General features: G+C 68.2%; 52 protein-coding genes, 1 tRNA gene and 1 pseudogene (1 of these 54 only partly in view). 21 read left to right on the top strand and 33 right to left on the bottom strand.

Annotated features, from left to right (window positions below):
• From QAR72_RS04590 to QAR72_RS04580, 3 genes are all read left to right on the top strand, one after another.
• Positions 1-661 carry the end of an NAD(P)(+) transhydrogenase (Re/Si-specific) subunit beta gene (locus tag QAR72_RS04590; RefSeq protein WP_304616186.1) on the top strand. 782 nt of this gene lie to the left of the window's left edge, so 661 of the gene's 1,443 nt are visible here — the last part of the coding sequence; its start codon lies beyond the left edge, outside the window; the stop codon is at positions 659-661.
• 75 nt (positions 662-736) lie between these two features.
• Positions 737-2,041: a DUF3422 family protein gene (locus tag QAR72_RS04585; protein ID WP_304616185.1), complete on the top strand. Its 1,305-nt coding sequence runs from the start codon at positions 737-739 to the stop codon at positions 2,039-2,041.
• Positions 2,042-2,182: 141 nt separating this feature from the next.
• Positions 2,183-2,527, top strand: a complete 345-nt coding sequence (locus QAR72_RS04580) for an arsenate reductase family protein (protein ID WP_304616184.1) — start codon at positions 2,183-2,185, stop codon at positions 2,525-2,527.
• 57 nt (positions 2,528-2,584) lie between these two features.
• Here QAR72_RS04580 and QAR72_RS04575 read toward each other — a convergent pair whose 3' ends face one another.
• The 3 genes from QAR72_RS04575 to QAR72_RS04565 are packed head-to-tail and all read right to left on the bottom strand — an operon-like array spanning position 2,585 to position 4,298.
• A complete protein-coding gene (locus QAR72_RS04575) occupies positions 2,585-3,013 on the bottom strand; it encodes a TIGR01244 family sulfur transferase (RefSeq protein ID WP_304616183.1) in 429 nt (142 codons plus the stop codon).
• A gap of 52 nt (positions 3,014-3,065) precedes the next feature.
• On the bottom strand, positions 3,066-3,746 hold the full coding sequence (gph, locus tag QAR72_RS04570) for a phosphoglycolate phosphatase (RefSeq protein WP_304616182.1): 681 nt from the start codon (positions 3,744-3,746) through the stop codon (positions 3,066-3,068).
• Positions 3,747-4,298 carry a thioredoxin family protein gene (locus QAR72_RS04565; RefSeq protein WP_304616181.1) on the bottom strand — a complete coding sequence of 184 codons (552 nt, stop codon included), beginning with the start codon at positions 4,296-4,298 and terminating at the stop codon, positions 3,747-3,749.
• A gap of 302 nt (positions 4,299-4,600) precedes the next feature.
• Here QAR72_RS04565 and QAR72_RS15650 point away from each other — a divergent pair, with 302 nt between their 5' ends.
• Positions 4,601-5,392: a pentapeptide repeat-containing protein gene (locus QAR72_RS15650; protein ID WP_442953551.1), complete on the top strand. Its 792-nt coding sequence runs from the start codon at positions 4,601-4,603 to the stop codon at positions 5,390-5,392.
• A gap of 99 nt (positions 5,393-5,491) precedes the next feature.
• Here the strand turns inward: QAR72_RS15650 and QAR72_RS04555 are convergent, their stop codons facing one another.
• Positions 5,492-6,616: an anhydro-N-acetylmuramic acid kinase gene (locus tag QAR72_RS04555; protein WP_304616179.1), complete on the bottom strand. Its 1,125-nt coding sequence runs from the start codon at positions 6,614-6,616 to the stop codon at positions 5,492-5,494.
• A 60-nt stretch (positions 6,617-6,676) separates the two neighbouring features.
• On the opposite strand from QAR72_RS04555, the gene tyrS reads away from it, so the two are divergent.
• The 4 genes from tyrS (at position 6,677) to QAR72_RS04535 (ending at position 9,203) form a co-directional block, all read left to right on the top strand.
• Entirely contained in the window at positions 6,677-7,921 is a 1,245-nt protein-coding gene (gene tyrS / locus QAR72_RS04550; RefSeq protein ID WP_304616178.1) for a tyrosine--tRNA ligase, read from the top strand.
• 118 nt (positions 7,922-8,039) lie between these two features.
• Positions 8,040-8,192, top strand: coding sequence for a hypothetical protein (locus tag QAR72_RS04545; protein WP_304616177.1), 153 nt, complete (start codon positions 8,040-8,042; stop codon positions 8,190-8,192).
• 137 nt (positions 8,193-8,329) lie between these two features.
• On the top strand, positions 8,330-8,704 hold the full coding sequence (locus QAR72_RS04540; RefSeq protein ID WP_304616176.1) for a DUF2237 family protein: 375 nt from the start codon (positions 8,330-8,332) through the stop codon (positions 8,702-8,704).
• A complete protein-coding gene (locus QAR72_RS04535) occupies positions 8,691-9,203 on the top strand; it encodes a DUF4893 domain-containing protein (RefSeq protein ID WP_304616175.1) in 513 nt (170 codons plus the stop codon). Before QAR72_RS04540 ends, QAR72_RS04535 begins: the two co-directional genes overlap by 14 nt.
• Before the next feature lie 64 nt (positions 9,204-9,267).
• Here QAR72_RS04535 and trpB read toward each other — a convergent pair whose 3' ends face one another.
• The 6 genes from trpB to QAR72_RS04505 form a co-directional block, all read right to left on the bottom strand.
• Positions 9,268-10,494, bottom strand: coding sequence for a tryptophan synthase subunit beta (trpB, locus tag QAR72_RS04530; protein ID WP_304616208.1), 1,227 nt, complete (start codon positions 10,492-10,494; stop codon positions 9,268-9,270).
• A 216-nt stretch (positions 10,495-10,710) separates the two neighbouring features.
• A complete protein-coding gene (locus tag QAR72_RS04525; protein WP_304616174.1) occupies positions 10,711-14,304 on the bottom strand; it encodes a vitamin B12-dependent ribonucleotide reductase in 3,594 nt (1,197 codons plus the stop codon).
• A gap of 428 nt (positions 14,305-14,732) precedes the next feature.
• Positions 14,733-15,287 (bottom strand): 5-formyltetrahydrofolate cyclo-ligase, encoded by a 555-nt coding sequence (locus tag QAR72_RS04520; protein WP_304616173.1) that lies wholly within the window; start codon positions 15,285-15,287, stop codon positions 14,733-14,735.
• The gene (gene mgtE, locus QAR72_RS04515) at positions 15,284-16,687 is read right to left on the bottom strand and encodes a magnesium transporter (protein ID WP_304616172.1); all 1,404 of its coding nucleotides are present in this window, start codon (positions 16,685-16,687) and stop codon (positions 15,284-15,286) included. Before mgtE ends, QAR72_RS04520 begins: the two co-directional genes overlap by 4 nt.
• Before the next feature lie 44 nt (positions 16,688-16,731).
• Positions 16,732-17,517, bottom strand: coding sequence for a histidinol-phosphatase (gene hisN / locus QAR72_RS04510; protein WP_304616171.1), 786 nt, complete (start codon positions 17,515-17,517; stop codon positions 16,732-16,734).
• Positions 17,518-17,702: 185 nt separating this feature from the next.
• Positions 17,703-18,062 carry a helix-turn-helix domain-containing protein gene (locus tag QAR72_RS04505; RefSeq protein ID WP_304616170.1) on the bottom strand — a complete coding sequence of 120 codons (360 nt, stop codon included), beginning with the start codon at positions 18,060-18,062 and terminating at the stop codon, positions 17,703-17,705.
• 377 nt (positions 18,063-18,439) lie between these two features.
• Between QAR72_RS04505 and QAR72_RS04500 the strand changes: the two genes are divergently transcribed.
• Positions 18,440-19,192, top strand: a complete 753-nt coding sequence (locus QAR72_RS04500; protein WP_304616169.1) for a Bax inhibitor-1/YccA family protein — start codon at positions 18,440-18,442, stop codon at positions 19,190-19,192.
• Positions 19,193-19,276: 84 nt separating this feature from the next.
• On the opposite strand, the gene QAR72_RS04495 is transcribed toward QAR72_RS04500, so the two are convergent.
• Positions 19,277-20,038, bottom strand: a complete 762-nt coding sequence (locus QAR72_RS04495) for an NAD kinase (RefSeq protein ID WP_304616168.1) — start codon at positions 20,036-20,038, stop codon at positions 19,277-19,279.
• A 186-nt stretch (positions 20,039-20,224) separates the two neighbouring features.
• Between QAR72_RS04495 and glyA the strand changes: the two genes are divergently transcribed.
• The gene (gene glyA / locus QAR72_RS04490; protein WP_304616167.1) at positions 20,225-21,520 is read left to right on the top strand and encodes a serine hydroxymethyltransferase; all 1,296 of its coding nucleotides are present in this window, start codon (positions 20,225-20,227) and stop codon (positions 21,518-21,520) included.
• A 92-nt stretch (positions 21,521-21,612) separates the two neighbouring features.
• On the opposite strand, the gene QAR72_RS04485 is transcribed toward glyA, so the two are convergent.
• The 5 genes from QAR72_RS04485 to QAR72_RS04465 are packed head-to-tail and all read right to left on the bottom strand — an operon-like array spanning position 21,613 to position 27,474.
• Positions 21,613-22,398 carry a crotonase/enoyl-CoA hydratase family protein gene (locus QAR72_RS04485; protein WP_304616207.1) on the bottom strand — a complete coding sequence of 262 codons (786 nt, stop codon included), beginning with the start codon at positions 22,396-22,398 and terminating at the stop codon, positions 21,613-21,615.
• A 2-nt stretch (positions 22,399-22,400) separates the two neighbouring features.
• Positions 22,401-23,255, bottom strand: a complete 855-nt coding sequence (locus QAR72_RS04480; protein WP_304616166.1) for a hydroxymethylglutaryl-CoA lyase — start codon at positions 23,253-23,255, stop codon at positions 22,401-22,403.
• Positions 23,248-23,895 carry a glutathione S-transferase family protein gene (locus tag QAR72_RS04475; RefSeq protein WP_304616165.1) on the bottom strand — a complete coding sequence of 216 codons (648 nt, stop codon included), beginning with the start codon at positions 23,893-23,895 and terminating at the stop codon, positions 23,248-23,250. The genes QAR72_RS04480 and QAR72_RS04475 overlap by 8 nt, the downstream gene beginning before the upstream one ends.
• Positions 23,892-25,817, bottom strand: a complete 1,926-nt coding sequence (locus tag QAR72_RS04470; RefSeq protein WP_304616164.1) for an acetyl-CoA carboxylase biotin carboxylase subunit — start codon at positions 25,815-25,817, stop codon at positions 23,892-23,894. Before QAR72_RS04470 ends, QAR72_RS04475 begins: the two co-directional genes overlap by 4 nt.
• A 52-nt stretch (positions 25,818-25,869) precedes the next feature.
• Positions 25,870-27,474, bottom strand: a complete 1,605-nt coding sequence (locus QAR72_RS04465; protein ID WP_304616163.1) for a carboxyl transferase domain-containing protein — start codon at positions 27,472-27,474, stop codon at positions 25,870-25,872.
• 137 nt (positions 27,475-27,611) lie between these two features.
• Between QAR72_RS04465 and QAR72_RS04460 the strand changes: the two genes are divergently transcribed.
• Positions 27,612-28,223, top strand: coding sequence for an OmpW/AlkL family protein (locus QAR72_RS04460; protein ID WP_304616162.1), 612 nt, complete (start codon positions 27,612-27,614; stop codon positions 28,221-28,223).
• 20 nt (positions 28,224-28,243) lie between these two features.
• On the opposite strand, the gene QAR72_RS04455 is transcribed toward QAR72_RS04460, so the two are convergent.
• Genes QAR72_RS04455 through QAR72_RS04445 form a run of 3 tightly spaced genes read right to left on the bottom strand, consistent with a single transcriptional unit; the run spans position 28,244 to position 31,427 of the window.
• The gene (locus tag QAR72_RS04455; protein WP_304616161.1) at positions 28,244-29,770 is read right to left on the bottom strand and encodes an AMP-binding protein; all 1,527 of its coding nucleotides are present in this window, start codon (positions 29,768-29,770) and stop codon (positions 28,244-28,246) included.
• Positions 29,770-30,267, bottom strand: coding sequence for a lysozyme inhibitor LprI family protein (locus QAR72_RS04450; RefSeq protein ID WP_304616160.1), 498 nt, complete (start codon positions 30,265-30,267; stop codon positions 29,770-29,772). The genes QAR72_RS04455 and QAR72_RS04450 overlap by 1 nt, the downstream gene beginning before the upstream one ends.
• Positions 30,267-31,427 (bottom strand): isovaleryl-CoA dehydrogenase, encoded by a 1,161-nt coding sequence (locus QAR72_RS04445; protein ID WP_304616206.1) that lies wholly within the window; start codon positions 31,425-31,427, stop codon positions 30,267-30,269. The genes QAR72_RS04450 and QAR72_RS04445 overlap by 1 nt, the downstream gene beginning before the upstream one ends.
• Before the next feature lie 177 nt (positions 31,428-31,604).
• Here QAR72_RS04445 and QAR72_RS04440 point away from each other — a divergent pair, with 177 nt between their 5' ends.
• Positions 31,605-32,162, top strand: coding sequence for a histidine phosphatase family protein (locus tag QAR72_RS04440; protein WP_304616159.1), 558 nt, complete (start codon positions 31,605-31,607; stop codon positions 32,160-32,162).
• Complete coding sequence (gene cbiB, locus QAR72_RS04435) at positions 32,162-33,073, top strand: adenosylcobinamide-phosphate synthase CbiB (protein ID WP_442953549.1); 912 nt, start codon at positions 32,162-32,164, stop codon at positions 33,071-33,073. The genes QAR72_RS04440 and cbiB overlap by 1 nt, the downstream gene beginning before the upstream one ends.
• On the opposite strand, the gene QAR72_RS04430 is transcribed toward cbiB, so the two are convergent.
• The 5 genes from QAR72_RS04430 to QAR72_RS04410 all read right to left on the bottom strand — a co-directional run bounded on the left by QAR72_RS04430 (position 33,070) and on the right by QAR72_RS04410 (position 41,337).
• Positions 33,070-33,849 carry a transglutaminase-like domain-containing protein gene (locus tag QAR72_RS04430; RefSeq protein ID WP_304616158.1) on the bottom strand — a complete coding sequence of 260 codons (780 nt, stop codon included), beginning with the start codon at positions 33,847-33,849 and terminating at the stop codon, positions 33,070-33,072. The two genes, cbiB and QAR72_RS04430, sit on opposite strands and share 4 nt — an antisense overlap.
• 84 nt (positions 33,850-33,933) lie before the next feature.
• On the bottom strand, positions 33,934-35,073 hold the full coding sequence (locus QAR72_RS04425; RefSeq protein ID WP_304616157.1) for a sensor histidine kinase: 1,140 nt from the start codon (positions 35,071-35,073) through the stop codon (positions 33,934-33,936).
• Positions 35,074-35,170: 97 nt separating this feature from the next.
• A complete protein-coding gene (locus tag QAR72_RS04420; protein ID WP_304616156.1) occupies positions 35,171-36,412 on the bottom strand; it encodes an AGE family epimerase/isomerase in 1,242 nt (413 codons plus the stop codon).
• Positions 36,413-36,423: 11 nt separating this feature from the next.
• Complete coding sequence (locus tag QAR72_RS04415; RefSeq protein WP_304616155.1) at positions 36,424-38,736, bottom strand: Tex family protein; 2,313 nt, start codon at positions 38,734-38,736, stop codon at positions 36,424-36,426.
• A gap of 33 nt (positions 38,737-38,769) precedes the next feature.
• On the bottom strand, positions 38,770-41,337 hold the full coding sequence (locus QAR72_RS04410) for a cation:proton antiporter (protein WP_304616154.1): 2,568 nt from the start codon (positions 41,335-41,337) through the stop codon (positions 38,770-38,772).
• A 139-nt stretch (positions 41,338-41,476) separates the two neighbouring features.
• Here QAR72_RS04410 and QAR72_RS04405 point away from each other — a divergent pair, with 139 nt between their 5' ends.
• Complete coding sequence (locus QAR72_RS04405) at positions 41,477-42,550, top strand: alkene reductase (protein WP_442953548.1); 1,074 nt, start codon at positions 41,477-41,479, stop codon at positions 42,548-42,550.
• A 4-nt stretch (positions 42,551-42,554) separates the two neighbouring features.
• Here QAR72_RS04405 and QAR72_RS04400 read toward each other — a convergent pair whose 3' ends face one another.
• From QAR72_RS04400 to QAR72_RS04390, 3 genes are all read right to left on the bottom strand, one after another.
• Positions 42,555-43,130 carry a LysE family transporter gene (locus QAR72_RS04400; protein WP_304616152.1) on the bottom strand — a complete coding sequence of 192 codons (576 nt, stop codon included), beginning with the start codon at positions 43,128-43,130 and terminating at the stop codon, positions 42,555-42,557.
• Positions 43,131-43,257: 127 nt separating this feature from the next.
• Positions 43,258-44,664 carry a type I glutamate--ammonia ligase gene (glnA, locus tag QAR72_RS04395; RefSeq protein WP_304616151.1) on the bottom strand — a complete coding sequence of 469 codons (1,407 nt, stop codon included), beginning with the start codon at positions 44,662-44,664 and terminating at the stop codon, positions 43,258-43,260.
• Positions 44,665-44,763: 99 nt separating this feature from the next.
• The gene (locus QAR72_RS04390) at positions 44,764-45,102 is read right to left on the bottom strand and encodes a P-II family nitrogen regulator (RefSeq protein ID WP_304616150.1); all 339 of its coding nucleotides are present in this window, start codon (positions 45,100-45,102) and stop codon (positions 44,764-44,766) included.
• 201 nt (positions 45,103-45,303) lie between these two features.
• Between QAR72_RS04390 and QAR72_RS04385 the strand changes: the two genes are divergently transcribed.
• The 4 genes from QAR72_RS04385 (at position 45,304) to QAR72_RS04370 (ending at position 49,082) form a co-directional block, all read left to right on the top strand.
• Positions 45,304-46,806 carry an NAD(P)H-hydrate dehydratase gene (locus QAR72_RS04385; RefSeq protein ID WP_304616149.1) on the top strand — a complete coding sequence of 501 codons (1,503 nt, stop codon included), beginning with the start codon at positions 45,304-45,306 and terminating at the stop codon, positions 46,804-46,806.
• Between the two features lie 47 nt (positions 46,807-46,853).
• Positions 46,854-46,938, top strand: a tRNA-Leu gene (locus QAR72_RS04380).
• A 121-nt stretch (positions 46,939-47,059) separates the two neighbouring features.
• Positions 47,060-48,352, top strand: a complete 1,293-nt coding sequence (locus tag QAR72_RS04375; RefSeq protein WP_304616148.1) for a hypothetical protein — start codon at positions 47,060-47,062, stop codon at positions 48,350-48,352.
• 1 nt (position 48,353) lies between these two features.
• Positions 48,354-49,082 (top strand): hypothetical protein, encoded by a 729-nt coding sequence (locus QAR72_RS04370; RefSeq protein ID WP_304616147.1) that lies wholly within the window; start codon positions 48,354-48,356, stop codon positions 49,080-49,082.
• A gap of 82 nt (positions 49,083-49,164) precedes the next feature.
• Here the strand turns inward: QAR72_RS04370 and QAR72_RS04365 are convergent, their stop codons facing one another.
• The 5 genes from QAR72_RS04365 to QAR72_RS04345 all read right to left on the bottom strand — a co-directional run bounded on the left by QAR72_RS04365 (position 49,165) and on the right by QAR72_RS04345 (position 51,867).
• Entirely contained in the window at positions 49,165-49,728 is a 564-nt protein-coding gene (locus QAR72_RS04365; RefSeq protein ID WP_304616146.1) for a F0F1 ATP synthase subunit B, read from the bottom strand.
• Positions 49,725-50,360 carry a F0F1 ATP synthase subunit B' gene (locus tag QAR72_RS04360; protein ID WP_304616145.1) on the bottom strand — a complete coding sequence of 212 codons (636 nt, stop codon included), beginning with the start codon at positions 50,358-50,360 and terminating at the stop codon, positions 49,725-49,727. The genes QAR72_RS04365 and QAR72_RS04360 overlap by 4 nt, the downstream gene beginning before the upstream one ends.
• 74 nt (positions 50,361-50,434) lie before the next feature.
• Positions 50,435-50,671, bottom strand: a complete 237-nt coding sequence (locus tag QAR72_RS04355) for a F0F1 ATP synthase subunit C (RefSeq protein WP_219830398.1) — start codon at positions 50,669-50,671, stop codon at positions 50,435-50,437.
• Positions 50,672-50,755: 84 nt separating this feature from the next.
• Positions 50,756-51,502 (bottom strand): F0F1 ATP synthase subunit A, encoded by a 747-nt coding sequence (locus QAR72_RS04350; protein WP_304616144.1) that lies wholly within the window; start codon positions 51,500-51,502, stop codon positions 50,756-50,758.
• 2 nt (positions 51,503-51,504) lie between these two features.
• The gene (locus tag QAR72_RS04345) at positions 51,505-51,867 is read right to left on the bottom strand and encodes an AtpZ/AtpI family protein (RefSeq protein ID WP_304616143.1); all 363 of its coding nucleotides are present in this window, start codon (positions 51,865-51,867) and stop codon (positions 51,505-51,507) included.
• A gap of 228 nt (positions 51,868-52,095) precedes the next feature.
• On the opposite strand from QAR72_RS04345, the gene QAR72_RS04340 reads away from it, so the two are divergent.
• The 3 genes from QAR72_RS04340 to QAR72_RS04330 are packed head-to-tail and all read left to right on the top strand — an operon-like array spanning position 52,096 to position 54,240.
• Entirely contained in the window at positions 52,096-52,467 is a 372-nt protein-coding gene (locus QAR72_RS04340; RefSeq protein ID WP_304616142.1) for an ArsR/SmtB family transcription factor, read from the top strand.
• On the top strand, positions 52,451-53,329 hold the full coding sequence (locus QAR72_RS04335) for a PfkB family carbohydrate kinase (RefSeq protein WP_304616141.1): 879 nt from the start codon (positions 52,451-52,453) through the stop codon (positions 53,327-53,329). Before QAR72_RS04340 ends, QAR72_RS04335 begins: the two co-directional genes overlap by 17 nt.
• The gene (locus tag QAR72_RS04330) at positions 53,326-54,240 is read left to right on the top strand and encodes a pseudouridine-5'-phosphate glycosidase (protein WP_304616140.1); all 915 of its coding nucleotides are present in this window, start codon (positions 53,326-53,328) and stop codon (positions 54,238-54,240) included. Before QAR72_RS04335 ends, QAR72_RS04330 begins: the two co-directional genes overlap by 4 nt.
• Here the strand turns inward: QAR72_RS04330 and QAR72_RS04325 are convergent.
• A pseudogene (locus QAR72_RS04325) lies at positions 54,237-54,540 on the bottom strand (patatin-like phospholipase family protein); the annotation flags it as partial. The gene QAR72_RS04330 and the pseudogene QAR72_RS04325 overlap by 4 nt on opposite strands.

Below are 54,540 nucleotides of genomic sequence, written 5' to 3'. Positions count from 1 at the left end.
CGTGACGGGCGCGCTGGTCGGCAGCTCTGGCGCGATCCTCAGCTACATCATGTGCAAGGCGATGAACCGCCATTTCGTCAGCGTGATCCTGGGCGGCTTCGGCGGCGAGACGGGTCCCGCAGCGGCCATCGAGGGCGAGCAGATCGCCATCGACGATGCCGGCGTGGCCTCGGCGCTGAACGATGCCGACAGCGTGGTGATCGTGCCGGGCTACGGCATGGCGGTGGCGCAGGCGCAGGGCGCGGTCAGCGAGTTGACGCGCAAGCTGCGCGCCGCGGGCAAGGAGGTGCGCTTTGCCATCCACCCCGTTGCCGGCCGTCTGCCGGGCCACATGAACGTGCTGCTGGCCGAAGCCAAGGTCCCCTATGACATCGTTCTGGAGATGGACGAGATCAACGAGGACTTCCCCTCGACCGACGTGGTGATCGTGATTGGTTCGAACGACATCGTGAACCCGGCTGCACAGGACGATCCGAATAGCCCCATCGCCGGGATGCCGGTTCTGGAGGTCTGGAAGGCCAAGCAGGTCTTTGTCAGCAAGCGCGGCCAGGGCACCGGCTTTTCCGGCATCGAGAACCCGTTGTTCTACAAGGAAAACACGCGGATGTTCTATGGCGATGCCAAGGACAGCATCAACAAGCTTCTGCCCATGATCGACTGATCGGGCACGGATCCACAGAGACAGGGTCAGGGGCCGTTCGCGGCCCCTGTTTCACAAGGGCCCAAGGAGAGGCGCATGAACCCGGCCGCCGAACATCCGATGCGCTATGCGCTGGTCAACGAGCTTCATGCCCGGCCCTCGCCGCGCCTGTCGGCGCCGGCCACGGCGGTCTTTCTGGCCTTCAAGGAGCCGGGGGACGCCGCCAACCGCGACCGCGCCCGTGACCATGCCCATCTGGCCGAGATCGTGTCGCGTCATGGCGGGCCGCGGCCCGATCCGTCGGACAGCCACTATCAGGGCAGGCTGGGCCGGCACGAGCTGAAATGGGAAAGCCATACCGAGTTCGTGACCTATATGGCGATGACGCCGGGCCTGCCGATCCGGCCCTTCGATCCTTCGGCGGCGGCGATCTTTCCCGATGCCTGGCAGAACGAAGCGCCGGGGCTGCGGATCGCGGCAGTGATGGTGCAGGTCGATCTTCTGCCCGAAGATCCGGCCGAGATCCCCGACCGGATTGCTGACTGGTTCGCGGCAGACAGCCTCGCCGCAGTCTGGGTGCTGGAGGAATCCGCCGTGATCGCCAGCGATTTCCGCATCGACCCCGCTGGCTGGATGCGCATCTCGGTCTTCGTGCGGCCCGGCGTCTCGGAAAGCCGGATCGGTCGGCTGGTCCATCGTCTTGTCGAGCTGGAGACCTACCGCGCGGCCTCGATGCTGGGTCTGACGCGGGCGCGCTCGCTGACGGCGCGGCTGAACGCGCTGGAAAGCCGCCTGTCGGCGCTGGTCGCCAGCATGGCCGACGAAGCCCGCCCGGCCGAGGAGGTGCTGCACGATCTGCTGCCCATCGCCACCGAGCTGGAGGCGCAGGCCGCGCAGCACAGTTTCCGCTTTGGGGCCACGAGGGCCTATCAGGCCATCGTCAGCGACCGGATCGAGGTTCTGCGCGAGACGCGCTTCATGCAGATGAAGATGCTGACCGAATTCATGCGCCGCCGCTATCTGCCCGCGATGCGGACCACGCAATCGGCCGAGGCGCGGCTGTCCGAGATGCAAGCGCGCGCCAGCCGCAGCGGCGAACTGCTGCGGACGCGGGTCGAGGTCGAGCGCCGGGCCCAGAACCAGAAGATCATGGAGCGCATGGACCGCCGCGCCGATCTGCAATTGCGTCTGCAGCATACGGTCGAGGGCCTGTCGGTCGTGGCAATCAGCTATTACGCCATCGGGCTTCTGTCCTACGCTCTGGCGCCGCTGGCCTCGGCGCTTGGGCTGGACAAGGCGGTCACAATCGCGGTTCTGACGCCGCTCGTGCTGGTCGTCGCCTGGGCCGGAATAAGGCGCGTGCGACAAAAGCTGCATCGAAGCGAGCACGGCGAAATATGACTTGTGAGCGGGGCGCGCTGCGGCAATAGTGCCCGCGACCCCACGGAGAAGTCTCATGCGCCCCATTCTGGCCCTGTCCCTGCTGCTGACCCTTGCCGCCTGCGGGGTGCCGTTCGTTCCCTTCATCTGATCGAGGAAACCATGTCCAAGTCACTGACGATGTTCGGTCTTTCGCATTGCTCGACCTGCCAGAAGGCGATTGCCGGCCTTGAGGAGACAGGCTGGAAGGTCGACTTCCGTGACGTTCAGAAAGACCCCCTGTCCGAGGACGAGCGCAAGTCGCTGGTGGCCGATTTCGGCGACAAGATCATCAACCGGGCCAGCCTGACCTGGCGCGGCATGTCCGAGGAAGAGCGCGGCGCCGATCTGGTCGAGATGCTGGGGGCTAAACCCTCCGTGATGAAACGCCCCGCGATCCGCGCAGGCGAGCATCAATCCCTCGGTTGGACCGCAAATGTGAAACGCGCGCTCGGGGTTCCGGCCTGATCGCGGACGGATCGGCCTAGGACCAAGGGGCAGGGCGGTCGCGCCCTGCCTGACCCTTCAGACCTTGCGGCTGGCCAGCGATTCGATCAGCGGGCGCACGCCCGTCAGATCGTAGCCGGCGGCTGCGGCGGTGGCGAGGATCTCGTCCACCGGCTGCTTGCCGGCCTGGTTCAGCGCCCAGAGCACGGTCGAGCGGTTGCCGCTGCGGCAATAGGCGATCGTCGGCCCGGGATCGGCCAAGGCCTCGCCGAAGCCCGAAATCAGCTGCGGAGTGACCTCACCCGGCCTGAACGGCAGGTAATGATAGCGCATCCCGGCCTTCTCGGCGGCCTCGGACATCGCGGCATGATCGATGCCCGGACCGACCTCGGGGTCCGGACGGTTGTTGATCAGGACCTTGAAGCCCGCCTCGGCCAGCGCGCTGACATCCTCGGGCTGGATCTGGTCCGAAACGGCAAGGCTCGGGCTGAGTTGACGCAGATCCATGGCTGACCTTTCCTGATGCTATCGCGCGATTCAGCCCGTTCGCCGGCGGTTGTCAAGGCGCGGGCTGCGCTGCAGGCTGAAGACCGCCCGCACGTGCCACAAGCCCGGGCAGAGCCGCGAAGTCGCTGAAATGCGCCCGGCAGGGCAGATCATCGACGGGGCTGTGGCGATACCCCTCGGTATAGAGAAGGAAGGGCACGTCCATCGCGGCGGCGGCATGGGCATCGAATTCGCTGTCGCCGACGAATACGCCGCTCTGTGTGCCCAGCCCGGCAAAGGCGGCACGCAGCGGTGCCGGGTCAGGCTTTTTCACCGGCAGGGAATTCCCGCCGATCACGGCCGGGAACAGATGCGACAGGCCGAAATGGTCCAGCACAGCGCGGGTCGGGCCAAGCGGCTTGTTCGTGCAGATGCCAAGCGGATGCCCTGCCGCGGCCAGTTCCGCCAGCGCCTCGGGAACGCCGGGATAAAGCCGCGTCAGCGCGGTCGCGTCATGGTAGCGCGCCATGAAGGCCGCGATCAGGTCGCGCCGATGGACCGGGTCGATTCCGCAGGCGGCGATCACGCGCGACCACAGCAATTCGACCCCGCCGCCGATGAAGCTGCGGACACGCGGCAGCGGCAAGAGCGGAACACCGTTCTCGCGCAGGACTGCGTTGACGCAGGCATGGATGTCGGGGGCGCTGTCGATCAGCGTGCCGTCAAGATCGAACACAACCGGGCAGAGCGGCATTCAGGAAACCTTCCACTTGATCGAACAACCCATCGAAGGCACTTGATCCTTCGGTCCTTTTCCGGTTTCGGCGATCTGCATCATCGCCTCGAACAGCTCGCGGCGGGCATCGGCCGCGGCTTCGCGGCCGGATGCGTCGAGCCGCCCGCGATATTGCAGCCGTCCCTCGGCATTGTAGCCGAAGAAATCCGGCGTGCATTCCGCGCCGTAGGCCCGGGCGACCTGTTGGGTTTCGTCATGCAGATAGGGAAAGGTGAAGCCGCGCGCCTCGGCCAACGCCTTCATGCGGTCGGGAGCATCCTCGGGATAGGCCTCTGCATCATTGGCCGAAATCCCAACGACGCCGATCCCGGCCTTCTGCAATTCGGCTGCGTCGCGCAGGATCCGGTCCAGGATCGACTGCACATAGGGGCAATGGTTGCAGATGAACATGACCAGCGTACCGCGCGGTCCCTTGATGTCGTCGAGGCTGTGGATCTGCCCATCCGTGCCCGGCAAGGCAAAAGGATGCCACGGGACATCGAAATCGCAGACAGGAGGTGAAACGGGCATGGTCGTCCTTTCGTGCGGCCTGCTGCGATCCTGCTGCGTCTGGCGCGGAACGGCAAGGGTCGAGGCCGCATGAACTGCGGTGGATCGGAAGTGATAATACATAATTCGGATTATACAGCTATCTGGTGTGCGGGTTCGATCGGCGGGGGCAGCATCACCAGGCTGTTTTGTCGTGCATGTCGAGACCCGATCCCGGGTGCTTACTTACAAATGCTGTTTAACTACCAGGCGGCTTTGCCAGACGGCGGCCCGATGCAGTGATCGCGAGATCACACGAAAGGTCCGGAAAAATCGCGCCTTGCATGCGAAAAGGCCCCGGAGCGCGAGGCTCCGGGGCCGTTCCAAGCGCGATGGCGCGATCAGTCGGCCATCACGTTGTTCGTGTCGAACTCGGGCAGCGCCTCGAGTTCTTCTTGCGTGTAGTTCGTCGCCAGCACGACATCGTCGTCAAAGCGCGCGACATGCAGCATGTCGGCATTCAGCAGCACGGTATGCGTGCCCAGGCCGAGGAAGCCGCCGATATCGGCCACATAGCCGACCAGTTCACCATCGGCCGTCAGGACCAGATCCGAGATCGAGCCGATGTTGTTCCAGTCCTCGGGGCGGTTGCCGCCGGTCACGTCGTTCCACTGGTTGGTCGACGGCTCGTTCGTGGTGTAAACCGCGCGGTCGGTCAGCCACGAGGCGGTGATGCCCTGGTTCTCGGCGCTCAGCGTGGCGCCCAGTTCGGCGCTGCTCTGGCGGTTCATCGCGGTGCCGGCGCCCGCGCCCGTATCGGTCATGCCGGGCTGCGTCATCGCCGCGCCGTCCTGAGCCGCGCCCGGCGCGGGCTCGGTGGTCATGCCGGTCGTGCCGTCTTGCGCCATGCCGCCCTGCGCCGTGCCGTCCTGCACGGTGCCGTCCTGCATCGTGCCGTCCTGCATGGTGCCGGTGGCGGCACCGGTTTCGGCGGTCGTGCCATCCTGAACGGGGGCGGTCTGCATCGTATCGGCCGGGGCCTCGGTCGTCGTGGCCTGCTGCGCCCAGGCGGGGGTCGTCAGGGCGAGGGCGGCGGCGGTCAGCATGAGACGTTTCATGTGATGGGCTCCTGTTAATTCCATGGTCGCCGTGCAGCTGCACAGCACTGCCCCGACAACCAGAGCCGCAAGGGCCCCGTTCCGCTGATCTTTATCAATCCGCTCCGGGCCGCTTTTTCAGGAACAATCGCCCGCCGCGACGGTTACGCGCGGTTGGCTGATCCGCCCGCCGCAGACCGGAGCGGGTGCGGCCGTCGTGTCTGGGCCCGATGTGGGCAGACCCCGCATCACCCGCACGGCCAGCCAGCCGAAGGCCTGCGCCTCCAGCATGTCGCCATCCAGCCCCGCGCTTTCGACCGGCAGAACCGGGAAAGGCAGCCGCTCGGCCAAGGCCGCCATGATCACGGGGTTGCGCCGCCCCCCGCCGCAGACCAGAAGCGATTGCGGCGCCGATGGCAGCCAACGCAGTCCCGCCTGAACCGACGCGGCGATCACCGCGACCAGCGTGGCCGCCGCATCGGCGTCCGACAGCCCCGCCACCAGTCCCGGCAGCGCGCCGAAATGGTCGCGGTCCAGCGATTTCGGGGGCGGCCTATCGAACCAGGGATCGGCCAGAAACCCGGCCAGAGCCGCCTGATCCGGGCGCCCTGCCCCGGCCAGCGCACCGTTGCGGTCCAGCGTCAGCCCGCGCCGTGCCTGCATCAGGTCGTTCAGCGGGGCATTTGCGGGGCCTGTATCGAAGGCCAGACAGGCGCGCTGAGCCTCGGGGGCGGGTGCGCGCGGGTCCAGCCAGGTGATGTTGCCCACACCGCCGAGGTTCAGGAAGGCCACAGGCGCGGGGTCGATCAGGCCGCGCTCCAGCACCCAGACCGCGCAGGCCCAGTGGAAGAACGGGGCCAGGGGCGCGCCCTCGCCGCCCTGCCGCACATCCTCTGACCGGAAATCCCAGACGACCGGCCTGCCCGTCCGCGCCGCCAGCCGCGCCCCAGACCCGGCCTGATGCGTGCCGCGTCCGCGCGGGTCATGGGCGAAGGTCTGGCCGTGATAGCCGATCAGCTCGGCCTCGGGGAAATCGCGGGCCAGCGCGGCATGGGCGTCCTCGGACAGGCGCGCGGCCTCGGCCACGCCGGGATCGCCCGGCCAGCGGCCCAAGGCCGCGCGCAGCACCGCGGCCTCGTTGGCCGAGGTCGCGCGAAAGGCGCTGCGGCCAAAGGCGCCGATGCGGATGCCGTCGGTCTCGATCATCGCCGCATCGACCCCGTCCATCGAGGTCCCCGACATCATTCCCAACGCCCGGATCATCGCGCCTTTTCCTTTGCCTGCCTGCCGGGTATATCGCGGCCAGACAGAAGGAAACAGCCCATGACCTACGCGCCCAAGTCCGATTTCCTCACCCAGCTGATCGAGCGCGGCTATGTCGCCGACTGCACCGATTACGAGGGGCTGGACCGTGCGCTGCTGGCCGGCCCCGTCACGGCCTATATCGGCTATGACGCGACGGCGGCCAGCCTGCATGTGGGTCATCTGCTGAACATCATGATGCTGCGGATCTTCCAGAAGACCGGCAACCGCCCGATCACGCTGATGGGCGGCGGTACGACCAAGGTAGGCGACCCGTCCTTCCGCAGCGACGAGCGGCCGCTTCTGGACGATGCCGCGATCCAGCGCAACATCGACGGGATGCAGAAGGTGTTCGACCGCTACCTGGATTACGGTCCGGGCGCGGCGACGATGCTGAACAATGCCGAGTGGCTGGACGACCTGAACTACCTGAGCTTTCTGCGCGAGATCGGGCGTCATTTCAGCGTCAACCGGATGCTGTCCTTCGAATCCGTGAAATCCCGGCTGGACCGCGAGCAGTCGCTGTCCTTCCTGGAATTCAACTACATGATCCTGCAAGCCTATGATTTCCTTGAGTTGAACCGGCGCTATGGCTGCCAGTTGCAGATGGGTGGGTCGGATCAATGGGGCAATATCGTCAACGGGATCGACCTGACCCGCCGCGTCGACGACAAGGTGATCTGGGGGCTGACCTCGCCCCTGCTGACGACCAGCGACGGGCGCAAGATGGGCAAGTCGGCGGGCGGCGCGATCTGGCTGAACGGCGAGATGCTGTCGCCCTATGAATTCTGGCAGTTCTGGCGCAACACGACCGATGCCGATGTGGGCCGGTTCCTGAAGCTTTACACCGAGCTTCCGGTCGACGAATGCGACCGCCTCGGCGCGCTTGGCGGGTCCGAGATCAATCTGGCCAAGGTGCGTCTGGCCAACGAGGTCACGACCCTTCTGCACGGCGCCGAAGCCGCCGCCAGCGCCGAAGCGACGGCGCGGGCGGTCTTCGAACAGGGCGGCGCGGGCGGCGATCTGGAAGTGGCGCTGATCGACGCGGCCGCGCTGTCGGGCGGGCTTTCGGTCGTGCAGGCGCTGGTCCAGTCGGGGCTGGCCCCCTCTGGGAAGGAGGTCAAGCGCCTGATCGCCGAGGGCGGGCTGCGGCTGAACAACGAACCCGTCACCGACGCGCAACTGATGCTGGACGCGGATGCGATCGGCGAGGGACTCAAGGTCTCGATCGGCAAGAAGAAGCACCGCATGCTGCGGATCGGCTGATCTTCCCATGAACCCGGCGCATGGCTGCCTTGCGCCGGGTCTTTCGCCTCTGGTTTTCTGACCGGCCAGTCAATATCTGCACGTCATGGGAGGGAAGACCCGAACCCGGAGACGAACCATGTCGAAGCTCGACAGCAAGACCGCCCGCATCGCCGACCGCAAGCGCGCGGCCGAGGCCGAGGCCGTCCTTGACCAGATGTATGGCTATTTCACCCGCGAGGAAGCCCCGCGCGTGATCGTCAGCGAACTCGACGCCCGCCGCGCCGCCTGAAGCGCCGCCGCACGCGTTCTCGAAGGGGCCTTTCGGCCCCTTTTCCATGTCCGCCTCACAGCTTCGCGGGCGGCGCCGCTTTTTCTTGGCCTGCCCTGCCCCTTTGGCTAATCTGTCGCCATCAGGCAGGAGGGGTGATGGAAGCGTCGATCAATGTCCTAGGCGGCAGGTTGCAGCCCTGCTCGACCGCGCCCATGACGGGCTTCTATCGCAACGGGTGCTGCGATACCGGCCCCGAGGATCGCGGCAGCCACACGGTCTGCGTGATCGTGACCGCCGACTTCCTGGCCATGTCGGCCTATCTGGGAAACGATCTTTCGACGCCGCGCCCCGAATACGGCTTTGCCGGGCTGAAGCCGGGGGATCGCTGGTGCCTCTGCGCCTCGCGCTTTCTGCAGGCGGCGCAGGAATTCGCGGCGCCCAAGGTCGTTCTGGAATCCACCCATCGCCGCGCGCTGGACATCCTGCCGCTGGAATTGTTGCAAAGCCACGCCGTCAATGAAGAAAACTGATCTGGCCGTTCTGGCCACCGCCGCGCTTCTGGGCGCCCTGCCCGCCCATGCGATCGAGATGACTGACCTGTCCGAGGCGATGCGCCCCGACGACCGCGCCCGGCTTGAGCTTTTCGACGAAACCGCAGGCCGCGCGCTGATGGGAGCACTGGCGGCGGCCGACAGGGGCGATGTCGGCGTGATGGTCGCGGGCCTTGCGGGCGAGCCGCTGCCGCCCCTGGGCGCTGCGCTGATGCTGGAAGGCGACTGGTCCTGCCGCGTGCTGAAACTGGGTGGCGGGCTGCCGCTGGTCGCCTATCAACCCTTCCGCTGCCGGGTCGGCGCCGACGGGCGTTTCGAGAAGCTGACCGGATCGCAGCGCATGCTGGGCCGGATCGGGCTGGTCGATGGCGAGGTGACCTATCTGGGCACGGCCTTCGTGGCGGGCGAGACGCCGCCCGATTATGCCGACCTGCCGCCCGCATCATCCTACCGATGCCGCATCTGGAATCGGATCTGAACATCGTGCTGCTCAGCCGCTGAGGGACTGCGGGCGGCCCGTCGCCGCCCGCCTCGTCCGGCGATCAGGTGCGGATATCGTGGCCCAGATGCTTGGCGACGGTGAAGATGTCCTTGTCGCCGCGTCCGCACATGTTCATTACAATCAGATGGTCGGCGGGCAGCGTCGGCGCGATCTTGATGACATGGGCCAGGGCATGGCTGGGCTCCAGCGCGGGGATGATGCCTTCTTGCGCGCAGCACAGCTGGAACGCGGCCAGGGCCTCGTCATCGGTGATGCTGACATATTCCGCGCGGCCCACATCCTTGAGCCAGGCATGTTCCGGCCCGATCCCCGGATAATCCAGACCCGCGCTGATCGAATGGCCTTCGAGGATCTGGCCGTCATCATCCTGCAGCAGATAGGTGCGGTTTCCGTGCAGAACACCCGCGCGCCCGCCAGACAGGCTGGCGCAATGCTCCATCCGGTCATCGACGCCCTTGCCGCCCGCCTCGACCCCGATGATGCCGACCGAAGGATCGTCGAGGAAGGGATAGAACAGCCCCATCGCATTCGAGCCGCCGCCGATGGCCGCGACCAGCGTGTCGGGCAGACGCCCCTCGCGCGCCATGATCTGCTCGCGGACCTCCTTGCCGATGATCGACTGGAAGTCGCGCACCATCGCCGGATAAGGATGCGGCCCCGCCACCGTGCCGATGCAGTAGAACGTGTCGCGCACATTCGTCACCCAGTCGCGCAGCGCGTCGTTCATCGCGTCCTTCAGCGTGCCGCGACCGCTGGTGACGGGCACGACCTCGGCCCCCAGCAGGCGCATGCGAAAGACGTTGGGTGCCTGCCGCTCGACATCATGGGCGCCCATATAGACCACGCATTTCAGCCCGAACCGCGCGCAGACGGTCGCGGTCGCCACGCCATGCTGGCCCGCGCCGGTCTCCGCGATGATGCGCGTCTTGCCCATGCGGATCGCCAGCAGGATCTGGCCCAGCACGTTGTTGATCTTGTGCGCGCCGGTATGGTTCAGCTCGTCGCGCTTCATGTAGATCCTGGCGCCGCCCAGATACTGGGTCAGCCGCTCCGAGAAATAGAGAGGCGAGGGACGGCCCACATAATGCGTCCACAGATCGTCCATCTGCGCCCAGAAGGACGGGTCGGTCTTGGCGCGCTCGTATTCGGCCTGAAGGTCCAGGATCAGCGGCATCAGCGTTTCCGACACGAAACGGCCGCCATAGATGCCGAAACGGCCCGTTTCGTCGGGGCCATGCATGAAGCTGTTGGGCAGGTCGTCGGCCATGGGATGCGCCTTTTGGATTGTCATCAGGTAGGGTCGGGCAGGATCGTTTCCGACCTTCTAGCCGCATTCCGCCCGCTGGTGAAGCCCGACCGGGCGTGACAAAGAACCCGCCCCCCGAAGGAGGCGGGCCAGTCCGGTCCGCGTCTTGATGCGCGCTTTCTGCTGCGACGATCCCGCCTGCCACCCCGCCCCCGTCGCCGGGGACGGTGTCCCCGGTCAACTGCAGCCGCTGGTGCCGCCGCAGGTATTGCACTTCATGCAGGTGCCGTTCCGCACCAGCGTGTAATTGCCGCATTCGCCGCAGGGGTCGCCCTCGTAGCCCTGCATCCGCGCACGGGCGCGGGCGTCGATGGCGGGGCCTTCCAGCGTCGCGCCTTGGGCCAGGCTGCTGGTTTGCAGCACCATCAGATCCTGCGGAAGCCGCTTGCGCAGATAGCCCGCGCTGCTGATCTGCTTCAGCATCGTCAGCGATTTCAGCTCGGTCTGGTCGCTGACCGGGGCGACGTTGGCGGCTTCGGCCTCGCCGCCGCCGATGTCGTCGAACCGCGCGCCTTCGGGCTTTACATGGGCCAGATCGGTGCGGTCCAGATAGCTGACGGCCAGTTCGCGGAAGACATAGTCAAGGATCGAGGTCGCGTTCTTGATGCTGTCATTGCCCTGCACCATCCCCGCCGGTTCAAAGCGGGTGAAGGTGAAGGCGTCCACGAATTCCTCCAGCGGCACGCCGTATTGCAGGCCCACGGACACGGCGATGGCGAAATTGTTCATCATCGCCCGGAAGCCCGCGCCTTCCTTGTGCATGTCGATGAAGATCTCGCCCAGCTTGCCGTCATCGTATTCGCCGGTGCGCAGATAGACCTTGTGCCCGCCGACGATGGCCTTTTGCGTATAGCCCTTGCGGCGCTGCGGCAGCTTTTCGCGGTGGCTGCGGACGATCTCGCGGACGATGACCTTCTCGACGATCTTCTCGGCCAGAACGGCCGCCTTCTCGCGCGGAGAGCCCTGGGCCAGGGTCTCTTCGGCCTCGTCATCATCCTCGATCAGGGCGCTGGCCAGAGGCTGGCTGAGCTTCGAGCCGTCGCGATATAGCGCGTTGGCCTTGATTCCCAAGGAATGGCTCAACTCATAGGCCGCCAGCGCATCGGCGATGGTCGCCGAGGCGGGCATGTTGATCGTCTTGCTGATCGCGCCCGAGATGAAGCTCTGGGCCGCCGCCATCATGCGGATATGGCTTTCGACCGACAGGAAGCGGCTGCCCTTCTTGCCGCAGGGATTGGCGCAGTCGAAGACCGGCAGATGCGCGGGCTTCAGATGCGGCGCGCCTTCCAGCGTCATGGTGCCGCAGACATGATCGTTCGCAGCCTCGATCTGGGCGCGGGTGAAGCCCAGATGGCGCAGCAGGTCAAAGCCGGGATCGGCCAGCTTGTCGGCGGGGATGCCAAGCGTGCCGCGGCAGAATTCCTCGCCGAGCGTCCATTGGTTGAAGACGAAGCGGATGTCGAAGGCCGAGGGCAGAGCGGCCTCGATCTTCTCGATCTCGGCCAGACCGAAGCCGTGGCCGGCCAGCGCGGTGTGGTTGATGCCGGGGCAGTTGCCAAGCGTGCCGTGGCCGACCGCATGGGCGACGATCTCGGCGATCTGACCCGAGGAATAGCCAAGCGTTTCCAGCGCGGCGGGCACCGACTGGTTGATGATCTTGAAATAGCCGCCGCCCGCCAGCTTCTTGAACTTGACCAGCGCGAAATCGGGCTCGATGCCGGTCGTGTCGCAATCCATGACCAGACCGATCGTGCCGGTCGGCGCGATCACGGTCGTCTGCGCGTTGCGGTAGCCATGCGCCCGCCCAAGGGCCAGCGCCTCGTCCCAGGCCTCGCGGGCCAGGGCGACCAGCGTACGGTCGGGGCAATTGGCGGCGTCCAGCGCCACGGGCGCCACATTGACGCCCTCATAAGCCGTGCCATGGGCGGCGGCGCGGTGGTTGCGGATCACGCGCAGCATGTGGTCGCGATTGCGCGCATAGCCGGCAAAGGCGCCCAGTTCCGCCGCCATCTCGGCGCTGGTGGCATAGGCCACCCCGGTCATGATCGCGGACAGCGCTCCGCAGAGCGCGCGACCCTGATCGCTGTCATAGCCAAGGCCCATATTCATCAGCAGACCGCCGATATTGGCATAGCCCAGACCAAGCGTACGGAAATCAAAGCTGCGCTGCGCGATCTCGCGGCTGGGGAACTGGGCCATCAGCACGCTGATCTCCAGCGTGACGGTCCACAGCCGCACGGCATGGACATAGGCCCCCGAATCGAAGCCCTCGCCCGACCAGAAGGTCAGCAGGTTCATCGACGCCAGGTTGCAGGCCGTATCGTCCAGGAACATGTATTCGCTGCACGGATTGCTGCCGCGGATCGGCCCGTCCTCGGGGCAGGTATGCCATGCGTTGACCGTGTCATGGAACTGGATGCCGGGATCGGCGCAGGCCCAAGCCGCATGGCCGATCTGGTCCCAAAGCTCGCGGGCCGAGACCGTCTTGGCCACCTTGCCGTCGGTGCGGCGCACCAGCTCCCAGGGCGCATCCTCGCGCACGGCGCGCAGGAAGGCGTCGGTCACGCGGACCGAATTGTTCGAGTTCTGCCCCGAGACGCTGGTATAGGCCTCGGAATCCCAGTCCGTGTCATAGGTAGGGAACTCGATGCTGTCGAAGCCCTGCTTGGCGTATTGCAGCACGCGGTTCACGTAGGTCTCGGGGATCATCGCGCGCTTGGCGCTGCGGATCGCGGCCTTCAGCGGCTCGTTCTGCGCCGGATCGGTCGCATCCTCGGCCCGGCCATCCCAGGCCCGGATCGCGGCGAAGATCGCGTTCAGCTCGCGCTCGTGCATCTTCGAGCCGGCGACGAGGCTCGCCACCTTCTGCTCCTCGATGACCTTCCAGTTGATGAACTGCTCGATATCGGGGTGATCCATGTCGCAGATCACCATCTTGGCCGCCCGCCGCGTGGTCCCGCCCGACTTGATCGCGCCCGCAGCCCGGTCGCCGATCTTCAGGAACCCCATCAGCCCCGAGGATTTGCCGCCGCCCGACAGCCGTTCCCCCTCGCCGCGCAGCGACGAGAAGTTGGTGCCGGTGCCCGAGCCGTACTTGAAGAGCCGCGCCTCGCGGACCCACAGGTCCATGATCCCGCCCTCGTTCACCAGATCGTCGCTGACCGACTGGATGAAGCAGGCATGGGGCTGGGGATGCTCATAGGCGCTGTCGGACCGGACCAGCTTGCCGGTCTTGTGGTCCACGTAGAAATGCCCTTGCCCCGGCCCGTCGATGCCGTAGGCCCAGTGCAGGCCGGTGTTGAACCATTGCGGGCTGTTCGGCGCGCCCATCTGGCGGGCCAGCATATGGCGCATCTCGTCCAGATAGGCGCGGGCATCCTCCTCGGTCGAGAAATAGCCGCCCTTCCAGCCCCAATAGGTCCAGGCCCCCGCCATGCGGTCAAAGACCTGGGCGGCGCTGGTCTCGCCTCCGTAACGCTGGTCCTCGGGCAGGTCGGCCAAGGCGGCCTCGTCGCCGACATGGCGCCACAGGAAGTCCGGCACGCCCTTTTCGCGCACCGGTTTCAACCGCGCGGGAACGCCCGCCTTGCGGAAATATTTCTGCGCGATGACGTCGCTTGCAACTTGGCTCCAGCCTTCGGGGACCCGGACCCGGTCATTGCGGAACACGACCGAGCCGTCGGGATTGCGGATCTCGCTGGTGGTCGTGGCAAAGGCGATCCCGCCATAGGCCCCGCCCTCTGCGGTGGTGAAGCGCCGTTCGATCTTCATGTCCGGTCCCTGCCCTGTTCAGCCGCCCGATGCGCCCAAGGCCAGAAGCCATCCACCCGCCAAGGCGGCCCGGCCGGGCGTGACCCGGTCAGAAACAGGCTTTCATGAGGTTCCGGGGACCCGATCAGGCCCACCAGATCTTGTGGTGCATCATATACAGCCCACAACCTGCCGGGCGTTCGGGCGCAATTCAACTGATATTTTTTGCATTTCGCGGGGGCGGGGCGATTGACAGGCCCCGCCGCACCAGACCCCGAGATTCGCGCACAATCGCGGGGCCGCGATCTTGTCCCGTCCGGACAGTGGCGCGAAAAATACAATTCTGACAAGGGCTTGGCGCCGATCTTCCCGAAATTTTCCACAGGCTTTCCGGCAGATCATCCCCAGGTTGTGCACAGATGATGCAAGCCTGCCACAGGCGGCGAAATTCAGCCTGCGGGGTGCAGCGCACCGCGATCGGTCACGATCAGGTCAAGCGGCTGATCAAAGACTTCGGCGGGGATGTTCGGCACCTCCTGGCAGCCAAAGGCCAGCCCGATGGCCCGGACCGGCCCCGAAGAGCGCAGCATTTCCAGCGTCCTGTCGTAGAACCCGCCGCCATAGCCCAGCCGGTTGCCCGCCCGATCAAAGCCCGCCAGCGGCACGATCAGGATGTCGGGCCGCATCTCGGGTGCCGAATCAGCCGGGTGGCTGGTTCCCCACGGGCCGGGCTGAAGCGCCTCGCCCCGCCACAGGCGGAACAGCAGCGGCATGTCGCGCCCTGCCACCACCGGCAGGCAGAGCGGACCGCGATGCGCGGCCATGGCCGGGCGCGGATCGGCCTCGTCCCGCATGGGCCAATAGCCCGCCAGAACCTGCCCGGCATGCGGCGCCAGGGCCTCGGCCAGATGCCGCGTCAGTGCCTCGGCATCCCCGTCCGCGGCCCGCGCGGCCAGCGCCATCCGCCGCAGTTCGGCCTTGGCCGCCCGGGGGTCGGCGATCATATCAGGATCACCGTCGCCAGGCCGAGGAACGCGAAGAAGCCCATCACGTCGGTCATCGTCGTCACGAAGGTTCCCGAGGCCAAGGCCGGGTCCAGCCCCAGCTTGTCCAGTGTCAGGGGCACCAGAACGCCGCCAAGCGCCGCGACGATCTGGTTCACGACCATGGCCAGCCCCAGAACGACGCCCAGCTTGACGTCGCCGAAGATCAGCGTGCCCGCCACGCCCAGGATCAGCGCAAGGCCCAGCCCGTTCAGCATTCCCGCGAACAATTCGCGCCGGACCACCCGGGGCGCGTTCGAGCGGTTCAGGTCGCGCGTCGCCAGCGCCCGCACGGCCACGGCCAGCGATTGCGTCCCCGCAATGCCCCCGGTCGAGGCGACGATGGGCATCAGCGCCGCCAGCGCGACCAGCGCGGTGATCGTGTCCTCGAAGCGGCTGATCACAACCGCCGACAGCGACGCCGTGAACAGGTTCACCACCAGCCAGGGCAGACGCTGACGCGCGGTCGTGACGGGCCCGTCCGAGACGTGGCTTTCATCGTTCACGCCCGCCAGGCGCAGCATGTCCTCCTCATGTTCCTCGTCCAGCACGGCCATGGCGTCGTCGATGGTGATGACGCCGACCAGCCGGTCGGCCTCGTCCACGACGGGCGCCGAGATCAGGTGATACTGGTTGAACAGATAGGCCACGTCCGATTCCTCGGCCAGGGCGCTGATCGTGCGGAAACTGTCCTCGGTCAGGTCCTTCAGCGGGATATCGCGCTTGGCGGCCAGCAGGCGGCCAAGCGTGACATAGCCGATGGGCTGGCGGCGCGGATCGACCAGGATGATGTGATAGAATTGCTCGGGCAGCCATTCCTCGGCACGCAGGAAGTCGATCGTCTCGCCCACGGTCCAGTGTTCGGGGGCGGTCACCACCTCGGACTGCATCAGGCGGCCGGCCGAGTATTCGGGATAGGCCAGCGACTGCTGGACGGCGGCGCGGTCGCTTTCGTCCAGCGCGGCCAGGATGTGCTCGCGTTCCGGCTCGTCCAGATCCTCGATCAGGTCCACGACATCGTCGCTGTCCATCTCGCGCACGGCCTCGGCCAGGACGCTGCGGGGCAGCAGGTCGATGACCTCCTCGCGGATGGATTCGTCGATCTCGGAGAGGATCTCGCCGTCGATCTCGCCGGAATAGAGCTCCAGAAAGGCGCGCCGGCGTGCGGGCGGCAGGCGTTCGATGATGTCGGCGATGTCGGCGCCGTGCATCGGCTCCAGCAGGCGGTTCAGAAGATCGGCATCCGACTGTTCGATGGCGGCGTCGATCTGGGACAGCCAGGCACGGCTGGGGCCGAAATCCTCGTCCTCGCGCTCGGCTTCGGGCTCGGCCAGAGAGGATTGGCTTTGGTCTTCTGCCATGATGCGCTCCTGTCGGGGTCTTCGGGGTCTCGCCTTGCGGGGCGTCAGGCGTTCAGCAGGTCCAGCGCCGCGCGGTGCAGGTCGGGGGTGGCGGCGGCGATCACCTGCCCGCCGCCTGCAGGGTCGCCGCCCTGCCAGTCGGTCACGATCCCGCCCGCCGCCCGGATCACCGCGATGGGGGCCACGATGTCGTAGGATTGCAGCCCCGCCTCGATCACCAGATCGACCTGCCCCATTGCCAGCAGCGCATAGGCATAGCAATCCAGACCATAGCGGGTCAGTTGCACCTCGGCCGCCACGCGGGAAAAGGCGGCGGCCTCGGCAGGGGTGCCCACCTCGGGGAAGGTCGTCATCAGACGTGCCTCGTTGAGACTGGTCGTCGGGCGCACGGACAGCGCCGTCCGGCCATGCGGGCCCTGCATCTGCGCATGACCCAGACCGCCCTCGAAACGCTCGCGCGTGTAGGGCTGGTCGACCAGACCGTAGAGAACCCCCTCGGGGCCGGTCAGCCCGATCAGCACCCCCCAGGAGGGCGCGCCGCAGAGAAAGGCGCGCGTGCCGTCAATCGGGTCCAGCACCCAGGTCAGACCGCTCTGGCCGTCCTGCGCGCCGTATTCCTCGCCCAGGATCGCGTCCTGCGGGCGGCGGCGCGCCAGAACCTCGCGCATGGCGCGTTCGGCGGCGCGGTCGGCCAGCGTCACTGGATCATAGCCGTCCGGGCGCTTGTTGTCGGAAGCAAGGTCGGGCTGGCGGAACAGCGGCAGGATCGCCTGCGCGGCGGCATCGGCCATGGCGTGGGCCACGGCCCTGATCTCGGTGCTGTCCTTCATGCCTGCCCCCTGCGCTGTCGTTCCGGTCCGTTCCCGCCGGATTGCGACCCGTTGGGCGCGGTCCCGGCGCGACAGACTTAACCCGACGCGGTGCAGGGGGCCAGTCATGTTCGTCGGCGGTCATGACGCTGTCACGATCGCATGCCACGATCACGCGCGGGCGTCAGGCGCCCGCCCGGCGCGTTTCAGGCTGCGTCGGACAGCACCCGCGCCAGTTCGAAGATCTGCCGGCGCTGCGCCTCGGGCATGGCGTAATAGGCGCGCACCAGTTGCAGCGCCTCCTTGTCGGCGAAGATGTCGCCCTCGACGAAATCCGAAGCCGCGCCGTCCTGCAGCCCTTCGAAGAAGAAGCTGACGGGCACATCGACGGCACGCGCGATATCCCAAAGCCGAGAGGCTGAAACCCGGTTCATCCCGGTTTCGTATTTCTGGATCTGCTGGAACTTGATCCCGACCCGGTCAGCAAGCTGCTGCTGGGTCATCCCGATCATCCACCGGCGATGGCGGATGCGCTTTCCCACATGAACATCTACACCGTGCTTCATTGTACCCACCTCACTCAATCTGAGGAAGCACTAGCGCAGCCTTCCGCAATTTTCGAGTGTCTTCATGGTTAACGCGAGGGTTTCTGACCAAAAAGACAGGTATGGTTGGCAGGACCTCTGCGGGCTGGCCCGCCAGAAAGGCGTCCTGCCGCGCGGCAGCGCAGCAACGCGACCGGATCAGGCGCCTTGACCTGCCGCAAGGTTCGCGATGCAGGACAGGCGCGCAAGGCACGGCCTGCCGCCGGGCGCAAGGGTGCCGCCGGTTGAATTTTTCGGGAACGGCCCCGACGAAAGGACTGTGCGGCATTGAAAAACTGGCGGTTTCGGACAATATATCCGACGAAGGGAAACCCCCAAGTCTTGAGAGGGAGTCGTTGATGGCAGATTACAACACTTACCGTACCGCGCAGGGCGTCGGGCAGCGTCAGGCTGTGATCGACGAAGGGCTGCGGGCCTACATGAACAAGGTTTATGGGCTGATGGCGGTCGGCATGGGTGTGACTGCCGTCGCAGCCTTCGGTATCGCCAATGCGGCCGTCTCGCCCGAAGGGCAGCTGACCGCGCTCGGCGCCGCGATCTACACCTCGCCGCTGCGTTGGGTGATCATGTTCGCGCCGCTGCTGATGGTCTTCGCCTTCGGCGCCGCGGTGAACCGGCTGTCGATCCAGGGCGCGACCGGCGTGTTCTACGGCTTTGCCGCGCTGATGGGCCTGTCGATCAGCTCGATCTTCCTTGTCTACACGTCCTATTCCATCGTGCAGACCTTCCTTGTGACGGCCATCGCCTTTGCGGGCCTGTCGCTCTGGGGCTACACCACGAAAAAGGACATTTCGGGCTGGGGCAGCTTCCTGATCATGGGCGTGATCGGCCTGATCGTTGCCTCGATCGTGAACATCTTCCTCGGCTCGCCGGCGATCCAGTTCGCGATCTCGGTTCTGGGCGTCCTGATCTTTGCGGGTCTGACCGCCTATGACACGCAGAACATCAAGAACACCTATCTGGAAATGGCCGCCCAAGGGGCCGATCAGGACTTCATCGGCAAGACCGCGATCATGGGCGCGCTGCGTCTGTATCTGGACTTCCTGAACCTGTTCATGTTCCTGCTGCAATTCATGGGCCAGCGCGAGTGACCGTCTCGCCAGCCTGATGAAACAAACCCCGCCGGTTCGACCGGCGGGGTTTTTTCGTGCCCGGCCGCAGGCGTCCCGATCGCGTCAGACGAATTGTTCGCGCAGAAGACGTTCGTCCAGCCCGTGGCCGGGATCGAACAGCAGGCGGTGGCGGATCTCGGTCGCCGAGCCGATCCGCACGCGGATCACGTCGCGGAAGGACCGGCTGTCGGCATCGGCCATGACCGGGCGGCGCTCGGGGTGGATCACCTCGACCTCGACCTCGGCCGCCTTGGGCAGCAGCGCGCCGCGCCAGCGCCGGGGGCGAAAGGGCGCGATCGCGGTCAGGGCCAGAACCTCGGCGCCGATGGGCAGGATCGGGCCGTGGGCCGAGTAGTTATAGGCGGTAGATCCCGCCGGCGTCGCCACCAGCGCGCCATCGCAGACCAGTTCCTCCATCCGCAGTCGGCCGTCCACATGGATGCGCAGCTTGGCGGCCTGCGGGCCCTGGCGCAGCAGGCTGACCTCGTTGATGGCCAGAGCCTCGTGCTGGCTGCCATCGGTGCAATCGGCCTGCATCCGCAGCGGGTTGATCACCGTCTCCTCGGCCTTGGCCAGACGCTCGGGAAGACCGGTCTCGCCATAGGCGTTCATCAGAAAGCCCACCGTGCCGCGATTCATCCCGTAGACCGGCAGACCCAGCCCCTGCGTCGCATGCAGCGTCTGCAGCATGAAGCCGTCGCCGCCCAGGGCGACGACCAGATCCGCGCGCGTCAGGGGCGCCTGCCCGTGACGCGCGGTCAGCGCGGCCAGCGCCTCTTGCGCGGGCGCGGCATGGCTGGCGGTGAAATGGATCGCAGGCGTCATGCCGTCCCCCCTGATGACGACCGGCAGCATCCCCGCGCCGCGCCCGGAAGGCAAGCCCCCGAAAGACAGCGGGTCGACCCGTCGCCCGTGCGGCGCTGCGGGTCGTTTTGTCACTTTCCGCAGGGGCCGCCATGGGGTAAAAGCCCCCAATCCGCAGCCGCCCGAGCCAAAAAGGACGCGAGAGACATGAACGCCCCCACCCGCGACAACGGTTTCTTCACCGAAACCCTGGCCAGCCGTGACCCCGAAATCGCCAAGGCCGTCACCCAGGAACTGGGCCGTCAGCGCGACGAGATCGAGCTGATCGCCTCGGAAAACATCGTCAGCCGCGCCGTGATGGAGGCGCAGGGCTCGGTCCTGACCAACAAATATGCCGAAGGCTATCCGGGCAAGCGCTATTATGGCGGCTGCCAGTTCGTGGACATCGCCGAGAACCTGGCGATCGAGCGCGCCAAGGAATTGTTCGGTTGCGAATATGCCAACGTCCAGCCCAACAGCGGCAGCCAGATGAACCAGGCCGTGTTCCTGGCCCTGCTGCAGCCGGGCGACACGTTCATGGGGCTGGACCTGAATTCGGGCGGCCACCTGACCCACGGCTCGCCGGTGAACATGTCGGGCAAGTGGTTCAACGTGGTCAGCTACGGCGTGCGCCAGCAGGACCATATGCTGGACATGGAGGCGATCGCCGAGAGCGCCCGCCAGCACAAGCCCAAGCTCATCATCGCGGGCGGCACCGCCTACAGCCGCACCTGGGACTGGGCCGCCTTCCGCGCCATCGCGGACGAGGTCGGCGCCTATCTGATGGTGGACATGGCCCATATCGCGGGTCTGGTCGCGGGCGGCGCGCATCCCTCGCCCCTGCCCCATGCCCATGTCGTGACCTCGACCACGCACAAATCGCTGCGCGGCCCGCGCGGCGGCCTGATCCTGACGAACGACGCCGAGATCGCCAAGAAGGTCAACAGCGCCGTCTTCCCGGGTCTGCAAGGCGGCCCGCTGATGCACGTGATCGCCGCCAAGGCCGTGGCCTTCGGCGAGGCGCTGCGCCCCGAATTCAAGCTTTACGCCCAGCAGGTCGTGAAAAACGCCGCCGCCATGGCGGACGAGCTGATGAAGGGCGGCATCGACATCGTCTCGGGCGGCACCGACAACCACCTCTGCCTCGCCGACCTGCGGCCCAAGGGCGTGACCGGCAAGGCGACCGAGGCCGCGCTCGGCCGCGCCCACATCACCTGCAACAAGAACGGCGTGCCGTTCGACCCCGAAAAGCCCTTCGTGACCTCGGGCATCCGCCTCGGCGCGCCCGCCGGCACCACGCGCGGCTTTGCCGAGGCCGAGTTCCGCCAGATCGCCCGCTGGATCGTCGAGGTCGTGGACGGTCTTGCCGCTCATGGCGAGGACGGCAATGGCGAGGTCGAGGCCAAGGTCCGCGCCGAGGTCAAGGCGCTCTGCGACCGCTTCCCCCTCTATCAGGGCATGTGATCGGCCCGGCCCTGTCAGGGTGACATGCAAAGGCCCGCCGCTGGTTCAGCGGCGGGCCTTCTGCTTGGGCAGGTTTCGTCGAGAAGGCCGGATCAGCCGTCCGCTTGCCACGACGGTTTGCGGCGCTCGAAGAAGGCCGCGATGCCCTCGGGGGCTTCGCGGCCCTGCCAGACCGAGACGAGCCGTTCGATGCTGTCCTCGATCACGTCCGCGTCGATGCGCGGCCCAAGGGCGCGGCACTGCGCCTTGGCCGCCGCGATGGCTCCGGGCGCTGCCTGCAGGAAGGGCTGGGTCTCGGCCTCTATGGCGGCGTCCAGGCTGTCGGCGGGCACGACCCGCGAGGCCAGGTTGAGGGATTGCGCCTCGGCCGCATCGAAAAGCCGGGCCGAGAAGAAGACCCGCCGCGCCGCCGGCTCGCCCATCCGGGCCAGCACATAGGGACCGATCGTGGCGGGGATCAGGCCCAGCCGAACCTCGGTCAGGCCGAAGCGGGCGCTGTCGGCGGCGATCACGATGTCGCTGACCGCCATCATGCCGACTCCGCCGCCGAAGGCATTGCCCTGCACCCGCGCGATCAGCGGCTTCGGCAGCAGGTTCAGCGCCGACAGCATCCCCGCCAGCGCCCTCGCGCCCTCGCGCCGGGTCTCGGCATCGGCCTGCATCTGCTCGCGCATCCAGCCCAGATCGCCGCCCGCGCAGAAGCTGGCGCCCTCGGCCGCCAGCACCACGACGCGCACGCCCGGATCGGCGCCAAGCGTGGCGGCGGCCTCGGTCAGCTCGTCCATCATCTGGCGCGACAGGGCATTGTGCTTGTCGGGCCGGGCCAGCGTCAGGGTCGCCACGCCGCGCGCATCCGTGGTGATGCGGATGGTCTGCATCGTCATTCCTTTCTCATGCCTCGGGCCATGTCGGCCGCCTCCCGCAGCAGCGCCATGTCCAGCCAGGTGCGGAAACCGCGCGTCTCTAGATGGGCCGCGACGGCCTCGGTCGCGACATTGCCTGCGGCACCGGGCGCATAGGGGCAGCCGCCCAGGCCACCGACGGCAGCGTCAAAGACCCGCAGGCCGCGCGCGAGGCTTGCGTCGATGTTCTCCAGCGCCCGGCCTGCCGTGTCGTGATAGTGACCAGCCAGCCGGTCTGGGGGCAGTTCGTTCAGCACGGCTTGCAGCATGGCATCGATCGTCTCGGGGCGACCCTGCCCGATCGTGTCGCCAAGGCTGATCTCGTAGCAGCCCATGTCGCGCAGCGCTGCGGCGACGCGGGCGACGGACCCGGGCGGGGTCGGCCCGTCAAAGGGGCAATCGGTCACCACGCTGACATAGCCGCGGACGGGGATTCCATCGGCGCGCGCCGCCTCGGCCACGGGGGCAAAGCGTTCCAGGCTTTCGGCGACGGTCGCGTTCAGGTTGGCGCGGCTGAACCCTTCCGATGCGCTGGCGAAGATCGCCACCTCGTCTGCGCCCGCAGCCCGCGCCGCCTGATAGCCGCGCAGGTTCGGCGTCAGCGCGGCATAGCGGATGCCGGGGCGGCGGGTGATGCCCGCCAGCACCTCGGCCGCATCCGCCATCTGCGGCACCCATCTGGCGGGAACGAAGCTCGTCACCTCGATCCGGCGAAAGCCAGCCTGCGACAGCAGATCGACCAGCGCGATCTTCTCGGCCGCCGGGATCAGGCGCTTTTCGTTCTGCAGCCCGTCGCGCGGGCCCATCTCGAAGATCTCGACGGTCTCAGGCATCGGGCACCGCGTAGAAATCGCGTGAGAACAGGCTGCCGCCGCCTGCCTGCTCGGCCCGCTGATAGGCGGGCCGGGCCATCATGCGTTGGCCATAGGCGTCCAGCGCAGGGTAATCCGCCCGCGGCAAGAAGCGGAAGACCGCGTCGATGTTGAAGCCCAGCATGCAATCGGCGGCGCTGAACGCGTCCAGCAGCGTCTCGCGCCCGGTCAGATGGGCGTCCAGCGCGCGGGCCGTCACGGCCAGCCGCTTCGTGTCCAGCTTCATCAGCGGGATCGAGCGCGCACTCTCCGGGCGCAGGAAGATGTGGTGGATGTTCAGCGCCTGGATCACATTGGCCTGCGTCTCGGCGAAATGCACCCATTCCAGGAAATCCGTCCTTTCCGGCGCGCCGGGGCGCGGGGCCAGACGCCCTTCGCGCTCGGTCAGGTATTCGACGATGGCGCCGGATTCGAAGATCGCGCGGCCGTCGATCTCCAGCGCCGGGGCGCGGCCCGCGGGCGACATCGCCAGGAATTCGGGGCTGCGCATGCTGCCATCGGTCAGCGACCACAGGCGCAGCTCGTAGCGCAGTTCCAGTTCCTCAAGCAGCCACAGGACGCGCATCGAGCGCGAGCCGGGAATGTGATGCAGGCGGATCATGCGACCTCCTCCAGCCGGATCAGGGGGGCGCCGGCCTCGACCTGATCGCCGGGGCGGGCCAGAACCTCGGCCACCACGCCGTCACGGCTGGCCGTCAGGCTGTGTTCCATCTTCATCGCCTCCAGCACGGCCAGACGGTCGCCCGCCTGAACGGACTGGCCCGCGACCACATCGACGGCACGCAGCAGGCCGGGCATCGGGGCGCGCGTCAGCGCCTCGCCGCCCGCATCGGCTCCGGCACGCTCCAGCGGGTCAAGCGCCACCAGATGCACCCGGCCCGCCCCGAAGACGCCGACGCCCGCGTCATGGCGGACGATGCGCGCGGGATGGGGCCGGTCATCCACCCACCAGCGTCCGCCATGCCAGCGGACCTCGTGGCTGCCGCTCTCCAGCGTGACGCGCGCGGCGCCCGGTCCCAGAACCTCAAGGATCGCGTGCCCCCCCTCCCAGGCGATGCTGCGCCGCAGGGGCTGCCACAGGACCGTCCCGCCGCGCATGGCCGGATCCTCCAGCCCCGCCAGCCCGATCACGCCCAGAGCCAGCGCCGCTCCGTCGGGTTCGGATTGCGCCATAAGGCCGTCCAGATCGCGCGCGATCAGGCCGGTATCGACCTCGCCCCGGCCAAACCCCTCATGGCGCGCCAGCGCGACCAGGAAATCGAGATTGGTCACCGAACCCGCCACCTCGGTCTGCCGCAGCGCACGCTCCAGCGCGCGCAGCGCGATGGCACGGGTCGGACCATGGGTGATCACCTTGGCGATCATCGGGTCATACCAGGGACTGATCCGGTCGCCCGCGCGCACGCCGGTCTCGATCCGCGCGCCATCGGGGAAACGCAGATGCGCCAGCGTGCCCGTCGCGGGCAGGAAACCGGCGGGCACATCCTCGGCGTAAAGCCGCGCCTCGAAGGCATGGCCGGTGATGGCGATCTCGTCCTGCCGCGCGGGCAGCCCCTCGCCCGAGGCGACGCGCAGCTGCCATTCGACCAGATCGATCCCGGTGACGGCCTCGGTGACGGGATGCTCGACCTGCAGGCGGGTGTTCATCTCCATGAACCAGAACCCGTTCGGGCGCAGGCCCCGGCTGCCATCGACGATGAACTCGATCGTGCCGGCGCCGGAATAGCCGATCGCCTCGGCGGCGCGCACGGCGGCATCCCCCATCGCGGCGCGCATCTCGGGGGTCATGCCGGGGGCGGGGGCCGCCTCGATCACCTTCTGGTGGCGACGCTGCAGCGAACAATCGCGTTCGAACAGATGCACGGCGCTACGGCCGTCGCCGAAGACCTGAACCTCGATATGGCGCGGTTGCAGAACATATTTCTCGACCAGCACATCCGGGTTGCCAAAGGCGCCCTGCGCCTCGGACCGCGCGCTTTCCAGCGCCTGGGCGAACCGCGCCGGGTCCTCGACCAGGCGCATCCCCTTGCCCCCGCCCCCGGCCACGGCCTTGATCAGCACCGGATAGCCGATCCTCCCGGCCTCGGCGGCCAGCCGCTCGGGCGATTGGTCCGCACCGTGATAGCCCGGCACGACGGGAACGCCCGCCTTCTCCATCAGGGCCTTGGCGGCATCCTTCAGCCCCATCGCCCGGATCGCGGCCGCCGAGGGTCCGATGAAGACCAGCCCCGCCGCCTCGACCGCCTCGACGAAATCGGGGTTCTCGGACAGGAACCCGTAGCCCGGATGGATGGCCTGCGCCCCGGTGGCGCGCGCGGCCGCGATGATGGCATCGCCGCGCAGATAGCTGTCGGCGGGCGCGGCCCCGCCCAGCCCAACGGCCTCGTCGGCCATGAAGACATGCCGCGCCTCGCGGTCGGCATCCGAAAACACCGCCACCGTCGCCACGCCCAGCCTGCGGCAGGTATCGATCACGCGGCAGGCGATCTCGCCGCGATTGGCGATCAGGATCTTGTCGAACACAGCCGCGCCCTCCCCTTCTTCGTTGTCCAAATACCCATGCGACGCCGCCCCCTCACATCCGGAAGAGACCGAAGCGCGTCGGCTCGACCGGCGCGTTCAGCGAGGCTCTGAGCGACAGCGCCAGAACCTCGCGCGTCTTGCGCGGATCCACGATCCCGTCATCCCAAAGCCGCGCCGAGGCATAGAGCGGATGGCTCTGCCGCTCGAACATCTCGATGGTCGGGCGCTTGAAGGCGGCCTCCTCCTCGGGGGACCAGGAACCGCCCGCGCGCTCGATCCCCTCACGGCGCACGGTCGCCAGAACGCCCGCTGCCTGCTCGCCGCCCATCACGCTGATGCGGCTGTTGGGCCAGGTCCACAGGAAGCGCGGCCCATAGGCCCGCCCCGCCATGCCGTAATTGCCGGCGCCGAAGCTGCCGCCAACCAGCATCGTGATCTTCGGGACCGAGGTCGTGGCCACCGCCGTCACCATCTTGGCGCCATGCCGGGCGATGCCCTCGTTCTCGTATTTGCGGCCGACCATGAAGCCGGTGATGTTCTGCAGGAAGACCAGCGGAATGCCGCGCTGGCTGCACAATTCGATGAAATGCGCGCCCTTCTGCGCGGCCTCCGAAAACAGCACGCCGTTATTGGCGACGATGCCGACCGGGCAGCCCTCGACATGGGCAAATCCCGTCACCAGCGTCTCGCCGAAGCGGGCCTTGAACTCGTCCAGCCGCGAGCCGTCCACGACCCGCGCGATCACCTCGCGGATGTCGTAGGGCGTACGCAGATCGGCGGGCACGACTCCCAGGATCTCGTCCGCGTCATAGGCGGGCGCCTCGGGCGATTGCCACAGCACCGTCTCGGGGCGGCGGCGGTTCAGATGGCTGACCGCGCGGCGCGCCATGGCCAGCGCATGGGCGTCATCCTCGGCCAGGTAATCGGCCACGCCCGACAGGCGGGTATGGACATCGCCGCCGCCCAGATCCTCGGCGGTGACGACCTCGCCCGTCGCGGCCTTGACCAGGGGGGGACCGGCCAGAAAGATCGTCCCCTGCCCCTTCACGATGATCGTGACATCCGACATGGCCGGCACGTAGGCGCCGCCCGCGGTGCAGGACCCCATCACGACCGCGATCTGCGGGATGCCCTTGGCGCTCATCCGGGCCTGGTTGTAGAAGATCCGGCCGAAATGGTCTCGGTCGGGAAAGACCTCGTCCTGGTTGGGCAGGTTCGCGCCGCCGCTATCGACCAGATAGAGGCAGGGCAGATGGCATTCCTCGGCGATCTCCTGCGCGCGCAGGTGCTTCTTGACCGTCATCGGGTAATAGGTGCCGCCCTTGACGGTCGCGTCATTGGCCACGACCATCACATCCTGCCCGTGGATGCGGCCCACGCCCGCGATCACGCCCGCGCAGGGGGCCGCGCCGTCATACATGCCATGCGCCGCAGTCGCGCCGATCTCGAGAAACGGGCTGCCCGGGTCCAGCAGGTTCGCGACCCTCTCGCGCGGGGGCATCTTGCCGCGGCTGACATGACGCTCCAGCGCCCGCGCGCCCCCTCCGGCGGCGGCCGCCTCGGCGGCCTCGCGGATGGTGGCAAGCATCTCAAGATGCGCCGCTCGGTTGGCGCGATAGGCGTCCGAACTGGTCAGGGCAGCGGATCTCAGCTTCATGGGCGGGCCTTTTGCAACAGATGGGACGGGATCGCGCGCAACGGGTTGGCAGCACGGGTTCCGGACTTGATTTCGGCGCGGTCCTGCGGACGATGCCGACAGATCGCGGACGATGGGTTGCCGCGACGAGGGTGGTCATGATGAAGATGGTGATGATGGCGGCACTGGCCGCGCTGATACTGGGCGGACAGGCCGATGCGCGTCAGGCCGGTGACTGGTTTGTCGGGCTGGGGCTGGCCCGGGTCGAGCCGCCCGCCGAGAACGGCACCGTGATCGGTGCGACGCTGGACATCGACGCCGACACGCGGCCCTTCGTGACGATCGGCCATGCGCTGACCGACCGGCTGGGGGCGGAGCTGATGCTGTCCGCGCCCTTTCGCCACCAGATCGAGCTGCAGGGTCGCGGCACGATCGGCAGCTTCCGGCAAAGCCCCGCGATCCTGTCGCTGCAATATCACCACCCCGTGAGCGACCGACTGACGCCCTTTGCGGGGATCGGGCTGGCGCATGTGCAATTCTCTCGCGCGCAGGGGACGGGCCTGTTGCAGGGCGCGGCGCTGGATCTGTCCGACGAATGGGGGCTGGCACTTCAGGCCGGGCTGGATGTCGCGGTCGGCCCGCGCGGCGCAATCCGGACCGAGATCCGCTGGCTGGACCTGCAACCCGATCTGCGCCTGAACGGCGCCGGACTGGGCGAGGCGCGGATCGACCCGGTGGCGATGGGCCTGTCCTACGTCCTGCGCTTCTGACACCATGAGCCGCGCGCGCATCATTCGGCCTCGGCCATGGCGCGCAATTCGCGGCGCATGACCTTGCCGGTCACCGTCAGCGGCAGCGCGTCCAGAAAGGCGATCTCGCGCGGATAGGAATGCGCAGCCGACAGGCGCCGCGCGTGATCCTGCAACGCGGCGGCCAGCGCATCCGAGGGCGCATGGCCGGGCCGTAGCACGACATAGGCCTTGACGATCTGCGTGCGCAGCGGACAGGGCTTGCCGATCACGCCCGCCTGCGCGACGGCGGGATGGGTCAGCAGCACGTCCTCGATCTCGGACGGGCCGATGCGGTAGCCGGCCGAGGTGATCACGTCGTCGTCGCGTCCGACAAAGCGGATATAGCCGTCCTCGATGACGCCGCGGTCGCCCGTGACCATCCATTCGCCGCGGAACTTGGCCTCGGTCGCCTGCGGGTTCTGCCAATAGCCCAGCATCATGCTGCCCGCGCCGCGCCGGATGGCGATATCGCCTTCGCCGTCGGTCGGGTTGCCGTCCTCGTCGATGATGCGGATCTCGAAACCCGGCACGGGCTTGCCGAAGGCGCCGGGGCGGGAAGGAAACATCGCCCCCGAGGACGAGGCGACCATGTTGCATTCGGTCTGGCCGTAGAATTCGTTGATCGTGAGGCCAAGCGCGCGGCGCCCCCATTCCAGCATCTCGGCGCCCAGAGGCTCGCCGCCCGAGGCGACGCTGCGCAGGCCCGACAGGCTGATATCGGCGGCCTTGAGCATCTTCAGCGCGGTCGGCGGGAAGAAGATGTTGCGGATGGCGCAATTGGCGATCAGGGCGGCCACGGCTTCGGGCTGGAAGCGCGCCATGCGCGAGGCGACGACCGGCACGCCAAGCGCAAGGCCGGGCATCGCGACGTCGAAAAGCCCCCCGATCCAGGCCCAGTCGGCAGGCGTCCAGATCACGTCGCCGGGCTGGCCCAGCAGGTCATGGCTCATCTCGACGCCCGGCAGATGGCCGGTCAGCATCCGGTGGCCATGCAGCGCCCCCTTGGGTGCGCCGGTCGTGCCGGAGGTGTAGATCAGCACGGCGGGATCGTCGGGGCCCGTCTCGCGCGTGGCGAAGGGACCGGCCTCGGGCAGCCCCTCTTCGGGGACGATCACGCGCAGGTCGGGAAACGGGGCCAGCATGGCGCGCCCCTCGGGGTCGGTCACGACGATCCGCGCGCCCGCATCGTTCAGGCGCAGGGCCAGAGCCTCGGGCCCGAACAGCTTGAAGAGCGGGATCGAGATCGCCGCCGATTTCCAGACCGCCAGATGCGCCGCCGCCGTCCAGGCCGATTGTGTCCGCAGGATCGCGACGCGCTCGCCCGGCGCGACGTCCAGCGCATGGGCCAGCCGGTCGGTCATGGCGGCCAGTTCGCCAAAGGTGACGGGCCGGGGCTGGCCGTCATGTTCGATGATCGCCACGCGGTCGGGATCATGGCCGAGGCATTGACCGGCCATGTTCAGCCGCGCCGGAAAGCTCCAGCAAAAGTCGCGGCAGAGCGCGTCGTGATCGGTGCCGGTCAGCATCACATCTGCCGCTGATAGCCGCGCAGCCACAGGGCCTGTCGCGCGGTCAGTTCCAGCAGGCATTGCGCCGCGCCCGTCGACCCGCCGGTGCCCCCGCCCCAACGCGTCCGTTCATAGGCGCAGGCGGCGTCGCGATAGGCGATCCAGCGGCGCTGCATCTCGCGAAGCGCAGGCTCCTGCTTCTCGGCGGCCGAGCCCAGTTCGGCCATTTCTGCATCCGCCTCCTTTGCCGCCGCCATCACGTCGCGATAGGCCGCGTTCAGTAGCCCGTCCCAATGCTCAACCTCCTGCGAGAGGCAGTAGCCCATGCCGACGGTGGAATAGCCGCCCGGCTGCTCCATGCAGGCATTGGCCGCAAGACCGATGCAGCTTTCCGGGCGGTCGTCATCGCCCGCATTCCGCGCGAGGCAGGCATCGACCGACGCCGCGTCGAAGGCGGGCGCGTCCTGCGCCGCCGCCGGCGCCGCAAGGACCAGCACCAGGGCCAGCGCACGCATCAGACCAGCCCCATCAGCTCGCGTCCGATCAGCATGCGGCGGATCTCGCTGGTGCCGGCGCCGATCTCCATGAGCTTGGCGTCGCGGAACAGCCGGCTGACCACGCTGTCATTGAGGAACCCCGCCCCGCCAAGCGCCTGCACTGCCTGATGCGCCTGCACCATCGCCTGTTCGCTGGCGTAAAGGACCGCGCCCGCCGCATCCTGCCGCGTGACCTTGCCCGCATCACAGGCGCGCGCGACCTCGTAGACATAGGCGCGGGCGGTGTTCAGCGCGACATACATGTCGGCGATCTTGCCCTGCATCAGCTGGAAGGACCCGATCGGCTGGCCGAACTGCTTGCGGTCGCGCAGATAGGGCAGCACCTCGTCAAGGCAGGCGGCCATGATGCCCGTGCCGATCCCGGCCAGAACGACGCGCTCGTAATCCAGACCCGACATCAGCACGCGCACGCCCTTGCCCTCGGCGCCCAGCACGTTCTCGGCGGGAATGGTGCAGTTCTCGAAGATCAGCTCGCCCGTATTCGAGCCGCGCATCCCCAGCTTGTCGAAATGCGGCCCGGTCGAGAAACCGGGCATCCCGCGTTCGACGATAAAGGCGGTGATGCCCTTGCTGCCCGCCTCGGGGTCGGTCTTGGCATAGACGACCAGCACATCGGCATCGGGGGCGTTCGTGATCCAATATTTGCTGCCGTTCAGCACATAGGCGTCGCCGCGCTTCTCGCCGCGCAGCTTCATGCCGACGACATCGCTGCCCGCGCCCTCCTCGGACATGGCCAGCGCACCGACATTCTGGCCGCTGCACAGCTTGGGCAGGTATTTCGCGCGCTGCGCGTCGGTGCCGTTCAGCTTGATCTGGTTCACGCACAGGTTCGAATGCGCGCCATAGGACAGGCTGATCGAGGCGCTGGCGCGCGCGATTTCCTCGGTCGCGATGACATGGGCCAGATAGCCCATCCCGGCGCCGCCGAATTCCTCGGGCACGGTGATGCCCAGAAGGCCCAGCTCGCCCATTTCGGGCCAGAGTTCGTTGGGAAAGGCGTTGTCGCGGTCGGTCGCCGTGGCCAGCGGCTTCACGCGGTCCTGCGACCAGCGATGCACCATCTCGCGCAGCGCGTTCACATCCTCGCCCAGGTCGAATTCCATGCCCCGCGTGAACATCCGCAAGCCCCCTCCTGCTGCCGATATTAAATGAACGTTCGTTCATTTAATGGATAGCGCGGCCATCCCCTCCGCGTCAAGACCAGCCTGCATCCGGCCGGGGGGCGGCGTCAATCGGTCCGTCTTGCCCTTGGCGCGCGGCCGCCGCATGGTGCGCGCGATCCAGCGGAGGACGCAATGAGCCTGATGATCCTGCGCCACGCCGCGGCTTTGACCGGCGGCCTCGTGACCGGACGGCGCGAGGTCGAAGCCGATTGCTCGGACCGCGCGGCGCTGGCCCGGATGGCGGCGCAGATCGGGCGTCCGGCGCAGGTCTGGTCCAGCCCGGCGCGGCGCTGCCTGCAAACGGCCCATGCGCTTGGCCTTTCGCCCGACCGCATCCTGCCCGCGCTGCTGGAGCAGGATCAGGGCGAATGGGAGGGGCGGCCCCTCGCCGACCTGCCCGATCTGGGACCGCTATCCCCCGAGGCGCTGGCCCGCCACCGGCCCCAAGGCGGCGAGAGCTTTCACGACATGGCCGCCCGCGCCCGCCCCGCGCTGGTCGAGGCGCCGCCCGGCACGCTGATCGTGGCCCATGCCGGGACCGTCCGCGCGGCCCTGGCGATGGTGGTGGGTGCGCGGGCGCTGTCCTTCGCGGTGGCGCCGCTGTCCTTGACCATCCTGCACCGGATCGACCCCGAGGGCGCGGAATGGGCGGTCGAGGCCGTGAACCTGACCCTGCCGGGGGATGCGTGATGGCCATGATCGCGGCCATCGCGCTGCTGATCGATGTGCTGATCGGCTGGCCGCAGGCGCTCTATCGCCGGATCGGGCATCCGGTGACATGGCTGGGGCGCCTGATCGCGGTGTTGGATCGATCGCTGAACCGAGGCCGCGCGCGGGGCGCCAAGGGCGCGCTTGCGGCGCTGGTCGTGATCGGCGCGGCGGCATGGCCCGCCGCGCTGCTGCAGATCTGGCTGGGGCCCTGGGCGGCGGCGATCCTTGCCTGGCCGCTGGTCGCGGCGCGGTCGCTGGACGATCACCTGCGGGCGGTGCTGCGCCCGCTGCGCCGGGGCGACCTGGCCGAGGCGCGGGCGGCGACCGCCATGATCGTGGGCCGCGACGTCACGCGCGCCGACAGCCCGGCCCTTGCCCGCGCCAGCATCGAGAGCCTTGCCGAAAACGCCAGCGACGGCGTGATCGCGCCCCTCTTCTGGGCCGCGATCGGCGGCTTGCCGGGCATCGCCGCCTACAAGGCGATCAACACGCTGGACAGCATGATCGGCCACCGCACCCCAAGACACGAGGCCTTCGGCGCCTTTGCCGCAAGGCTGGACGATGTGGCGAACCTGATCCCCGCGCGGCTGACGGCGGGGCTGCTGGCGCTGGCCGCCGGGCGGCGGGCGGGGGCGGCTTTCTCGACCGCGCTGCGTGACGCATCGGCCCATCGCTCGCCCAATGCCGGCTGGCCCGAGGCGGCGATGGCGGGCGCGCTTGGCATCCGCCTGTCGGGGCCGCGCGTCTATGCCGACCGGGTGGCCGACGAGCCGTGGCTGAACGCGGGCGCAGCCGATCCCGGCGCCGGGGACCTTACCACCGCGCTGCGGCTCTACCGCCAGGCCGTGGCGATCCTCGCGCTGGCGCTGATCGCGGCCTGGGCGTTCTAGAGGATCTGGCTGACCTGCACGCTCTGCCCGTTCATCGTGGCGGGCGTGATCGTCGTCAGGAAGGCCACATCCACCGCATCGCGCCCCACCGCCACCAGCGCCATCTGGTCGGCGCTGGCCATCCCGGTCGGATCGACCAGATGCCACGCACCGTCCAGATAGACCTGGACCACGGCGTGGAAGTCCTGCGGTTCGACCGAATGGGAATAGACGCTGGCGATGCGCGCGGGCACCTGCCCCGCCCGGCACAGCGCGATCAGCAGATGCGCGTAATCGCGGCAGACGCCCTGGCGCTGCACGAAAGTGTCGGTGGCGGTCGTGTCGGCGCTGCTGGCGCCCGGCACATAGGCCAGCGCGCCCTGCACCCATTCGGCCAGCGACGCGACCAGAGGCCCACCCGACAGCTCGTCGAACCGCGCGCCCACATAGGCGAGAAACCGGATCGGGTCGCAATAGCGCGAGGGCATCAGCGCCCGCAGCGCCTCGGCCGGCAGGTCCTCGACCGGCACGCCCGCAAGACGCGGCAGGTCGGGCACCGGCCGCACGATTCTGAGATCGGCACGATAGCGGCAGGTCAGCCGTTCGGGCACATGCATCGCGATCTTGCGGCCGATCCCCTCGTCGCCGGACAGCCGGCGCGGCGCAAGGCCCGGATCAAGCCGCAGATCCGAGGCCAGCACCTGCTGGCCCTCGATCTCGGCCGCCTCGACGGACAGGATCGCGGCGCCGGGCGCGGCCAGATGGTAGTCCAGATCGACCTCGATCGTCATCCGCATGAAACCGCTCCCGTCACTTGCCCAAAGGCCATGAATGCCGCGACCGCGCGGTTCGTTCCCGTGGCCCGGAAGGGCCGGGCGTGATCACTCCGGCGCGGCCTCGCCCGAGACCTCGGCCAGACGCAGCCGCAGCTCGAACCGCGCGCCGCCCTCGGCCGAGGCGCCCGCGCTGATACCGCCGCCAAGCTGGCGGGCATAGATCGAGCAGATCTGCATCCCGAGCCCGGTCCCCGTCTCGGGGTCGAACCCCATGGGCAGGCCCGGCCCGTCATCCTCGACCACCAGCAGCAGACCGTGATCGTCGGTTTCGGTCAGCGCGACACGGATCTGCGGCGGCCGCCCGCTTGCGCTGCCATGGCGAACGGCATTGCCAAGCAATTCCGCCAGGATCTGCCCGATCGCCGCCGCATCCGCGGGCGCGACCCGGACCTGCGGCATGGGCGCAAGCGCCACACCCGCGCCAAGCGCGCCGCAGATGTCGCGCGCAAGCTGCCCCAGATAGTCGCAAAGCTGGATCAGCCGCGATCCGGGGTCCAGATGCAGCTGTTCGTGCACGCGCGCCAGGGTCGAGATGCGGTTCGCCGCATCGTCCAACGCCGTGCCGGCCAAGTCGCCCCGATGGCCGCGCGCCTGCATCCGCAGCAGCGCGATGACGGCGGCAAAGCTGTTCTTCACACGGTGGTCGATCTCGCCCAGCAGGATCTTCTGCTGGGCCAGCGCCGCGTCCTTCTGGGCGACCTCGTCGGCCAGATGCCGGGCCTGTTCCTCAAGCTGGCGGCGCGCCTCGACATTCTCGGTCACATCGCGCGAGATCGACAGGATACGCTCGACCACGCCGCGCGCGTTGCGGACGGGCGAGACCGTCACCTGCCACCAGCGCGGCGTGCCGCGCGCGGTCGGGCAGAAGGCCTCGAACCGGCTGATCCGGCCCTGGGATGCGTCGCGGATCGCGGCGGTCAGCGTCTGGCGATGTTCGGGCGGCCAGAGATCCGGCCAGGGGCGGTCGGCCACCTGCGCGAAATCGTCGATCTCCATCGCACACAGGCCGTTGGGGTTCATGTAGCCGAGCGTGCCGTCCAGTTCGATCAGCTTGATGCAGTCCGGACTGTTGTCGAGGATCGACAGGGCAAGGCCGCTTTCGACCCCCGCCATCATCCGCGCCGCCCGCGTTGCAGGGTCCGGCGGCGTGACGGCAAGAGGCGGGACAGGCGCGTCATTGGACATGGAATACACCGTCCGGTTCAGGATGAGTGACGACAGGGCGATGCGCAGGCTTGACAGGATCGGCGCCGCCGGTCAAGCCGCACGACATCACGTCATCTCACGCCAGCACACGACCCCGCGCCAGCCCGGCCGCGACGCGCGACAGGTCCGGCACCAGCGGGAACAGATCGGCCTGAAGCGCGTGATAAAGATCGGGCTTTCCCGGAAACTGCGTCTGGGTCGGGCGGTTGCCCTGGCCCAGTTCGTGCCACCAGCCGCCACGTTCGTGATCGACCAGATGGCTGGCCGCGAAATCCCACAGGCGGCGATACCAGACCTCGTCGCCCGGCAGCGGGTCCAGCTTGATCAGCGTGGCCAGCGCGCCGATCGCCTCGGTCACGGGCCACCAGTAGCGCGCCGGGTTGTCCACCGCGCCCGTCTGAAGCGACAGCGTATAGACCAGCCCACCCTCGGCGTGGTTCCAGCCGCTCGCCAGCGCGGTTTCGGTCAGCGCCCGCGCCATGGCCGGGCTGCCGTCGTCGGGGCGGCCCGCCAGATCCCACCATTGCAGCAGCAGCCGCGCCATCTCGACGCTGTGGCCGGGCGTGGTGCCTGCGGGACGAAAGACCGGGTTGCCCGCATAGGCCGCATCGACACGCCAGTCCTGATCGTAATGTTCGGGGATGCGCCAGCCATGCGCGCGCGCCTGCCCGTCGATGAAGAAGCGCAGGATCCGGCCCGCGCGGTCCAGATGCAGCACCTCGCCGGTGGCCTCATGGGCGGCCAGCAGCGCCTCGACGCCGTGCATGTTGGCGTTCATGCCGCGATAGGTCGAAAAGGGCTGCCAGTCGCGGGTGAATTCGTCGCGGAAAAGACCCGCCGCCTCGTCCCAATAGTGACGCTCAAGCACCTCGGTCACATCGGCCAGCAGGCGGTCGGCATCGGGATGCCCTGCCAGTTTCGCGCTGGAGGCCGCCAGCAGGACAAAGACCTGCCCATAGGCCAGCTTGGTGCCATCGGCGATCCCGTCGCCCTCAAGCCCCCAAAGATAGCCGCCGTGATCCGCATCGCGGTGACGCCGCCAGAGGTAATCCATCCCCTGATCCACGATCCCGGCCCGGTCGGGCCGACCCGCGGCATGCGCCAGCGCATAGGAATGCACCAGCCGCGTTGTCGTGTGCAATTCCTGCAAGGCAGTCGGGCGCGGCCTGCCCTGCCAGTCCAGCAGATGAAAGCCGCCGCCAGCCCGGGGGCTGGCATCGAAGAAATCCAGAGCCCGGCGCGCATCCGCCACCAGAAACGCCCGGTGCGCGGGGTCGTCGAGCCATGTCCCCTGAAAGTCCGGATCGCCTGCCTGCATGGTCCTCTCCATCACCGTTTGCGGAACGCGTCGGCCAGGGCCGCGCCGAACGCGCCCTGCGAAGCGCCCGAGGGTCCGGCCTGCATCTGGCGCGGCTTTGCGCCGCGATCCTGCCGGTCGCCGCGCGGCCCCTTGGGGGCGGGCTCGGCGCCGTCCTTGCGCATGGTCAGGCCGATGCGCTTGCGCGCCACGTCCACCTCGGTCACACGGACGCGGACCACGTCGCCGGCCTTGACGACCTCGTGCGGGTCCTTGACGAAACGGTCTGCCAGCTGGCTGACATGGACCAGCCCGTCCTGATGGACCCCGATATCCACGAAGGCGCCGAAGGCCGCCACATTGGTCACGGTGCCCTCGAGCGACATGCCGGGGCGCAGATCCTTGATGTCCTCGACTCCCTCGGCGAAGCTGGCGGTGACAAAACCGGGGCGCGGATCGCGGCCGGGCTTTTCCAGTTCGGCCAGAATGTCGCGCACGGTGGGCAGGCCGAATTCCTCGGTCACGAAATCGGCCGCGTTCAGCCGCTTCAGCGCCGCCGCGTCGCCCATCACCGCCCGCAGATCACGCCCGCAGGCCGAGACGATCCTGCGCGCCACGCCATAGGCTTCGGGGTGAACGGCCGAGGCGTCCAGCGGCTCGTCCCCATCGCGGATGCGCAGGAAGCCCGCGCATTGCTGGAAAGCCTTGGGTCCCAGTCCCGCGACCTTTTTCAGCGCCGCGCGCGACCGGAACGCGCCCGAGGCATCGCGATGCGCGACGATGGCCTGCGCCAGCGACGGCCCCAGCCCCGCCACATGCGCCAGAAGCGGCGCCGAGGCAGTGTTCAAGTCCACGCCCACCGCGTTCACCGCATCCTCGACCACGGCTTCCAGCGATTTCGCAAGCTGGCGCTGGTCCACGTCGTGCTGATACTGGCCCACGCCGATGCTCTGCGGCGGCACCTTGACCAGTTCCGCCAGCGGGTCTTGCAAACGCCGCGCGATGCTGACCGCGCCGCGCAGGCTGACATCCAGACCGGGGAATTCCCGCGCCGCCAGTTCGGATGCCGAATAGACCGAGGCCCCGGCCTCGGAGACCACCACCCGCGTGGGCGCCTTGATGCCCTTGGGCAGGCGCTTCAGCACTTCGGCCACCAGCCGTTCGCTTTCGCGGCTGGCTGTGCCGTTGCCGATGGCGACCAACTCGACCCCGTGTTTCGCGATCAGCGCCAGCAGCGTGGCCTCGGCCCCGCGCAGGTCGTTCTTGGGCTGGAAGGGATAGATCGTCGCCGTATCGACCAGCTTGCCGGTCGCGTCCACCACGGCGATCTTGCAGCCCGTCCGGATGCCGGGATCGAGGCCGAGCGTCGGGCGCGGCCCGGCCGGCGCGGCCAGCAGCAGGTCGCGCAGGTTGCGGGCGAAGACCTGGATCGCCTCGGCATGGGCGCGCTGGCGCAATTCGGTCAGAAGGTCGATATACATGCCGTTCGACAGCTTGACGCGCCAGGCCCAGCCCGCCGCCGCGCGAAGCCAATCCCCGCCTGTCCCGTGCCCGACAGGGCCAAGGGCCTGCGCCACGATCCCCTCGGCGCGCGCGGCGCCGGTCTCGGGATCGGGGGCGATCTCGATGGTCACGACATCTTCCTTGGCGGCGCGCAGGATCGCCAGCGCGCGGTGGCCGGGGATGGTGGCCCAAGCCTCGCGATGATCGAAATAATCGCTGAACTTGGCGCCGCTTTCCTCCTTGCCCGCAACGACGCGGGCCGAGATCACCGCCTCGCGCCGCATGAAGTCGCGCAGACGGCCCAAGAGATCGGCATTCTCGGACAATTCCTCGACCAGGATGTCGCGCGCACCGTCAAGGGCAGCCTTGGGCGTCTCGACCGCGCCCTGCACATAGGCGGGCGCAAGGGCCTCGGGATTGGCGGCGGGGTCGGTCTGGATCGCGCGCAGAAGCGGTTCCAGCCCGTTCTCGCGGGCGATCATCGCCTTGGTGCGGCGCTTGGGCTTGAAGGGCAGGTAGATGTCTTCCAGCGCGGCCTTGGTGTCGGCAACGGCGATCTTGCGGGCCAAATCGTCGGTCAGCTTGCCCTGCTCGCGGATCGAACCGAGGATCGCGGCGCGCCGCGCCTCCATCTCGCGCAGATAGGTCAGGCGATCGGACAGGGTGCGCAGCTGCGTGTCGTCCAGCCCGCCCGTCGCTTCCTTGCGGTAGCGCGCGACAAAGGGGACGGTCGCGCCCCCGTCCAGAAGATCGGCCGCCGCCGTGACCTGCGAGGGGCTGGCGCCGATCTCGGTCGCGATCTGGCGGGCGATGCGGGCGGCGGTCTGGGCGGCTGCGTCCATGAGGAACCCTTCTGTCTGGTCTGGACCGCCTGTCTAGCGGCTGGCGCCGGCCTCGCCAAGCGGCTCGGGCGCCGCCGCGGCCTCGTCGAGGCGGAATTCCGGCAGGCGCAGCACCTCGCCGGCCGAGGACTTGCCCACCACGCTGTCGCGCACCGCACGCCTGAGCGCGGGCGAGCGTTTCAGCAGGCGCCGGAAGCCCGTCTCCTCGAGGATCAGCAGGGTCGAGGGCGTGATGGCGCGCACCTCGGCCCGGCGGATGCGGCCGGTCAGGACGCCCATCTGGCCGAACATCTCGCCGCGGCCCAGCCGGGTGGTCTGGCCCGCGACCTCTTGTTCGACGGCGCCCGAAGCCACGAAGAAGACGCTGCGCGCGGGCGTGTCCTTGCGGGTGATGATCTGGCCCGCATTGACATAGCGCGTCCGCAACTGGCGGCTGAGACGCTTCAGCTCGCCATCGTCCAGGTCCGAGAACAGCGGAAAGACGCGCGCCAGCTCGTCCTTGCGCAGCGCCAGGTCAAGCGGCGGCCGCATCTCGGTCTGGGCGCGGCGGCGCATGATGTCGGCGATCAGCTCGGTATGGACCTCGGCGCCGATCAGCCCGTCCTCGCGCATGGCATTGTATTCGCGTTCCTCCAGCCGCAGGGCGGTGCGGCGGATGAAGCGGCGCTCCAGTTCCTCGGCATAGCCGGGATATTGCAGCCGCAGACCGTCCAGCGCGGTATCCACGGCCTCGATCCGGCGGTTCAGCAATTCGTGCAGCAATTCGGCCACGCGGCGGCCATGGATACGGCGGATGCGGCGGTCGATGAAGCCGTGCAGGTCGCGCAGGATCAGCCGCTTGGCCAGCAGGATCTCGAACCGGTCGGCGGTCATGCGGGCCAGCGGGCCGGAAATGCCCAGCCGGTTGCGCAGAAAGGCCGCCAGCCGGAACGCGGGGCCATAGCTCAGCGAGCCGCGCGCCGCGCGCTGATAGCCGGTGCGGCCACCCTGGCGCGCGCCCTCGATCACGCGGTCGGCGTCGAAGAGCGCCTGTTCCGACAGCCGGGCCGAGATCGCCCGCTCGCGCACGCGTTGCAGGATCGCCTCGCGTTCATGGCCCGCCAGCGCGATCAGGCCAAGCGTGATGCGGTCACGGTCCAGGATCTCGGCATTGTGTTCGGCCTCGGCGCGTTCGACGGCCTGATCCAGCCGGGCGGCAAAGCGCTTGGCCTCGGACCGCACCGTCTCGCGCGGCAGATCGTATTTCTCGGTCGTGGTGGCGACCTCTTCGCGCACGGTCTGCAGCGCGACGGCGACGACCTGATTGGACAGCGCCCGGTCCAGCGGCGACAGCCGGTCCAGACCCAGAAGGCTGATCACCCAACGCAGCGTCGTGCCCTGCACCAGCAGCGTGAAGAGCGTGAAGCCCGTGGCCAAGATGCCGACAAGACGCTTGGTCTCGACCGGGACGCGCAGGCTTTCGGTCACCGCCAGCGCCAGTGCCAGCGTGACCGCCCCGCGCAGGCCGCCCCACATGATCGCCACGCGGTAAGGACGCTCGATCCGGGGCGACAGACGCAGCGCGCCCAGCAGCGGCAGAAGCCCCCACAGGATCATCGCCCGCGCGGCAAAGGCCGCCAGGATCACCACCCCAACCAGTGCCAGATCGCCCGCCCGCAGATCGCCCAGCAGGCGCGGGATCAAGAGCGCGGCCAGGATGAAGATCAGCGCCCCCGCCCAGTGGGCCAGCAACCGCCAGACCTCGCGCAGGTTCACCCAGAAGGCAGGCGCCAGCCGTCCCGGCCCCATCAGGTTCAAGGTCAGCGCCGCCGCCACGACCGCGATCACGCCGGAGGCGCCCAGAAGCCGCTCGGCCCCGATATAGGCCAGATAGGGCACCGCGACCGAGACCGAGATCTGCGCCATCTCGAATCTCTGGAACAGCGTCATCAGGGCCAGCGCCACCCGCGCGATCAGCCAGCCCGCGAAGGCCCCGCCCAGGATCAGTTCGGGGAATTGCGCCATCGCCTCGGACAGGCTGGGATTCGGCACGCCCAGCATCACGAAGCCCATGAACAGCCCGAACAGCGCAATGGCTGCGGCGTCGTTCAGCAGGCTCTCGCCCTCGATGATGCGCGCCAGCCTGCGCGGCGCCGAGATCGACCGGAAGATGCTGACCACCGCCGAGGGGTCCGTGGTCGAGACGATCGCGCCGACCAGCAGGCAGACCATCAGCGGCAGACCGCTGACCCAGGCCAGCGAATAGCCGATGGTCAGCGTGGCCACGACCACCGCGACCACGGCCAGCGTCAGGATCGGCACCCAGTCGTCCAGCATCCGCCGGACATTCATCTCCAGCGTGGCCTGAAAGATCAGGGTGGGCAGGAACACGTAAAGAAAGACGTTCGACCGGATCGGCAGCGCCAGGATGGTTTCCGCGATCGGATTGAAGACATTCGTGTAATCGGTGCTCAGCAGAAAGATCGCGCCGCCCCCGATCAGCATGCCCAAAAGCGCAAGGATCGCGCTGAAGGGCAGCGACAGGCGGTCCGCGACCGGCTCGGCCGCCGCGATCAGCAGAAACAGAAGCGCCGTGATTGTGGTCAGGAGAACAAGATCCATGATGGCTCGATAACGCCAGAAGCGCGGCGCGGGAACAAGGGCCGCGGTAAAGTTAAGGCGACTTTTCCGCCCCTTGAAACCGCCGGCATCCGGCAACAGTTGAAGCCGCGGGCGCCTGTCCGCCCGACAAGTCGAAAGGATGCCGATGCCGACCCTCTTTGATCCGGTGACCATGGGCGCCGTCACGCTGCGAAACCGCATCGTCATGGCGCCGCTGACCCGTTCGCGCGCGGGCGAGGCTCGCCTGCCCAACGCGCTGATGGCCGAATACTACGCGCAGCGTGCCGGGGCCGGGCTGATCCTGTCCGAAGCCACCAGCGTCACCCCGATGGGCGTCGGCTACGAGGCCACGCCGGGCATCTGGTCGGATGCCCAGGTCGAGGGCTGGTCGCAGGTCACGCGTGCGGTTCATGAACGCGGCGGGCTGATCTTTCTGCAGCTGTGGCATGTCGGGCGCATCTCGGATCCCCAGCTTCTGGGCGGCGCCCTGCCGGTCGCGCCTTCGGCCATCGCGCCTGCGGGACATGTCAGCCTGTTGCGCCCCAAGCGGCCCTATGTGACGCCTCGCGCGCTTGAGACAGACGAGATCGCCGGCATCGTCGAGGCCTATGCCGATGCCACCCGCCGCGCCCGCCATGCCGGGTTCGACGGGGTCGAGATCCACGGCGCGAACGGCTATCTGATAGACCAGTTCCTGCAGGATCACAGCAACCGCCGCACCGACCGCTATGGCGGCAGCGTCGAGAACCGCGCGCGCTTTCTGTGCGAGATCGCGGATGCGGTGATCGGCGCCTGGTCGGCGGACCGCGTCGGGCTGCACCTGTCGCCGCGCGGCGACAGCCATGACATGGGCGACAGCGATCCGCATGCCCTGTTCACCCATGTCGCCGCCGAGATGCGCGCCCGGCAGCTGGCCTTCCTGTTCCTGCGCGAACATCCCCGCCCCGACAGCCTGCTGCCCGCGATCCGCGCGGCCTTCGGCGGACCGGTCATCGCGAATGAGGGTCTGACGCGCGAGGTCGCGCAGAGCCTTCTGGCCGAGGATCGGGCCGATGCGGTCAGCTTCGGGCGCGACTTCATCGCCAATCCCGATCTGGTCGAGCGCCTGCGCCGCGACCTGCCGCTGAACGCCCAGGACCCCTCGACCTTCTATGTCGGCGGGCCGCGGGGCTATGTCGACTACCCGGCCGCGACCGGGATCGCTGCGGAGTAGCCGCTCACGCCGTCAGGACGCCCGCCAGGATCGAGACCGACACCGCGCCCAGCCACAACGAGGCCGCCCGCTGCAGCAGCGGCAGGCGGCCACCCGCAGCGCCTCCGCCAAGAGCGCCCAGCCCGCCCCACAGGGCGGCGACCAGCGCGACCGAGGCGGCAAAGGCCGCCAGCCCCGCCGGCGCGGCGCCCTCTGGCAGCGCCGGGACAAGGACCAGGCCCACGACCAGCGCCTTGGGGTTCAGAAGCGTCGTGACCGCAACCTGCCGCGCCGAGACATGGCGCGGCGCACGCGCTCCATGCGGCCGCTGCCACAGGCGCAGGGCCAGCCACATCACCCAGATCCCCGCGACCAGCTTCAGCGCGGTGGCCAATGTCGGAAGCCCCGCCAGAAGGTCCGCCCCCAGCACCGACAGCGGCACGACGACCGCCAGATAGGCGCACAATTCGGCCGGGATCAGGCGCAGCATCCCCGCAGCGCCCCGCTGCGCGCCGGCCAGCGCCATCAGCGTGTTGGTCGGCCCTGGCGCCAGCAGCAGGGCAAGCACCGCGCCCAGAAAACCCGCCATCGTCATCGCCATTCTCCGACCTGTTCCGCCACCCTCGTGTCATGGGCGTGCAGTCGGGGCCTTGATCTGGATCATGGGCGCCGATGCGAAAAGGGGGCGCCCGGCGGCGCCCCCTTCAGGATCAATGTCCCTCGCTCTCTCAGCAGCTGTAATACATCGCGTATTCCACCGGGTGAGGCGTGTGCTCGTAGGCATAAACCTCTTCCCATTTCAGGGCCATGTAGCCCTCCAGCTGGTCGCGGGTGAAGACGTCGCCCGCCAGCAGGAAGTCCATGTCCTTCTCCAGTTCCTCCAGCGCCTCGCGCAGCGAGCCGCAGACGGTCGGGATTTCGGCCAGTTCCTCCGGCGGCAGATCGTAGAGGTCCTTGTCCGAAGCGGGGCCCGGATCGATCTTGTTCTTGATCCCGTCGAGGCCCGCCATCAGCAGCGCCGCGAAGCACAGATAGGGGTTGGCCGAGGGGTCCGGGAAGCGGGCCTCGACGCGCTTGGCCTTGGGCGATTCCGTCCACGGGATCCGCACGCAGCCCGAGCGGTTGCGGGCCGAATAGGCGCGCAGCACCGGGGCCTCGAAGCCCGGGATCAGCCGCTTGTAGCTGTTGGTCGAGGGGTTGGTCAGCGCGTTCAGCGCCTTGGCATGCTTCAGGATGCCGCCGATGAAATACAGCGCCTCCTGCGAGAGGTCGGCATACTTGTCGCCGGCAAAGAGCGGCTTGCCGTCCTTCCAGATCGACATGTTGACGTGCATCCCCGAGCCGTTGTCGCCCTTCATGGGCTTCGGCATGAAGGTCACCGACTTGCCATAGGCATGGGCGACGTTATGGATGACATACTTGTATTTCTGGATGTTGTCGGCCTGCTCGACCAGACCGCCGAAGATCAGACCCAGCTCGTGCTGCGCGCTGGCAACCTCGTGGTGGTGCTTGTCGACCTTCATCCCCATGCGCTTCATGGTGGACAGCATCTCGCCGCGGATGTCCTGGCCGGCATCGATCGGGTTCACCGGGAAGTAGCCGCCCTTGTGGGCCGCGCGGTGGGCCTGGTTGCCCATCTCGTATTCGGTGTCGGTGTTCCAGGCGGCGTCAACGGCGTCGATCTGATACGACACTTTCTGCGGCGTGACCGAATAGCGCACGTCGTCGAAGATGAAGAACTCGGCCTCGGGGCCGAAATAGGCCGCGTCGCCGATGCCGGTCGATTTCAGATAGGCCTCGGCCTTGGCGGCGGTCCCGCGCGGGTCGCGGCTATAGGCTTCGCCCGTATCCGGCTCGACCACGTTGCAATGCACGCAGAGCGTCTTTTCGGCGTAGAACGGATCGATATAGGCAGAGGCCGCGTCGGGGATCAGTTTCATGTCCGACTGGTCGATCGACTTCCAGCCCGCGATCGAGCTGCCGTCGAACATGAAGCCTTCCTCGAAGAAATCCTCATCGACCAGATCGCGGTCCAGCGTCACGTGCTGAAGCTTGCCCTTGGGATCGGTGAAGCGGACGTCGACATAGGCGACATCCTCGTCTTCGATCAGCTTCAAGACATCCTTGATTTCCATCTCTTCCCTTTCTTCGTGGTAGCGGCCCGGCGGCCGGGGCCGGCCGGGCGGAAGTCCTGTTGGAACTGGTTTCTTGTTGTTGTGTCTGGCTGCCGGGGATCAGACCGCGTCGTCGCCGGTCTCGCCGGTGCGGATGCGGATGGCCTGCTCGACGGGCAGGACGAAGATCTTGCCGTCGCCGATCTTCTCGGTGCGGGCGGCGCTGACGATGGCGTCGATGGCGGCATCCACCTGATCGTCGGGCAGGACCATCTCGATCTTCACCTTGGGCAGGAAATCGACCACGTATTCGGCGCCGCGATACAGTTCGGTATGACCCTTCTGACGGCCGAAGCCCTTGACCTCGGTCACGGACAGGCCCTGGACCCCCACCTCTTGCAGCGCCTCTTTGACATCGTCCAGCTTGAACGGCTTGATGATCGCCTCGATCTTCTTCATCGCAATTGATCCTTCCTCGCGGCTTGCCTTGAAGACTGCTTGGCGGGTTTCCGGGGCGGGGTAAATGTGGCAGCCTGTTTTGACCGCCGCTGAAATGCGTTCACCGGGATTGATGCACATAAATTGATCATACAGCACAAAATGCAGGCAAAACTGGTGCCGGACTGCACGGAAGTCATGAATGCCGCCCAAACGCGCGCCATGGAATCCGATGCGATCGCCCGCGGAGAGGCAGATGCCCATGATCTGATGCAGCGCGCCGGCGCGGCGGTCCTGGCCGCGATTCTGCAGACCTGGCCCGACCTGCGCGCGGCACGCCCGCATGATCCGCGCCGTGCGCTGGTCCTGTGCGGGCCGGGCAACAATGGCGGCGACGGCTTCGTCGTGGCGCGGCTTCTGGCGGGGAGCGGCTGGCGGGTGCGGGTGCTGTTCTGCGGCGAGGCCGCGCGCCTGTCGCCCGAGGCCCGCGCGGCCCATGATGCCTGGCTGGATCTGGGCGAGGCCGAGCCCGTGGACCCGGCCGATCCCGGCCCGGTCGGGGATGCCGATCTGCTGGTCGACGCGCTGTTCGGCTTTGGCCTCTCGCGCCCTGTGACGGGGCATCAGGCGCTGCTGTCGCAACTGGCGCTTGCGCGCCAGACCGGGCGGATCGGCGCATCCGTGGCCGTCGATCTGCCAAGCGGGCTTTGCACCGATAGCGGGCGCGCGCTGGTCCCCGAGGGCGGCAGGCTCGTCCCCGCCGACCTGACGATCAGTTTTCACAGCCTCAAACCCGGGCATCTGCTGGCCGAGGGTCCGGCGCTGTGCGGGCGGGTCGTGGTGGCCGATCTGGGGCTTGCCCTGCCCGGCTCGGGGATCAGGCGCAGCCTGTGGCAGGCCCGGCCAGCGGCATTGCGTCTGGCGAAATCGCCGGCGTCGCACAAATACGATCACGGTCATGCGGTCGTGGTCGCTGGCGGGCCGGGCGCCGGAGGAGCCGCCCGCCTGTCGGCACGGGCCGCTTTGCGCGTGGGGGCGGGGCTGGTGACGCTGGCGCCCCCGTCCGAGGCCATGGCCGAACATGCCCGCGCGCCCGATGCGCTGATGCGACGCCCGGTGGACGACCCCGAGGCGCTGGCGCAATGGCTGTCGGACGGGCGTATCCGCGCGCTGTGCCTTGGGCCCGGCTGCGGGATCGCGCGGGCCGAGGCGCTGCTGCCGGTCGCGCTGGATTGGGGCGGCGCGCTGGTTCTGGATGCCGATGCGATCAGCGCGCTGGCCGGGCGGCCCGACCTGCGCGCCCGGCTGCATCCTCTCTGCGTCCTGACGCCCCATGGCGGCGAATTCGCGCGCCTCTGCCCCGATCTGGCCGCCCGGCTATGCGGCGCGCAGCGGCCCGCCCTGTCGCGGCTGGAGGCCGCGCAGCAGGCCGCGCGCGAACTGGACGCGACGCTGCTGCTGAAAGGCCCCGACACGGTCATTGCGACGGGTGATCGGGCGGTCATCCATTCGCGCCACGATCTGGGCTGGCTGGCGACGGCGGGGGCGGGCGACGTTCTGGCGGGGCTGATCGCCGGCCTTCTGGCGCGCGGCTGGTCCGGCGCCGATGCCTGCGAGGCCGCGACCCTGCTGCATGCCGAGGCCGCCTGCCGCTTCGGCCCCGGCCTCATCGCCGACGACCTGCCCGAGGCCCTGCCCGCGATCCTGCGCGATATGGAACGGTGATTTTCCCCCTCGCCCCCGCTTTCCGGCTTTGCTAAGAGGACGTCGATGCGGGTGTGGCGAAATTGGCAGACGCACCAGATTTAGGTTCTGGCGCCGCAAGGCGTGGGGGTTCAAGTCCCTCCACCCGCACCAACCCATCCCATGACCTTGGGTCGCGATGCCGCAAGCGTGAAGGAACCCGGCGCGGCAAGGGATGAACTTGCGCGATGATCCTGCTTATCTGCGCGCGACGATCCTCTTGCAGCGAGGCCCCATGGACCAACCCGACCGCGCCCTTCCCGACGATCCCGGCAACCGCTACGCGCGAGAGCTGGAACGCCATCTGGACTGGCTGGACAGCTTCACCCCGACCGCGCTTGGCGTGCTGGCGGCGGCATCCGGGATCTACACCTATCTGGGCGTGCGGACGCTGCTGGAAGAGCCGGGCCTGTGGACGACCTTTGCCGCCCTGGCCTATTCCATCGCGGTGTCGGTCGGGATCTTCGTCTTCTGGTCCTACCTTCTGCGGCTGCTTCCTGCGGTGCGGGGGGCCACGGCGCGGATCGGGCTGTTCCTGTCGATGGCTCTGGGCGCGGTGGCGATCATCGCCATGTCCTCGTGGCTGAACGCCGCCGCGCTGGCGGGCGGGGCGGCGATGGAAACCCACATGGCCACCACCGTCAAAAGCTATCAGACCGCGCTGGAACGCGCCCATGCCAATGCGGTTTCGGGTCAGTCGCTTGCGCGCGACGTGGCGCGGGTCAGGCAAAGCTTCCAAGACCTCTCCGAGCAGGAGGAAGGCGGCATCCTGTCGGGCTTTTCCGGGCGGGGCGCGGTCTTTCGGGTCCTGACCCAGAAGGGCACCGAATTGCAGGCACTCGAGGATCAGCTGCTGGCCATCGAGGCGCCCATCGAACGCACCTTCGCGCAGGGCAACGTGATCCTGTCGCGGATGCGCTCGATCTCGGTCGAGGCGGGCGGGCTGCCCGACCGCACCGTGCGCTTTTCCGAGGATGCGGTCGCCCTGGCCGGCCTCATCACCGAATTGCGGCAGCTGAACCCCGCGCCGCTGGTCCTGCGGGCGGCTCAGGATCTGGCCGATGCGGTGGTGCTGCCCGAACTCGACGGACGCACGGCCGAGATCCAGGCGGGCCAGAGCAGCACGATCAACTCGGTCCTGACGCTGGTGGCGCAGCGCGCGACGACGCTGTCGCAGGCCGCCGCCGAGGTCATCGCCCTGCCCCAGCCCGACGATGCGATCTACACGCCCATGTCGGCGGCGGATGCGGTGATCGTCTACGCGGGCAACTTCGTTCCGGCCTGGGCGGGCGCGATCTCGATCGACCTGCTGCCGGCGGTGCTGGTCTTCATCATCATGGTCGTGCAGGCCGCCATCCGCTCGGGCCGCGGCGAGGGACGGTCGGATGACCGCATGACCGTGGGCGAGCTGCGCGCCGCCCTTGCGGCGGCCGATCTGCTGCGCCCGGCGCCGCCACCCGCCGCGCCCGAGGCCACCGCGCGGCCCGAACCCGAGGTGCCGCCCGCCACCCCCCGCGCCGAGGGCTGAGATGCGGTTCCTTTCGACCCCGCAACGGGCCATTCGCGCCGTGCTTCTGTCGCAGGTGCTGCTGGGGGCCGCGATCGTCGGCGCCGATATGTGGCGCGCACCCGGCGCCGCGGCGCCCGACCTTTTCGCGCCGCCCGCGCAGGGGCCAAGCACCCGCCCCTATCGGCCCGATCTGCGGCCCGGCGCGCCGGGCGGCCCCGCCATGCGGCCCATGCCCGAACAGCTTGAATTCAGCCAGGAGGAGGGCGCCATCACCATCACCGGCCAGATCGCGGCGGGCGATGCCGACCGCTTCCTGGCCTGGCTGGACGAGACACGGGCCGAGGAACGCACCGTCCGCCTGGACAGTTCGGGCGGTTCGGTCGGGGATGCGGTAGCCATCGGGCGCGTCATCCGCAGCACCGGGCGCAGCACGCTGATCGACGAGGGCGCGGTCTGCCTGTCGGCCTGCCCCTACATGCTGGCCGGTGGCGTCGAACGGCGTGCCGCGCCGGGGGGCGTCGTCGGCGTGCACCAGCATTATTTCGGCCAGAACACGATCCTTCCGGCCTTCATGGCGGTGCGCGACCTGCAACGCTCGCAGGCGGGCGTGATGGATTACCTCAGCGAGATGGGCGTCGATCTGCGGCTGATGCCCTACGCACTGCGCACCCCGCCCGAGGACATCACCATCCTAGATCCCGCGCAATTGCTGGATTTCCGGTTGGTCACCGAAGCAGCGTCGGGCTGAACGAACGAAAAGGCCCGCGGCTCGCGCAGAGCCGGGGGCCGATCACTGTCCCATTGGCAGAGCCCTTGCGGGGCGCCTGACCTCAGTTCAGGCGACGCGCCACATCTTCGATGGCGTCGTCAATCCCGGCCGAGCGGTTACCCGCGCGGACCTGAGCCTGCAGCAATTCGGCAGCCGCAGCGACCGAGGCGGCCACGGCACGGTTGCGGACGGCGCGAACGGCATCCGCCTCTGCGCTGGCGATCTGGTCCTGCGCGGCCTGAAGGCGACGCTCGATCGAACGCGCCAGGTCGTCCTTGGCCTTGGCGGCCTGGGCCTCGGCCTCGCGCTTGGCATTGGCCACGATCTGGTCAGCCTGGGTCTTCACCTCACGGGCGCGACGCTCGTAGCTGGCATAGATCTCCTGCGCTTCCTCGCGCAAGCGACGGGCCTCTTCCAGTTCCTTGCGGATCGTCTCGGCGCGCTTGTCCAGCATGCCGCCCAGCAGGGCCGGCACCTTGTAGTAGACGAGGATGCCGACGAAGACGAGGAACGCGATCAGGACGATGAAATCGGTGTTATCCAGCCTGAAGAACGGCCCGCTGGCGGCGGTAGCCGGACCGGCCGCAAGCAGGGCGGCGGACAGGGGGGCGATCAGGCGCTTCATTGCACGGACCCTTTCATGCGGCTGTCCAGCGCGGCCTCGACGGCGGCTGCATCGGCCTTGCCGCCGAAGCTTTCCACCAGCGTGGCGGTCACGTCGCGGGCGACCTCGCGGGCGCTGTCATCGGCCGAGGCGCGGATTTCACGGATGCGGGCCTCGGATTCGGCGGTGCGCGCCGAAATCTCGGCATCCGCCTTGACGATGGCCCGGTCAAGCTCGGCCTGGATCTCGGCGCGGTTCTGCGCGACGATCCGCTGCGCCTCGCTGCGGGCTTCGGCCAGGGCCTTGTCATAGGCGGCTTCCGCCTCGCGGGCCTTCTGCTTGAATTCCTCGGCCGCCATCAGGTCGCCGGTCAGCGCCCCCTGACGATCCGACAGAACGGCAGCGATCCGCGGCACGGCGACGCGCGACAGGACCAGATAAAGGACCACAAGCGTGACGACCAGCCAGAAGATCTGGTTGCCGAAGGTGGTGACGTCCAGCTGCGGAAGGCCCGCGCTTTCCGCCGCGTAATGCGCCGCATCCCCGTAAGCGTGGGCATCGGCGGCATGGGGCGCGGTCTCGTCGATGACGACGGCCTCTTCCCCGGTGATCTCGACCGCGGTGGTGGCGGCCTCTTGCAACAGGCTGAACATATCCTACCCCATGGCCTTGTAAGTCACGAAGGGGTGGGGGCTTGGCCCCACCCCGCCGCAAGGATGGCGCAGGATCAGACCGCGAACATCAGCAGAAGCGCGACGAGGAACGAGAAGATCCCCAGAGCTTCCGCAAAGGCCATGCCGATGAACAGCGTGGCGGTCTGGCCGGCAGCGGCCGAAGGGTTGCGCAGGGCGCCGGCCAGGAAGTTGCCGGCAACGTTGCCCACGCCGAGGGCGGCAAAGCCCATGCCGAACGCGGTCAGACCGACGCCGATGTACTTGCCCAGATTTGCGAGTTCGCCTTCCATGGTATGTCTCCTTGCGGTTGGAAGAGGGTTGTCCGGTTCTCTGCGGCGCCGGGATGGCGCCGCCACAGTGCTGCTGTCGTCGGCTCAGTGCGACGGGTGCAGCGCATCCTTCAGATAGACGCAGGTCAGGATCGTGAACACATAGGCCTGCACCAGTGCCACCAGCACCTCGAAGGCATACATGCCGACCACGGCGACGACCGCGACAGGGGCGACGGCGGCGATGGCCGCGAAGCCCGCGAAGACCTTGATCACGGCATGGCCGGCGATCATGTTGCCCGCGAGGCGGATGGAGAGGCTCAGCGGGCGTACGAAGTAGCTGATCACCTCGATCACGGCCAGGATCGGACGCACGGCCAGCGGCGCCGAGCGGACCCAGAACAGGTCGAGGAAATGCGCGCCGTTCTTGATGAAGCCGATCGCCGTCACGCCGAAGAACACGCCAAGCGCCAGAACGCCGGTCACAGCGATATGCGACGTGACGGTGAAGGCCATCGGCACGAGGCCCAGCAGGTTCGCGAAGGCCACGAACAGGAACAGCGTCAGGATATAGGGGAAATAGCGCAGGCCGTCCTTGCCCGCGATGTCCTCGATCATCTTGTGGACGAGGCCATAGGTCAGTTCCGCCACCGATTGCGCGCGGCTGGGAACGATGGCGCGGCCACGGCTGCCCAGCACCAGAAGCGCGGTCGCCGCCAGCGCGGTCAGGAACAGCCACAGCGTCACGTTGGTCGGCGTGTACCATGCCACGGTCTCGCCGCCGAAGAGCGGCTTGACGATGAACTGATCCATCGGATGGAATTCAAGGCCGCCAGTCGCTTCCGTCGCCACGTTCAGTCCCTCTCGTCTCGGTCCGGGCCGTCGCCGGATTTCCTGTCTAGCTCGGACGCGGTGCGCATCATCGTCTTGATGCCGGCCGCAAGGCCGAGGAATATGAACACGATCATCATCAGGGGGCGGGTCCCCAGAAGATGATCAAGACCGTAACCGAGCACGCCCCCCAGCCCCAGGCCGGTCACAAGCTCGATCACCATTCGCCAGGCAAGGTTTGCCTGTTCGTATTTCCCCATCGGGCCGGGACCCCGGGGCTTGGGCGTCAGCGCGGCGATCCGTTCTTCCAGTGCGCGAAGCCGTTCGGCATCCGCCGACCGATCCTCCGCATCCTGGCGATCCCCTGGTTGGGGCTTTTCGGCCACCTGTCACGCCCTTTTGTTCGTTGGCCGCTGTCTAGGGGCTGGGGGCGGTCAAGTCAAGCGCCGGGATTTCCTTCCTAACCCATTGCGATCCATCATGTTTGCGCGCATCAGGGGATTGTGCCGCCCCCTTGCAATCGCGATCCGCGCGCCGCATCATTCAACCGCAAAGTTGAGCTTTGGCGCCCCGGCGCCGCCCGAAAACCGCCCGAGGACCTTGCCGGACGTCCCATGAGCAACCCTTCCGCCCCCTCGGCCGCCGGTCCCGGCGCCCTTGACCAGATCTTTGCGGCACTGGCCGATCCGACGCGCCGGCGCGTCCTGTCGATGCTGCTCGAGGACGACATGGCCGTCAGCGACGTCGCGCAACCCTTCCAGATGAGCCTGGCCGCGATCTCGAAACATCTCGCCGTGCTTGCAGCCGCCGGGCTGATCCGGCAAGAGCGGCGGGGCCGGATCACATGGTGCATGCTCGACCCCGACGGGATGCGCGCTGCCTCGGTCTGGATGCAGGGCTTCGGGCAGTTCGACCCGGTGGACCTGGACGATTTCGAACGCTTCCTTGAGGCCGAGTTGAGAGGCGAGGATGACCAAGACCCCTGACGTGCTGTGCATCGGCGCGATGCTCTGGGATGTGATCGGCCGCGCGCCGCGCCGCATGGCGCCCGGCGCCGACGTGCCGGGCCGCATCCGCCATCTGCCGGGCGGCGTGGCGCTGAACGTCGCGGTCGCGCTGGCGCGGTGGGGGCTGACACCCGCCGTTCTGTCCGCCGTGGGCCGCGACCCCGAGGGAGAGGCCCTGATCGCCGAGGCCGCCCGGCTGGGCGTCCTGACCGATCATCTGGCGCGCGACACCGGCGCGCCGACCGATTGCTACATGGGCATCGAGGACAGCGAGGGGCTGATCGCCGCCATCGCCGACGCGCATGGGCTGGAACAGGCCGGCGCGGCGATCCTTGAGGCCCTGGACGCCCTGCCCGCCTGGACCGGTCCTGTCGTGCTGGACGGCAACCTCACCGAGGATCTGCTGGACGCCATCGCCCGCGATCCGCGCCTTGGCCGCGCCGATCTGCGTGTCGTCCCCGCCAGCCCCGGCAAGGCAGAAAGGCTTGAGCCGCTGATCGCCGCCCGGCGCGGCTGCTTCTACCTGAACCGGCTCGAGGCCGAGATCCTGGCGGGCCGCGCCTGCCCCGACGCCGCCACCGCCGCCGAGGCGGTCGTCGCGCGCGGTGCCGCGCGGGTTCTGGTGACGGATGGCGCCGCCCCCGCCGCCGAGGCGCAGGCCAATGCGCCGACCATCACCTGCCGTCCGCCCTCGGTCACGATCGCGCGCGTGACCGGCGCGGGCGACTGCTTCCTCGCGGCGCATCTGGCCGCAGAACTTGATAACCAGCCGCGCGACGCGGCGTTGCGCCGCGCGGTCGAGGCCGCCGCCGCCCATGTTTCCGGAAAGGATGTCCCGTGACCGCCCTGCCCCTGACCTATTCCCCCGACGTGGCCGAGGCGTTGGCCGCCGGCCGCCCCGTCGTCGCGCTGGAATCGACGATCATCACCCACGGCATGCCCTGGCCGCAGAACCTCGAGATGGCGCGCAAGGTCGAGGCCGTGATCCGCGAGGGCGGCGCGGTTCCCGCGACCATCGCGGTGATGGGCGGGCAGATCCATATCGGCCTGACGGACGAGACGCTGACCGCGCTCGCGCAGACGCCGCCCGATCAGGCGATGAAGCTGAGCCGCGCCGATCTGGCCGTGTGCGTCGCCTCGGGCCGGACCGGCGCGACGACCGTGGCCGCGACGATGATCTGCGCCGATCTGGCGGGCATCCGCGTCTTTGCGACCGGCGGCATCGGCGGCGTCCATCGCGGGGCCGAGACCAGCTTCGACATCTCGGCCGATCTGCACGAACTGGCGCGCACACCCGTGACCGTGGTGGCGGCAGGGGCCAAGGCGATCCTTGACCTGCCCAAGACATGGGAGGTTCTGGAAACGCTTGGCGTGCCGGTCATCGCCTATGGCCAGGACGCCCTGCCAGCCTTCTGGTCGCGCGATTCGGGGCTGAAGGCGCCCCTGCGGATGGACAGCCCCGCCGAGATCGCCGCCGCCGCCGAGATGCGCGCGCGACTGGGCCTGGGCGGCGGTCAGCTGGTCGCGAACCCGATCCCGGTCGAGGCCGAGATCCCGCGCGACCAGATCAATCCGGTGATCGAGCAGGCCCTGGCCGAGGCCGAGGCGCAGGGCATCGCCGCCAAAGCGGTCACGCCCTTCCTGCTGTCGCGCATCTTCGAACTGACCGAAGGGCGTTCGCTGGACAGCAACATCGCCCTTGTCCTGAACAATGCGCGCCTTGCCGCCGCCATCGCGGTGGCGATGGACTAACGCGCGATCATCCCGGCAAAAAGCTGCGACAGGTCGAAGCTGTCGGTCTCGTTCAGCTTGTCGGCATGGTCGGTCAGGAAAGTGTCGGCGGCGGCCTGTCCCGCCGCCTTCATCCGGTCCAGCATGCCGGGGCGGGGCATGATCTTGGACCGCGCTGTCAGGTCGGTCATCAGCGCATCGTCGATGATCATGTGGACCAGAACGTTCTTCATCGCCTTGTCGGACAGGCGGTTCTCGGTGAACAATTCCTTGACGAAATTGATCGCGCGCAGCTGAGATAGAAGCGAGGCGTTGAAGCTG

The sequence above is a fragment of the Paracoccus sp. (in: a-proteobacteria) genome (assembly GCF_030604785.1).
Classification (GTDB): Bacteria; Pseudomonadota; Alphaproteobacteria; order Rhodobacterales; family Rhodobacteraceae; genus Paracoccus.
The sequence above is the reverse complement of the archived record's forward strand: the minus strand, read 5'-3'. Positions and strand labels throughout refer to the sequence as shown.

What these genes read in the sequence shown, in the direction of transcription:
- QAR72_RS04495 (WP_304616168.1), bottom strand. Translation starts at nt 20,038, where the DNA reads ATGACGCCTGCGATCCATTTCACCGCCAGCCATGCCGCGCCCGCGCAA.
- cbiB (WP_442953549.1), top strand. Translation starts at nt 32,162, where the DNA reads ATGGCCATGATCGCGGCCATCGCGCTGCTGATCGATGTGCTGATCGGC.
- hisN (WP_304616171.1), bottom strand. Translation starts at nt 17,517, where the DNA reads ATGAAGGACAGCACCGAGATCAGGGCCGTGGCCCACGCCATGGCCGAT.
- QAR72_RS04390 (WP_304616150.1), bottom strand. Translation starts at nt 45,102, where the DNA reads ATGAAGAAGATCGAGGCGATCATCAAGCCGTTCAAGCTGGACGATGTC.
- QAR72_RS04385 (WP_304616149.1), top strand. Translation starts at nt 45,304, where the DNA reads ATGGAATCCGATGCGATCGCCCGCGGAGAGGCAGATGCCCATGATCTG.
- QAR72_RS04445 (WP_304616206.1), bottom strand. Translation starts at nt 31,427, where the DNA reads ATGTTCACGCGGGGCATGGAATTCGACCTGGGCGAGGATGTGAACGCG.
- QAR72_RS04480 (WP_304616166.1), bottom strand. Translation starts at nt 23,255, where the DNA reads ATGCCTGAGACCGTCGAGATCTTCGAGATGGGCCCGCGCGACGGGCTG.
- QAR72_RS04440 (WP_304616159.1), top strand. Translation starts at nt 31,605, where the DNA reads ATGAGCCTGATGATCCTGCGCCACGCCGCGGCTTTGACCGGCGGCCTC.
- QAR72_RS04565 (WP_304616181.1), bottom strand. Translation starts at nt 4,298, where the DNA reads ATGCCCGTTTCACCTCCTGTCTGCGATTTCGATGTCCCGTGGCATCCT.
- QAR72_RS04555 (WP_304616179.1), bottom strand. Translation starts at nt 6,616, where the DNA reads ATGATCCGGGCGTTGGGAATGATGTCGGGGACCTCGATGGACGGGGTC.
- QAR72_RS04430 (WP_304616158.1), bottom strand. Translation starts at nt 33,849, where the DNA reads ATGCGGATGACGATCGAGGTCGATCTGGACTACCATCTGGCCGCGCCC.
- QAR72_RS04460 (WP_304616162.1), top strand. Translation starts at nt 27,612, where the DNA reads ATGATGAAGATGGTGATGATGGCGGCACTGGCCGCGCTGATACTGGGC.
- QAR72_RS04540 (WP_304616176.1), top strand. Translation starts at nt 8,330, where the DNA reads ATGGAAGCGTCGATCAATGTCCTAGGCGGCAGGTTGCAGCCCTGCTCG.
- QAR72_RS04340 (WP_304616142.1), top strand. Translation starts at nt 52,096, where the DNA reads ATGAGCAACCCTTCCGCCCCCTCGGCCGCCGGTCCCGGCGCCCTTGAC.
- QAR72_RS04500 (WP_304616169.1), top strand. Translation starts at nt 18,440, where the DNA reads ATGGCAGATTACAACACTTACCGTACCGCGCAGGGCGTCGGGCAGCGT.
- gph (WP_304616182.1), bottom strand. Translation starts at nt 3,746, where the DNA reads ATGCCGCTCTGCCCGGTTGTGTTCGATCTTGACGGCACGCTGATCGAC.
- QAR72_RS04370 (WP_304616147.1), top strand. Translation starts at nt 48,354, where the DNA reads ATGCGGTTCCTTTCGACCCCGCAACGGGCCATTCGCGCCGTGCTTCTG.
- QAR72_RS04455 (WP_304616161.1), bottom strand. Translation starts at nt 29,770, where the DNA reads ATGCTGACCGGCACCGATCACGACGCGCTCTGCCGCGACTTTTGCTGG.
- tyrS (WP_304616178.1), top strand. Translation starts at nt 6,677, where the DNA reads ATGACCTACGCGCCCAAGTCCGATTTCCTCACCCAGCTGATCGAGCGC.
- QAR72_RS04360 (WP_304616145.1), bottom strand. Translation starts at nt 50,360, where the DNA reads ATGTTCAGCCTGTTGCAAGAGGCCGCCACCACCGCGGTCGAGATCACC.
- QAR72_RS04575 (WP_304616183.1), bottom strand. Translation starts at nt 3,013, where the DNA reads ATGGATCTGCGTCAACTCAGCCCGAGCCTTGCCGTTTCGGACCAGATC.
- QAR72_RS04585 (WP_304616185.1), top strand. Translation starts at nt 737, where the DNA reads ATGAACCCGGCCGCCGAACATCCGATGCGCTATGCGCTGGTCAACGAG.
- QAR72_RS04485 (WP_304616207.1), bottom strand. Translation starts at nt 22,398, where the DNA reads ATGCAGACCATCCGCATCACCACGGATGCGCGCGGCGTGGCGACCCTG.
- glyA (WP_304616167.1), top strand. Translation starts at nt 20,225, where the DNA reads ATGAACGCCCCCACCCGCGACAACGGTTTCTTCACCGAAACCCTGGCC.
- QAR72_RS04365 (WP_304616146.1), bottom strand. Translation starts at nt 49,728, where the DNA reads ATGAAGCGCCTGATCGCCCCCCTGTCCGCCGCCCTGCTTGCGGCCGGT.
- QAR72_RS04525 (WP_304616174.1), bottom strand. Translation starts at nt 14,304, where the DNA reads ATGAAGATCGAACGGCGCTTCACCACCGCAGAGGGCGGGGCCTATGGC.
- QAR72_RS15650 (WP_442953551.1), top strand. Translation starts at nt 4,601, where the DNA reads ATGCGAAAAGGCCCCGGAGCGCGAGGCTCCGGGGCCGTTCCAAGCGCG.
- glnA (WP_304616151.1), bottom strand. Translation starts at nt 44,664, where the DNA reads ATGGAAATCAAGGATGTCTTGAAGCTGATCGAAGACGAGGATGTCGCC.
- mgtE (WP_304616172.1), bottom strand. Translation starts at nt 16,687, where the DNA reads ATGGCAGAAGACCAAAGCCAATCCTCTCTGGCCGAGCCCGAAGCCGAG.
- QAR72_RS04335 (WP_304616141.1), top strand. Translation starts at nt 52,451, where the DNA reads ATGACCAAGACCCCTGACGTGCTGTGCATCGGCGCGATGCTCTGGGAT.
- QAR72_RS04415 (WP_304616155.1), bottom strand. Translation starts at nt 38,736, where the DNA reads ATGGACGCAGCCGCCCAGACCGCCGCCCGCATCGCCCGCCAGATCGCG.
- QAR72_RS04450 (WP_304616160.1), bottom strand. Translation starts at nt 30,267, where the DNA reads ATGCGTGCGCTGGCCCTGGTGCTGGTCCTTGCGGCGCCGGCGGCGGCG.
- QAR72_RS04505 (WP_304616170.1), bottom strand. Translation starts at nt 18,062, where the DNA reads ATGAAGCACGGTGTAGATGTTCATGTGGGAAAGCGCATCCGCCATCGC.
- QAR72_RS04545 (WP_304616177.1), top strand. Translation starts at nt 8,040, where the DNA reads ATGTCGAAGCTCGACAGCAAGACCGCCCGCATCGCCGACCGCAAGCGC.
- QAR72_RS04420 (WP_304616156.1), bottom strand. Translation starts at nt 36,412, where the DNA reads ATGCAGGCAGGCGATCCGGACTTTCAGGGGACATGGCTCGACGACCCC.
- QAR72_RS04535 (WP_304616175.1), top strand. Translation starts at nt 8,691, where the DNA reads ATGAAGAAAACTGATCTGGCCGTTCTGGCCACCGCCGCGCTTCTGGGC.
- QAR72_RS04520 (WP_304616173.1), bottom strand. Translation starts at nt 15,287, where the DNA reads ATGATCGCCGACCCCCGGGCGGCCAAGGCCGAACTGCGGCGGATGGCG.
- QAR72_RS04580 (WP_304616184.1), top strand. Translation starts at nt 2,183, where the DNA reads ATGTCCAAGTCACTGACGATGTTCGGTCTTTCGCATTGCTCGACCTGC.
- QAR72_RS04405 (WP_442953548.1), top strand. Translation starts at nt 41,477, where the DNA reads ATGCCGATGCCGACCCTCTTTGATCCGGTGACCATGGGCGCCGTCACG.
- QAR72_RS04375 (WP_304616148.1), top strand. Translation starts at nt 47,060, where the DNA reads ATGGACCAACCCGACCGCGCCCTTCCCGACGATCCCGGCAACCGCTAC.
- trpB (WP_304616208.1), bottom strand. Translation starts at nt 10,494, where the DNA reads ATGGCCGACGACCTGCCCAACAGCTTCATGCATGGCCCCGACGAAACG.
- QAR72_RS04355 (WP_219830398.1), bottom strand. Translation starts at nt 50,671, where the DNA reads ATGGAAGGCGAACTCGCAAATCTGGGCAAGTACATCGGCGTCGGTCTG.
- QAR72_RS04465 (WP_304616163.1), bottom strand. Translation starts at nt 27,474, where the DNA reads ATGAAGCTGAGATCCGCTGCCCTGACCAGTTCGGACGCCTATCGCGCC.
- QAR72_RS04410 (WP_304616154.1), bottom strand. Translation starts at nt 41,337, where the DNA reads ATGGATCTTGTTCTCCTGACCACAATCACGGCGCTTCTGTTTCTGCTG.
- QAR72_RS04475 (WP_304616165.1), bottom strand. Translation starts at nt 23,895, where the DNA reads ATGATCCGCCTGCATCACATTCCCGGCTCGCGCTCGATGCGCGTCCTG.
- QAR72_RS04400 (WP_304616152.1), bottom strand. Translation starts at nt 43,130, where the DNA reads ATGGCGATGACGATGGCGGGTTTTCTGGGCGCGGTGCTTGCCCTGCTG.
- QAR72_RS04425 (WP_304616157.1), bottom strand. Translation starts at nt 35,073, where the DNA reads ATGTCCAATGACGCGCCTGTCCCGCCTCTTGCCGTCACGCCGCCGGAC.